Origin of the sequence: Pseudomonas sp. XK-1, assembly GCF_038069885.1 — a bacterium.
GTDB lineage: Bacteria > Pseudomonadota > Gammaproteobacteria > Pseudomonadales > Pseudomonadaceae > Aquipseudomonas.
The window spans coordinates 454,977-512,647 of sequence record NZ_JBBPES010000002.1 but is presented as its reverse complement, the minus strand read 5'-3'; the positions used below and the strand labels follow the sequence as shown (position 1 = coordinate 512,647).

Sequence of the window (57,671 nt, the reverse complement as noted above, 5' to 3'; positions counted from 1 at the left end):
CATAGCGCTTCCTCCATGGGGCTGTCTGTCCACCATACGCCGCCTGGCCGTTGCTGTTAACGCAAGGTGGCCGCGGCGGCCTTGCCTGCGACGGCGGCGAGTCCGCATCATGGCGGCAATTCAGTTTGACGGAGGTGGTTATGGGCATCAGATCGTGCCTTGCAGGTCTTGCACCGTTGCTGTTCAGCCTGGGGGCCGTTGCTGCCGAGCAGGCACAGCTGGTCGAGTCGATCAACCTGTACCGCAGCGAGGTACAGCGCTGTGGCGAGCAGGCCTCCGCCGAGTTGCCGCCGCTGACGGCCGATCCGCGTCTGGTGCAGCCGGTCGGTCGTTCGGGGGATTTGCAGCAGGCGATGAGCGCGGCGGGCTATCCGATGGTCAATGTGCAGGCCATCAGCCTGTCCGGCCCGCGCGATGCCGCGGCGGCGATGAAGGTGCTGCGCGAGAGCTTCTGCCAGGTGCTGCTGGACCCGCAGTTTGTCGATATCGGGGTCAATCAGCAGGACCGCGAGTGGCGCATCCTGCTGGCCAGGCCGCTGCTGACGGCGCGCCTGGGCGACTGGCAGGTGGAAGGGCAGAAGCTGCTCGCACAACTCAACGCCGCGCGTGGCACGCCGCGTCAATGCGGTAACCAGTCATTTGCCGCCGCCGCACCGCTGCTGTGGAATGCCACGCTGGGCAGCACAGCCGAGGCCCACAGCCGGGCCATGGCCAACGGCAACTTCTTCGATCATCAGGACCCTGACGGCCGTACTCCCGGCGACCGCGCGGAACTGGCTGGCTACAGCGGCCAACGGGTTGGCGAAAACATCGCCGCCGGGCTTGATACGGCAACGAGGGTGATCGACGGCTGGCTGGCCAGCCCCGGCCACTGCGCCAACCTGATGAACCCGCAATTCAGCGAACTGGGCGCGGCCTACGCGACCGACCCCAAGAGCGATGCGGGGATCTACTGGACGGCGTTGTTTGGTGCGCCGTAAGCAGGCTGCCGCCTAGGCCTGTCTTGTAGGAGCGGTCTTTGTGTGACCCATTAGGCGAGACAGTCCGATTACCGTTTGGGTGGGGAGCTCCGTGCGGTTGATGCTCCCGCTCTGCGCTGCTCACCGCCACAACTAAAGTGTGCTTAACCCAGCACCAGCGCCAGATGCCGCTCATAGCGCGCGATATCGGCCTCGATGGCGGGGCGTTTCATCACGTCGACGCAGAGGAAGGTCGGCAGGGCGCTCATGCCGAGGAACTGGTTGGCCTTGTGGAAGGGCAGGTAGACGGCGTCCACACCCTGGCCTTCGAAGAAGTCAGTCGGGTCGTCGAAGGCTTGCTGCGGCGCGTTCCAGGTCAGTGACAGCATGTACTGCTTGCCCTGGATTAGGCCGCCGCTGCCGTACTTCTGCGAGGCGTCCGAGCGGGTGCGGCCGTCGCTGGCGTAGAGGCTGCCGTGGCCTTCGGTAAATACCTCGTCGATGTACTTCTTCACCGTCCAGGGCGCGCCCATCCACCAGCCGGGCATCTGATAGATGATCACATCGGCCCAGAGGAATTTTGCCACCTCTTCGGCGACGTCGTAGCCGCTGTCGATATGAGTGTGCTTGAGGTCGAAGCCGGCGCGGTCGAGGAAGGCCAGTGCGGTGTCGTGCAGGGTGGTGTTGTAACGGCCGTCGGAGTGGGCGAACTGTTTACCGCCGTTGAGCAGCAGGATCTTCTTCATGGCATGTGCCTCGGTAAATTGATGGCGGCATGCTAGGGCGCGTGAGCGGCGGGAAACAGCCGCTTACGGGCAAATCATATGTGACTAAAAGGCATGAATGGGCTGGCTTTGGCTGTTGTAGGGTAAATAAACCCACACTGCCAGGAGCCCAGAATGGCCGATCAATACGGATTTATCCTGCATGCCCACACTCGTCCGGAAAAGGCCGCCGAGTTCGAGGCGTTGTTCCGCGCCTATGTCGAGCCCAGCCGCGCCGAGGCGGGCTGCATCACCTACCACATGCTGCGCGATAGACACGACCCGACGCTGTTTATCTTCTATGAGGTCTGGCAGACGAAAGAGCATTTGGCGACTCACAGCGCCTTGCCGCATATGCGCCAGTTTCATAAGCAGCGCATGGACTACCTGCGCCGTGATTTCGAGATCCGCGAGATCGAGATGCTTAGCCCGGCGAGCTGACGCCTCGCGTATGTATGGTTATTGCCGCATGTGACTGTGTCTATGTCACCGCGGTTGTCGGGACCAGAATGGCCGGACGCTATCGCGCAGGGTCCGCCATGCATATCGCCATACTTACCTTCGACGGCTTCAACGAGCTCGATTCGCTGATTGCCCTGGGCGCCCCCCCGCGCCTACAGGTACGTACAAGCCGAAAGACGCAATTGCCTCCAGTTTGCTACGCGACAGCGCGACGTCTGGATGACGGGGCATCTCCTACTTCCCCGGCTTCTCGACAACGATATAGCGCTTGCCGCCACTGCGTTTGGCCACGTACATGGCTTCATCCGCGTGGCGAACCAGATGCAGGTCGCTCTGGCCGTGCTCAGGGTAGACCGCGATACCCAGGCTGGGTGCGCTCATCAGGGCGTTGCCTTCCAGAAGGTAGGGAGCGCTCAGGGCGATGAGGATTTTCTCGGCCACCAGGATGGCGTCTTCCTGCCTGCTGATGTTGTCCAGCAGCACGGCGAATTCGTCACCACCCAGGCGGCTGACCGTATCGGAATCGCGTACGCACTGCCTGAGGCGGTGAGCGACTTCCTGCAGCAGGTGATCGCCCGTGGTGTGGCCGAAGGTGTCGTTGATGTGCTTGAAGTTATCCATGTCGAGATACAGCACCGCCAGCCGCAATGAATCGCGCTGCGCCCGTTGCAGCGAACCGCGCAAGCGATCCAGAAACAGCGCACGGTTGGGCAGTTCGGTCAGCTGGTCGTACTGTGCAAGAAATTCCAGGCGCGACTGCGTGTGTTTGCGTGCTATTGCAGCGGCCACCTGGTTCGCCACAAATTGCAGCAGCTCCTTGTCCTGTTCGGTGTAACGCGCGGCCCCGCAAGAGCTGCGCAGCACCAGCGCGCCGATGGTCTCGGTGCCCGATATCAGCGGCACACCCAGCCAGCCCAGGGCCGGCTGGCCGGCCAGCGTGTCGCTCTTTGCCATCAGTTGTTCGGCCGTTTCGGGGGGCAGCAACAGGGTTTCACCGGAGCGAATGATCGCGGCACTGAAGTCGTCCGAACTCAGCGGCTGGGGCGAGGGCGGCGCAGCAGACTGATCGGGGTAGTAGGGAAAGCTGAGCTGCTCATTCGCGGCGTCGTACAGCGCCACAAAAAAACCTTCGGCGGGCAGCAACTGGCCGATCACCTCGTGCACTCGCCTGTAGAGCGTCTGCAGCTCCTCGGCTGAGTGGGCCACTTCCGATATGGCATACAGGGCTGCCTGCATCGCCTCGGCTCGCTTGCGCTCGGTAATGTCCCGCGCCACGCCAACCCGCACCTGCTCGACCTCCAGCCATTGGGCAGACCACATGATATGAATGACATGACCGTTTTTATGAATGTAACGGTTCTCATGATCCTGGGAGGGTTGGCCCAGATTAATGCGCTCTACGATTGCCCGGCTGGCGGCGCGGTCGTCGGCGTGCATCAATTCAAAGGCGGTGCGGCCAATCATTTCCTCGGGCCGATAACCGAAGACGCGCTCGCTGGCTGCGCTTACCGATAGAAAGCGCCCCTCTTTATCCACTACGCAGACAACGTCCAGTAGCAGATCCAGGAGCTTGTCGTGAGGTAGGTGGGTTTTTGACGTCATGGCAACCAATATACGGCTATGCCGTCTGGCTTCGCTAGCACGATGATTCTCCCTGGCAGTGCCCTGTAACCCAATGTTTCTTTAGCCTGAGGCGATAGTGCCGCGTGGTGTCAGAGCCAGGTCAAACCTATGCTGATGATGACTCCGGTAATTACCAGCAGCATCAGGCAGTAGCCCATGATGTCTTTTGCCTTCAGCCCGGCAATCGCCAGTACGGGCAACGCCCAGAAGGGTTGCAGCAGGTTGGTCCAGGCATCACCCCAGGCCACGGCCATCGCCACACGGGGAATGCTTGCCCCCAGTTCCTGAGCCGCGGGCAACATGACGGGTGCCTGAACAGCCCATTGCCCGCCGCCGGAGGGCACGAAGATATTCACCAGGCCGGCGCTGATAAAACTCCAGAACGGCAAGCTTTCGGCCGTAGCAATGGAGACAAAGCCAGCAGAAATACTGGCGGCCAGCCCCGAAGCGGTCATCACACCCATGATCCCGGCATAAAACGGAAACTGGATAACGATGCCGGCGCTGCCTTTAACTGCCTCGTTCAGGCTGTCCAATAATCGGCGTGGGGTCTGGTGCAAAATGATCGCCAGAAACAGGAACATAAAGTTCACGATGTTCAGGTTCAGCCCGCCGTCGTTGAGAAAGTACTGAAAGATAAAGGCAAGGCCACCGGCACCCACAAGCCAGGCCAGAATCCGGCTATTTTCCAGATGCTCCGCCGGGCGGGTGATAGTGATCTGGGTGTCGGGCAGATCATCCAGTACCTTCGGGTCTACATAGACACTGTCCTCTGCGCTGGGCAGCATCAGGCGATTGACTGTCGGCACCACAATAAACAGCGCGAGTACGATGGCCAGGTTAAAGAACGCGAAAATCGTTTCGCCCGTGCCAATGATCCCAATCACGCTTTGGCTGAAATGCCCCTCGGTGGCAATGACGAGCGGAATTGACCCGGCCAGGCCACCGTGCCAGACGATAAAACCCGAGTATGCGCTGGCAATCAGCAGCGGATAGTGCACGCGGATCTGGCGCGCCAGGGCTTTGGCAAACAACGCCCCAACCACCAGGCCAAAGCCCCAGTTAATCCAGCTGGCGATCAACGCCACAAAGGTGACCAGAACAATCGCCTGCCCCGGTGTTTTCGCGAGGGACGCGAGGCGGTTGAGGATGTCCCGAACCAGTGGGGTGCTGGCCAGCATAAAACCGGTCACCAGCACGAGCAGCATCTGCATCGAGAAGCTCAACAGGTTCCAGAATCCCTCTCCCCACATATTGATCACCGCCATCGGGCCATGGCCTTCAACAATAATCGCGGCAGCAAAGGCCACCAGAGTGAGTATCAGCACGAATATAAAAGGATCCGGCAGGTATCGCTCTACCAGCTTCACTAGGGGTTTGGCTGCACGGTCAAGCATGTTGAATGCCTCCATTATTTTAAAATTGTCATTGGAGTTTTCCGGATGTCTCCTCTCGGAGTAATGCCACTCGAGGCTGAGCCCGATGTATTACCAGACCCCGGATAGTGCATAACTGCTGCAAAATTATTTGCTGCAGTAATACGTGGCAAGAATGCTTCAACGCGCAGGTGTGACACTGCGGCGACGGATCTCCATATCGGTGTAAATATCCACAGGACCAGCGAATGAGTACTCGTATCGAATTGACGATCAACCCAGGCGAGGATGCGCGCGCAGCTATCCTTCGGCCTTTGCGGGCTTATAACGTTGCTCAGGCGGGTGATTCCAAACCAGAAGCCATCGCGCTGCTCGTGCGTGATGAGCATAGCAACGAAATTATTGGCGGCCTGTATGGCGAGATTTTTTATCGTTGGCTATTTATCGAGTTGCTGGCCATACCTGAGCAGGCAAGGGGACAAGGCACGGGGTCACGCCTGATGGCCATGGCCGAAGAGGTTGCGCGTGAGAAAGGCTGTGTCGGGATCTGGCTTGATACCTTTGATTTCCAGGCCCCCGGGTTTTACCAACGGCATGGCTTCACTGAATTCGGTCACCTCGAAGATTTCCCTCCAGAGCATCAGCGCCTGTTTTTCCAGAAACGCCTGACCTAAGCCATTGGCCACAGCAGCGGCAGCACATGCTCGCGAAGCAGCGGTGCCAGTGCCTCCGGCAGTGCGTCGCCGGGGGCGAGCCAGCGCAGTTCTTCCAGCTCGGCGGCGGCGCTGACGCTGTGGGGCAGGTGGGCCTGGAAGACGCTGGCGTCGATCCAGGTGTCGGCCTCATTGGCGGCAGCGGCGCGGAACTGGCCGAGTGGTTGTAGCGCGGCGGCTGGCAGGCTGAGGTTGAGTTCTTCCTGCAGTTCGCGGGTCAGGGCGGTGATGGCGTTTTCACCGGGCTCGGCTTTGCCGCCGGGCAGCATAAAGGCCTGGGTGTTGCGTTTGCGCACCAGCAGCAGGCGGCCGGCGTCGTCAATCAGGCAGGCGGCGGAAATGGTCAGCGTGGTCATGGCTTTTTCGCTTGGGTTGATGTGGCTCTGTGTGCAGTGCTGCATTTGATTCGCTGATTACTGGCTTGCTCTATCCCATTTATCACGGCGGCGAGGGCAAGCAGCAATCGCCGAGGCTCGGCCGACTGTCGCTAAAGCCCAGCGGTGGCACGACGAACACCCCGTGGCAGGGTGCCTGCACAAAAGCGCTATTGGTTTGCCTCAAGATTGCTTAATCGTTTCCAGGTTCTGCGTGAACGGCCCGGCCTCACGGGATAAGTCGAACCTATTGCGTCACGGCGGACTCAGAGGTTAATGCGCCCAACGCAGGAGAGGTAGATGAATTTCGCCGACCGTATTCTGACAACCCTGCAGGCCGAGTTTTCCGATCTCGGCCAGGTGGAGGACCTGACCCGCGCCACCCTGCGCCTTGTCCTGGCCATAGTGCTGGGCGGCTTGCTGGGCTATGAGCGTGAGGTAAAGGGCAAGGCCGCGGGGGTGCGTACGCATATGCTGGTGTGCCTGGGGGCCAGTGTCTTCGTCATGTTGCTGGAGATCGAAGGCGCGGATCACGATGCCATGAGCCGGGTCATTCAGGGCGTCGTCGCCGGTATCGGCTTTCTCTGCGCCGGCACCATCCTCAAGGGCGAGCACATTGCCGATGTGCAGGGCCTGACCACCGCCGCCGGCTTATGGGCCACTGCGGCCGTAGGCGTGGCCGTGGGGCTGGGCCATGAAGCGACCGCGGTGCTCGGCACCCTGATGGCGCTGCTGATCCTGCATGTCGTGCCGCTGTTTCTGGACCCCAAGCCCAACGGCAAGGAGGGCAAGCCGGAATAGGCTGCCCCCACTCAACTGACAGCCGCAGCCGCCTAGCAGGCCGTTGAAAAAAACGTAGGCGAGGCAGGCAAGACAAGGCAAAAACGGCCGAGGAAGCGGAGTTTACTGGCTGTAAATGAGCATTCCGAGGCCGTTTTTAACGCAGTATTGCCAACGCAGGTAGTTTTTCAACGGCCTGCTAAGGCTGCGTCCGCTCATAGGCACCAAGGTCGCACACCGCGACGCCATCGCCAGTGCCGTCGAGGGGGCGTGGCTGGCGGCGCTGGTCGTGGCCGCTGCAGGAGCCGAGTCCGGCATCCAGGGCCATGCTGCCGGGGCGCAAGGCCAGGGTCTGGGTCAGGCCGCCGTTGTCCGCCAGTGGTTCGAGCAAGTGACTGAACACCCGCTCGGCGGTTTCGTGGCGGTCCGCCGTGCAGGTACTGGTTGGCGAACTGGTCAGCAAACCGACCGCGCGATAGCTTGAGACGGGCCCGTAGGTGATGCAGTCGGCGGCCTGATCGCTCTCATACGGGTCGTAGTTGCCGACCATCAGACTGTTGCGGATCAACACCTCGCCTCGGTTCACCAGGGCCGGGCCACTGGAGGCGGCGATGCTGACGTTGATCAGCGTGGCGCTCGGTACCGCCTCGCTGGGGGATTCCACATAGCCGTTGTAGAGGGTGCTCCAGTTATTGCTCAGGGTGCTGTTGCTCAGTTTCAGCAGCCCCGTCCCGGTATTGAAGATGGCCCCGCCGCCGCCCATTTCCGCGTGCTGATTGACGGTGAACAGGCTGCGCGCGATATCGGCCGTGCCCAGGTTGTAGAGTGCGCCGCCATGCCCGCGGTCGGCCTGGTCATCGACGCTGTTACGGTCGAAGTGGCTGTCGCGCACCAGCAGCACGCCGGTATTGAAGATGGCCCCGCCACGGCCGAAGTTGTTGCCGTAATACAGCCCCATCGCCTTGCTGCGCTGGAACGTCGAGGCATAAATCTGCGCGTTGCCGTAGTTGGCCAGAGCCCCGCCCTGGCCCCAGTCGAATGCTTCGGCAAGCGGTGCTGGGCTGGCTATCGAGTGCGGGGTGCTGACCTGGTTGTTGAGCAGCCGCACCTGGCGCAACAGCAGCTCGGCATGATTTTCCAGCGCGCCGCCGTTGCGTGCCGAGCGGCCGTTTTCCAGGCTCAGGCGCAGCAATGACAGGCGCGCGCCGGGGCGCACCTCGAACAGGCGGCTCTCGATCTGGCTGATAATCCGCGTCTGCTCCTCGCCGCTGCCCTGAATGGTCAGCTCGCCCAGCACATCGAAGTCACCATCGAGATTGTCGTCCTCATCGCCAGCGAAGCCGTTGGCATCCGGCAGGCTTGGCTGGCTGAGCACATAGTCGCCGGGTGCCAGGCGGATATGCTGCGCGCCGCCGGCCTGGTTGGCCGCCGTTATCGCATCGCGCAGGGAGCAATGGGCATCGCAGATGCCGTCGTATTCATCGGCGCTGAGGGTGACCTGCAACGGCTCGCCGGCGAACGCGCCGCTAGTCGTCAGCAGGCCGCACAGCAGCGTTATCCGGCCGTTGAGGGCAAGTGTCATGGTGAGTCCTTGTAAGTGACAAACAACGGGCTTGGGTACTTGTGCGGCTCGCTAGCGGCGGCAAAGCGCGGGGCACCTTTGCTCAAGGAGGTGGCGGCTATGTAAGCCGCCTCAGGTGTGGAGTCCGCGGCGGTGTGGGGAGTTCAGTCATCCGGCAGAATTGCGGACGGAAGGAAGCAAAGGGCGGAGCAGGGTGGATGTTCACCTCATGGAAAATTACTCAGCCATGCTGGGGTTACCTCAATGCACGATAAGCCGCTCGCGCACCAGAGCCTGCGCCTGCTGGGTCATCTGGTCGAGTAGGCGATCGCGCTGTTTCTTCGCATCGCTCATGGCCCGTTTGCCGTGCTGTTTTACCAGGTAGGCATGGATCTGCCGGACTTCCTTGGACTCGAAGATCGGTGCCAGGTCTTGCACGGCCAGCATGCCGTCCGCGCTATGGTCCTGGGTGCTCATCAGCACCTGCGGGCCCAGCGCCCTCAGCACCTTAAAGCCCATGGCCTCGAAGGTCGCGACCTTGCTCGCCACGCAGGCCAGCTCGGCGTGCGGGCGGCGGCTGATCATCTGTTGCAGCATGGCGCGGGCAATGCCGTGGCGACGCTGGCTGGCCTGCACCGCCATATACGCCAGGGTACAGGCCGCGGGATCGTCCTTGACCGGCAGGTAAAGGGCGAAGCCCAGCACCTGCGAAGGGTCCTGATCATCCAGGGCCAGGATCACCCGCGCGCGGGTCTCCAGGGCACTGTCCATGGCCTGCAGGTACAGGTGCACCTCGTAGCCGATCACGTACTGGTACAGCTGGTAGAGCGGATTGCTGGGCGTCAGCGACACCGGGCTGATGTCGCTGAAGTAGTCCACCACCATCTGCAGGACCTGGCTTTTCAGCGCCTCCGGTGGTGGGGTGTCCAGGTGAACTAGGGTGAACATCGGTAATCTGGCTCCGTGGCGGCCGCATTGGCGAGGCAGCTTTGGCGGCATTGTAACGCCCGTCTGCTCGACGCGTGCCCACAGGCTTCGTGGCACCGCTTGGCCGGCGGCACCGGTGTGCCCCGTGCGGGGCAGCTTCTTGGCCGACGCCCCACCGAACGGGGCAGGGGCTTCTATACTGGTGCGGTACACGCGGGTCTTCTGCGCAAGGCAGGGGGCGTGCTTTCAAGGCTGTGGCCGGGAGGCTGAGGTGGACAAGCAGCAACAGGCAGGCGCGGGCCTTTCTCGGCGTCATTTTCTTTATGGTGGTTTCATTCTCGGCGGCGGCCTGCTGGCCGGCCCGGTGCTGGCGGGGCAGGGCTGCCGAACGAGCGTCGGCGACATTCTCGGTCCCTACTACCGCTTCGGTGCGCCCTTTCTGAGCAAACTGGCGGGGCCGGATGAGCCGGGCGAGCGCCTGGTGGTGAGCGGCAGCGTGTTCAGCGCCGACTGTCGCACGCCCATCCCCAATGCCCTGGTCGAGGTCTGGCAGGCCAACGGCGCGGGCCTGTACGACACCCAGACCCCCGGCAACTTTACCGACAAGGGCAACTTCCACCTGCGCGGCATGCTCTACACCGACGCCCAGGGGCGTTACCGCATCGAGACGGTCATGCCCGGGCGCTACCCGGTGCCGCCTAACCTGCCGGGGCTTGAGCAGTACGCCGGGATTACCCGGCCGGCGCATATCCACTTCCGGGTGATGGAGTCGCTGCACGTGCCGGTGACCCTGCAGCTGTATTTCGAAGGCGACCCCTACATCGCCAAGGACCCCTGGGCCAGCGCGCACCCGGACAACGTCATCGCCCTGGAAGCGGATGGCGAGGGGCGGCGCGGTGCCTTCGATATCGTCCTGGGCCGAGGGTCTAGCTAGAGACGCTGAGCGATAGCGGGCGGTGCGGGCAATCTGTGGGGTCGGGCGCTACCCCGTGGCCAGCCAAGCCGTGAAAAACCGGGGCACTCGCTGCATCCATGCTTCCCGTGTCCGGGTTGGGCTATGATGCGCGCCCTCCAGCGCTCCGGTTAACCCCGCAGGTCATCATGCCCGGCAATGCCCTCTACACCGACCTGTCCGGTTATTACGACCTGATGTGCGCCGATATCGACTATCAGGCGCAAAGCCACTGCATCCACCGGTTGCAGCAGCTGTTCGGCAACGCCGGCATCCGCCACCTCGATCTGGCCTGTGGCACCGGGCCCCATGTGCGCCATTTCATCGATGCCGGCTATACCAGCAGCGGCCTGGATATCAACCAGCCCATGCTGGACAAGGCCGCCATGCGCTGCCCGCAGGCGCACTTCTCCGTGCAGGACATGTGCAGCTTCACGGTGCATGAGCCGCAGGACCTGATCACCTGCTTTCTCTATTCCATCCACTACAGCGGCGCAATCGAGCGGCTGCAAGCCTGCATCGCCAGCGTGCATGCGGCACTCGATGCCAATGGCCTGTTCTGCTTTAACGTGGTCGACAAGGGCAAAATCGACAACCGCCTGTTTGCATCCCATACCGCCACGCATGCCGAAAGCCTGTTCACCTTCAGCTCCGGCTGGCACTACAGCGGCGAGGGCGAGCAGCAATCGCTGAAACTCAGTATCGAAAAGACGACCGCCGCTGAAACCCAGCTATGGCACGACGAACATCCCATGGTTGCCGTGGGCTTTGTTGAGCTACAGGCGCTGTTGCAGCCGTACTTTGACGTGCATGTGCTTGAGCATGATTACCAGAAGATCCTCCCCTGGGATGGCGCTTCCGGGAATGCGCTGTTTGCCTGCGTAAAGATCTAGCGGGTTGATCAACAGCGCGGGGGCCGCTCGTGTTGACCCTGCGATGCGCATACCCAGGCTGCCCTGCTGGTTGTGGGAGGGGCCGCGCCGCGCAGGTCGCGCCGGTGGACCGTGGCGATATCCATGCGGAGGCTAAGGCCACATGTCAGGTTGGCGGTTTGACGCCGCTGATGCACTTGAGGGGTTTCCGGGGCTATGACTGCGCTGCGCTTTGCCCTTGCGGCGAAACCAGTAGAAGCGGGCAGCGGAGAAAAATATGCCCCGGTGACGCCCGCTAAGTGTGCTAGCGCACAGACGCCCACTCGCCGCGAACAGACAGTGGAGTGTCGTCCTCTGTGGAATCGGGCAAAACGCCAGAGCATTCCATAAGGCGTCGCATTGGAGTCAATCTTATGAGTATTCCCAAACTGCTGTATACCGGCATCCTGCTCTCCACCCTGGGGCTGAGCGGCTGCTCGAATATGTCCCATCAGGACAAGACAACCGCTGGCGGCGCAGTAATCGGCGGTGCCGCCGGTCACCTGTTATGCGGCGGCGTGCTGTGCACTGGCGTCGGTGCCGCCGTGGGCGGGGTGATTGGTCACGAAGTTGGCAAGGACGACAAGAAAAACTAATAGGCCGAGCCGCGTGAGGACTGCGAAGCTTTCCGGGTGAATTCGTCGCCTGTTTTTGTTCTTGGTTGCGATTTACCCGTTGCGCTCTGCCTTTCGTAGCGCTTGTGGCCATCAAGGTGGACAGACTTCGCATTGTCCACCCTTGCCGCCGCCCTGGCGCAGGCGTTTGGTTTCAGGCCGGTTCTGCGTTCGGTTTACCTGCAGCGCCCGCTGCAGCTTCACCACCAGGACATCGACCTGGCTCAGGGCCTGAGCCACCGACTCGGTCAGCAGCTCACCGCCCACTTCCTGGCCCTCGATGGCAATCTGGTGCACCCGGCTAATGCCGATAAAGCCGAGGGCGTGATCAGGCTTGGCTCCAGATGGTTTATCTCTTACACAACGATTCCGCTTGGCCTCCTGATGGGGCCTTTGGCGTCGTCTGCGAGATTGTTGACGCAAACCAGCGCTGCGTAGGATGGGTTGAGCAGCGCGATACCCATGCGGTCGATTACAGGCTTGATGAGTATCGCAGCGCTCCACCTACGCGGCCCGCCCCATCCTATGAATGTCCGCAACCCCTGTAGGAGCGGGCTTGCCCGCGATGCTTCTGCCGTTGCTCTGCCTTCCACAAATCAGCCAAACAACGCGGTCCCCGAATCCCGTCAGGAGGCTGAAACGCAGCGAAGCGGAGTAACAGCCGAAGGGCGAGCGTGGCGAGTAAAGAGAAAGTAACTCGCCGTAAGGGCGAAACCCGTAATAGTGGTTAACGGAAATCGTGCCCCCGATTGTTTTTCGGCGCGTGGGGACAGTCAAATCGCGCACGCGAAAAAAAGCCGGCTGATTGGCCGGCTTTCTTTCTGGCAGCAGTTCCGATGTAGTCATGCGGGGTTCTCGATCAGACAGTCGGAGCTACCTTAGGCAACGCGGTTTTCGATCAGGCGGTCAGAACCACCTTCGGCAACGCGGTTTTCGATCAGACGGTCAGAGCCACCTTCGGCAACGCGGTTTTCGATCAGACGGTCAGAACCACCTTCGGCGACGCGGTTTTCGATCAGACGGTCAGAGCCACCTTCGGCGACGCGGTTTTCGATCAGGCGGTCAGAACCACCTTCGGCAACGCGGTTTTCGATCAGGCGGTCAGAGCCACCTTCGGCGACGCGATTCTCGATCAGGCGGTCAGAGCCACCTTCGGCAACGCGATTCTCGATCAGGCGGTCAGAACCACCTTCGGCAACGCGGTTTTCGATCAGTCGGTCAGAACCACCTTCGGCGACGCGGTTGTCGATCAGGCGGTCAGAACCACCTTCGGCGACGCGGTTTTGGATCAGGCGGTCAGAACCACCTTCGGCAACGCGGTTTTCGATCAGACGGTCAGAACCACCTTCGGCGACGCGGCTTTCGATCAGACGGTCAGAGCCACCCTCGGCGACGCGGTTTTCGATCAGGCGGTCAGAGCCACCTTCAGCGACCACTGGTTGAGCAGAGGAAGCAGCAAAAACGTTGGCTGCCAGTACAGAGAAAGCAAAGCTGAGGATGAGTTGGCGTTTCATGATGGTGTGCTCCGGGGTGTTATTGGTTGATGGAGCAGATGGTACGCCCGAGGTTTTTTAAGAGAACTTCATTGAGCTGATGGTAAACATCGATGCCGATAATGGTTTATCTCGGGCGTCTAGCGTCGGCGTGATAGTCCAGCCTCGCCAACGGCCGCCGGCACGCAGCTTTGTGATGGGTATCGCTGCGCTCAACCTACGCGGCCCGCCCCATCCTACGAATCTGCCGCAATCCTGTAGGAGCGGCCTTGGCCGCGATGCTTTTGCTTTTCGCTCTGGCTTCCACAAATCCCTCAAACAACGCGGTCCCCGAATCCCGTCAGGAGGCCGAAACGCAGCGAAGCGGAGTAACAGCCGCAGGCTGGCCCGAAGGGCGAGCGCAGCGAGTAGTGGAGGTGCTGTGGAGAGGGGCGTTTGGCATGGATGCCAAACGAGGAACTATGGGTGGGGCCGCCTAGGCCAGGGATGGCCCTTCGTGACGACCCTCGGAACAGCACCGGAGCGAGGAAACGCAGCGAAGCGGAGTAACAGCCGAAGGCTGGCCCGAAGGGCGAGCGTAGCGAGTAAAGAGAAAGTAACTCGCCGTAAAGCCGAAACCAGTAGAAGAGGGCGACGTAGAAAATAAATCTGTCCCCTTTTTGTTAGTCCCCTTTTTGTTACCCTTTTTGTTAATTAATCTATGTGTGAAATTAACTCGCTCATCCAAGTGAGGTTTTTAGGGTTGTTGTTGATTCGACAGTATTCATCACAAATTATTGACTTCATTTCTGTTGTAAAGAGGTAGTCTTTGAAATCGTCAAGTAACTCGTAGCTTTCTTTGTTCTTTTTGTTAAGGAAGGATAGTTTTCTGCTTATGTCTGGATGAGTCTTTTTTGTATTCTGGTCGTAGTGCTCTAGGAAATGTTTCAGCTTGGCGTCATTGTCGCTGATGTTGTTCAAGGCTTGCCATAGTATTTCTGCGTCTATAACATCTTCTATTACGGTATTTACGCCATTTGGATTGGCCACAGAAATCAAGCTGGAGTTGTCTGTATCTCGGTCAAGGCTCAGTCTGAAAAATAAGAGTTTTTTCTTGGTGTGGCTTGTGCTGTAGTCTTTTATTGTCATCACTGATTTTTCGTCGGTGTCGACAAGGCAGATTATTTTACCGTTTATATTCGAGTTTTCTTTGTCGTCAGAGAATGGGACTTTTAGGAATTCGTAAAGTTTTTTTACGTTTCCGGACCCGTTAAAAGGTAATATTATTATCTTGTCGTTTGATTTTTTTATGTGTGACTGAATATATTTGGCGTCTTCGGTTCCTTCGCATATTATCCATGTATAGTCTGTTTTCTTTAGAAGTGACAGCATGGAGCTCATTAAATCAAAATAACTTTTCATTTCAATTGAGTCAGGGAAAGATCTACGCTGATCGTAGAGGTTGCTCAAGGGGAATACTTTGTGCTCAGGTGCTTTGTTTGGGGTGTCTTCAATGAAGCTCAGTAGGCCTTTTGTTGGCTTTAAAAGTAAGCCGTACCAGTGCGTGGTTATGAGTAGTTGTCTTTTAAAGTCTGTAGATATTCTTATTAGTCGTGTAAATTGTTCGAAGCAATTTGCCGGTTCAAGAGAGTTTTCAGGTTCGTCGATGGCTAGAATGACATTTTTGTTTTTTTTGTTTTCTGTAGAAAGAAGGGTGGTTGCTACGTCAATTAAAGCTAGGCGCTGCTGGCCAGAGCTGAGGCTTTTAATATGTTTCCCATCTTTGGTTAATGGGCGAATGTGGAAGAATTCTTTAAATATGGTCTCTATTATGTCGTTGGACTTTATCGTTTTTTTGTAAGTGCCTCTTGCTAGAAACTCATAGCCATCTCGTAATTTTGAATTTATCCCTTGTATGTATGTGTCTAGTTCTGTGTTGATAATGTCTAAGAGGCTTTTGTATTTTGTTTCTTCGTTAAATAGATAGTCTTTTTTGTCAAGTAAAACCCTGATTTCATCTATTACGCTCTTGTCCATCAGGCTCTGCATCTCTTTTGCCTGTAGGTTTAGTATGTCACTTACTTTGTTTTCGACTGGGATATAGACGTAGCTATAGAGGTCTACTATTTCTTTGAATAAGTCATTTACGAACTGTTTTGATGTTCCGTGTCTTCTTGTTTGATCGAGAATTATTTTGTGGAATGTAGTAGTGAGTAGTATGTTCCCTTCATAGTCTTTTCCAATCGCAATAAGGTAGTGGCTTTCCCTTGTTTGTGTTTTTGCTAATTTCTCACGAAAGTTTAGGAATTTGTTGGTGTAATCATTGTTTCCGGATTTTGAGAAGTCAAAGTTCCAGTAGCATTCTGATAGGGCTTCGATCTTTGCGTTGTTGGGTAATTGCTGTTTTGGTATCAAGAAAACAGGGCAAATACTTGTTCTGTCTTTCTTTTTTCCGGCCGTTGTTTCCCACTCTTTAGGGCTTATTCCATTCATTAGACAGTTTAGGCTTTCGAGGACTGCTGATTTCCCAACTCCATTCGGTCCTATGAATACGTTTAGTTTGTTTTCGGGGTCTTCGATAAAAGGAATAAAATTTATATTGCTATAGCTTTTATAGTTTTGGAGGAAAAGTCCCGCAAGCATTTTCATATCCTAAAGTAAAAGCCCCGCACTAGGCGGGGCTTTCTAAACGATTCCCCAACATCCATGGCAGGTGTAGGGTCAATCTACGCTGATATCAGCTAGCCATCAATCCCAGCTCAACGCCCCACCAGTCTGATACTCAATAACCCGCGTCTCGAAGAAGTTCTTCTCCTTCTTCAGGTCCATGATTTCGCTCATCCATGGGAAGGGGTTGGAGGTACCTGGGTACTCTTCCTTCAAGCCAATCTGAGTCAGGCGACGGTTGGCGATAAATTTGAGGTAGTCCTCCATCATCGCCGCGTTCATACCCAGTACGCCGCGGGGCATGGTGTCGCGGGCGTATTCGATTTCCAGCTGGGTGCCTTCCAGGATCATCTGGGTTGCTTCGTCCTTCATCGCGGCGTCCCACAGGTGCGGGTTTTCGATCTTGATCTGGTTGATCACGTCGATGCCGAAGTTCAGGTGCATGGATTCGTCGCGCAGGATGTACTGGAACTGCTCGGCGACGCCGGTCATCTTGTTGCGGCGGCCCATGGAGAGGATCTGGGTGAAGCCGCAATAGAAGAAGATGCCTTCCAGTACGCAGTAGTAGGCGATCAGGTTGCGCAGCAGTTCTTTGTCGGTCTCGACGGTGCCGGTGGTGAAGGTCGGGTCGGAGATCGAGCGGGTGTATTTGAGGCCCCAGGCGGCTTTCTTCGCGACCGATGGAATCTCGTGGTACATGTTGAAGATCGCGCCTTCATCCATGCCCAGCGATTCGATGCAGTACTGGTAGGCGTGGGTGTGGATCGCTTCTTCGAAGGCCTGGCGCAGGATGTACTGGCGGCACTCGGGGTTGGTGATCAGGCGGTAGACGGCCAGCACCAGGTTGTTGGCGACCAGGCTGTCGGCGGTGGAGAAGAAGCCGAGGTTGCGCATGACGATGCGGCGCTCGTCGTCGGTCAGACCGTCGGTGCCTTTCCACAACGCGATGTCCGCGTTCATGTTCACTTCCTGGGGCATCCAGTGGTTGGCGCAACCATCCAGATACTTCTGCCAGGCCCAGTCGTACTTGAAGGGTACGAGCTGGTTGAGGTCGGCGCGGCAGTTGATCATGCGCTTTTCGTCGACCGCGACGCGGGCGGAGGCACCTTCCAGCTCGGCCAGGCCTTCGGCGATGTCGAGTTGGTCCAGTGCGGCCTTGGCTCGGGCCACGGCGGCGCTGTCATCGGCGGCGATGGCGCGGGCTTCGACCGCGGCGGCACCGCCGACCTGGTCGAGCTTGTCGATGTTCATGTCCGCGACTTGGGCGGTGGTGTTGCTGGCAACGACTGCGTCTGCGCCGTCTTCCTTATCGAATTCATCCCAGCTCAGCATGGCTTGGCTCCTGCTTGCGGGCCGGTGAAATGACCGGCCTGTATGGATATACAGTTACTTCTAATTATGTTCCGTTGCGTACAGCGCGCAAGGGCAAAACGGGTACCGCTGGTCGGGGGTGGCTCTAGTGACTGGCCGTTGCCCCGAAGCCCACGCCGGGTAGGGCGGGGGTTGGTAATTAGTGGGGGAGGGCGGTGTTGCTTAGCCCTTCTCCCGGTACAGCTGTGTTGCTTGTGCTCTTGCTCGACATTCGAGCGTGAAGCTGAGCGAGTAGTCGCAAGGCACCTGCTGGAGTGGAGCCCCTGAGCGTACGCATGTACGTGATGGGGGCCGCTCCGGCAGGTAACGCCGCGAATGCCGCTCAGATCCGCGCGTTGCCGAACACCTTACTGGCAGGCTTCGCAGTCTGGTTCATCGATGGCACAGGCCTTTGGTACTGGAGCCGGGCCTGCGCTCATTTCCACTTCCGGGGCCTTGGCCGGTGCTGCGCTGAGGCCATCGTTGCCACCGCTGGACACGGCATTCAGCTTGCCGGTGTTGATGGTGGACTTCTCGGTGCTGGTCGCGGCCAGGGCACGGAGGTAGTAGGTGGTTTTCAGGCCACGGTACCAGGCCATGCGGTAGGTCACGTCGAGCTTCTTGCCGCTGGCACCTGCGATGTAGAGGTTCAGCGACTGCGCCTGGTCGATCCACTTCTGGCGACGGCTGGCGGCATCGACGATCCACTTGGTGTCGACTTCGAACGCGGTGGCGTAGAGGTCTTTCAGCTCTTGCGGGATGCGCTCGATCTGCTGCACCGAACCGTCGTAGTACTTGAGGTCGTTGATCATGACCGAGTCCCACAGACCGCGGGCCTTGAGGTCACGCACCAGGTAGGGGTTGATCACGGTGAATTCGCCCGAGAGGTTCGATTTCACATAGAGGTTCTGGTAGGTCGGTTCGATCGACTGCGATACGCCGGTGATGTTGGCGATGGTGGCGGTCGGTGCGATGGCCATGATGTTGGAGTTACGGATGCCTTTCTGCACACGGGCACGAACCGGGGCCCAGTCCAGGGACTCGGTGAGGTCGACGTCGATGTACTTCTGGCCGCGCTGCTCGATCAGGATCTGCTGCGAGTCGAGTGGCAGGATGCCCTTGCTCCACAGCGAACCCTGGAAGGTCTCGTAGCTGCCGCGCTCGTCGGCCAGGTCACAGGAGGCCTGGATGGCGTAGTAGCTGACCGCTTCCATCGACTTGTCGGCGAATTCCACTGCGGCATCGGAGCCGTAGGGGATGTGCTGCAGGTACAGCGCGTCCTGGAAGCCCATGATGCCGAGGCCGACCGGGCGGTGCTTGAAGTTGGAGTTCTTCGCTTGCGGCACCGAGTAGTAGTTGATGTCGATAACGTTATCGAGCATGCGCACGGCGACCTTGATGGTCTTCTGCAGCTTGGCGGTGTCCAGCTTGCCGTCGACGATGTGGTTCGGCAGGTTGACGGAACCCAGGTTGCACACGGCGATTTCGTCGGCGTTGGTGTTCAGGGTGATCTCGGTGCACAGGTTCGAGCTGTGGACCACGCCCACGTGCTGCTGCGGGCTGCGCAGGTTGCATGGGTCCTTGAAGGTCAGCCATGGGTGGCCGGTTTCGAACAGCATGCTGAGCATCTTGCGCCACAGGTCTTTGGCCTGAATGGTCTTGAACAGCTTGATCTTGCCGCCGTACTGGGTCAGGGCTTCGTAGTACTCGTAGCGCTCTTCGAAGGCCTTGCCGGTGAGGTCGTGCAGGTCCGGCACTTCGGACGGGCTGAACAGGGTCCACTGGCCGTCGTCGAACACGCGCTTCATGAACAGGTCGGGAATCCAGTTCGCGGTGTTCATGTCGTGGGTGCGGCGACGGTCGTCACCGGTGTTCTTGCGCAGCTCGATGAACTCTTCGATGTCCATGTGCCAGGTTTCCAGGTAGGCGCAGACCGCGCCCTTGCGCTTGCCGCCCTGGTTGACTGCTACCGCGGTGTCGTTGACCACTTTGAGGAAGGGCACAACGCCCTGGCTCTTGCCGTTGGTGCCTTTGATGTAAGCGCCCAGAGCACGTACCGGGGTCCAGTCGTTGCCCAGACCGCCAGCAAACTTGGACAGCATGGCGTTGTCGTGGATGGCGTTGTAGATGCCCGACAGGTCATCCGGCACGGTGGTCAGGTAGCAGCTGGACAGCTGCGGACGCAGGGTGCCGGCGTTGAACAGGGTCGGCGTCGAGGCCATGTAGTCGAAGGACGACAACAGGTTGTAGAACTCGATGGCGCGCTCTTCACGCTGCTTCTCTTCGATGGCCAGGCCCATGGCCACGCGCATAAAGAAGATCTGCGGCAGTTCGAAGCGGGTGCCGTCCTTGTGGATGAAGTAGCGGTCGTAGAGGGTCTGCAGGCCCAGGTAGGTGAACTGCTGATCGCGCTCGTGGTTGATCGCCTGGCCGAGTTTTTCCAGGTCGAAGGTGGCCAGCACCGGGTTCAGCAGTTCGAACTCGATACCCTTGGCGATATAGGCCGGCAGGGCCTTGGCGTACAGCTCGCTCATCTCGTGGTGAGTGGCGCTGGTGGCGACACCGAGGAAGCCCAGGCCTTCGGCGCGGATGTTGTCCATCAGCAGGCGCGCGGTGACGTAGCTGTAGTTCGGCTCACGCTCAACCAGGGTACGGGCGGTCATCACCAGGGCGGTGCTGACGTCGCTCTGCGCTACGCCGTCGTAGAGGTTCTTCAGGGTTTCTTTCTGGATCAGCGCGCCATCGACTTCCGCCAGGCCTTCGCAGGCTTCGGTGACGATGGTGTTGAGGCGGCCCATGTCCAGCGGCGCAACGGTGCCGTCGAGGTGGGTGACGCGAATGCTCGGGTGCGGCTGGGCGATGTCGCTGGTGGCACCGCGCTTGCGCTCCTGGCTGCGCGACTCACGGTAGATCACGTAGTCACGGGCGACTTTCTGCTCGCCGGAACGCATCAGGGCCAGTTCGACCTGGTCCTGGATTTCTTCGATATGGATGGTGCCGCCGGAGGGCATGCGGCGCTTGAAGGTGGCGGTGACCTGCTCGGTCAGGCGCTCGACGGTTTCATGGATACGCGACGAGGCGGCAGCGGTGCCGCCCTCTACAGCGAGAAAGGCCTTGGTGATGGCAACGGTGATCTTGTCGTCGGTGTACGGCACCACGGTGCCGTTACGCTTGATCACACGCAGCTGGCCCGGCGCGGTGGCGCTCAGGCTCTGGTTGTCATCGGCGGCCTGCGGCGCCTGGGCCTGCGGGTTCTCGCGGGAGGTGTCGGTATGCATGAAAATCTCCATGTTCTGTATTTGTTAGTTGGACGCTTTACTGTCGATCACTGCGACGAACTGTCGTTCATTCCATTTCAACAACGCCATGCGCACAGCCAGGGGCCGGGCGTACAGGGACTTGCAAACTGGGCAGGGAAGGGACGACTAAAACGCCTTCCTGGCTAAAAAGACACTTGCTGGGGCGTTTTACCGCCCTGGCTACTACATCTAGTGGTGCCCTCGCATCGGCGGGGGCTCCGGAATCCATATTCGGGCGCGTCTGGCGCGACCCTTGAGCCTGTCTGCCGGGGTAGGGCAGGCGAGCTGTAGCAACGGTTTTAAACCACCGGCGAAGGACTGGGATCAGGCCGTTTGCGTGTCATTCTTCTTGTGTCCGGTGGCCAGGCTAAACCCAACATGTGGTGGGTGTTGCGCGATGGGGATACAAGATAATGCGCTATCTGGGGTATTGCAAGGCGAGCGAACAAGAACAACCTGTGGATAAGTTGTGGGTGAATTGTGGGTGAAAGACGCGCTTTCCTGCGCAGCCCCCGTCACTGCTGGGGTGCGCCGTTCGTCGCCGTTGGCGGGGCCTGTCGGGGTTTTTTACAGAAGTGTTACGCGGTGCTGCTTGATACTACATCTAGTGTTTTTCGTTGAAGTATGGCATGCGCTATGCAGTGCCCCGCGCGTTGATACAATGCCCACCGTTTCCGCGCTATCTGGGAGTTCGTTGTGGAGCAGCAGTCGTGGCACATTCTTATTGTCGAAGACGACCAGCGCCTGGCCGAGTTGACCCGTGAATACCTGCAGAGCAATGGCCTCAACGTGTCCATCGAGATGGACGGCGCGCTGGCCGCCGCGCGGATTCTGCAGGAGCAGCCGGATCTGGTGATTCTCGATCTGATGCTGCCGGGCGAAGACGGCCTGTCGATCTGCCGCAAGGTGCGTGGCCAGTACGAGGGGCCGATCCTGATGCTGACCGCGCGCACCGATGACATGGACCAGGTGCTGGGCCTGGAGATGGGCGCGGATGATTACGTGTGCAAGCCGGTGCGCCCACGGGTGTTGCTGGCGCGTATCCGCGCGCTGTTGCGCCGCCGCGAAGGCAGCGAGGTGGCGGCAGTGGCCGAGCGTAGGCGGCTGCAGTTCGGCCCGCTGGTGATCGACAGCGCCATGCGCGAGGCCTGGCTGGGTGAGCAGGCCATCGAACTGACCAGCGCCGAATTCGACCTGCTCTGGCTGCTGACCGCCAACGCCGGGCGCATCCTCTCCCGCGAGGAAATCTTCAACGCCCTGCGCGGCATCGAGTACGACGGCCAGGACCGCTCCATCGACGTGCGCATCTCGCGCATCCGCCCGAAGATCGGCGATGACCCCATGCATCCACGGCTGATCAAGACTGTGCGCAGCAAAGGCTATCTGTTTGTCGCCGAAGCGGCTGAAGCGCTGCTATGACTTCGCGGCCATGAACTCGATCTTCCTGCGCATCTACGGCGGCATGCTCGCCGTGCTGGTGCTGGTGGCGCTGCTCGGTGTCGGCGCACTGCAGCTGCTCAACGAGGTGCGCGCCGATCAATACCGCGAGCGCCTGGCCCAGGGCACCTTCCGCCTGATGGCAGACAACCTCGCGCCCATGGTGGATGTCGAGCGGCGGCGGGCGGTGGCGGTGTGGGGGCGGCTGCTTGGCATCCCCTTGCAGATTCAGGCCGTGGCCGAGGTGACGCTCGATGGCGGGGCGCGCAACCGCCTCAAGCGTGGCCAGGTTGTGGTGCAGCAGACTGGCCCCCATGCCGCCAGGGTTTACAGCCTGCTGGACGACAAGCAGGGGCTGCTGCTGACCGGTGAAGTGCAGCAGGTCAGTGAACAGCTGGCGCGGGCCACGGCGTTTCTGCTGATCGACGAGCTGGTGCGCTACCCCTGGGACGAGCAGCCACGGCGGCTGGCCGAACTGAAGCAGGCCAAGCAGTTTGGCTTCGACCTGCGCCTGGTGCGCCTCGATCAGGCCGACCTCGACCCCGACCAGCGCCGCCGGGTGGACGAGGGCGATACGGTGATGGCCCTGGGCCGCGGCGGCGACAGCATCCATGTGTTCTCCGGCATCGTCGATACCGACTGGGTGCTGGAAATCGGCCCGCTGTACCAGATGAATCCCTATCCGCCGCAGCTGCTGGTGCTGATCGGGGCCCTGGGCCTGAGCCTGATCGGGCTGATGGTCTACCTGCTGGTGCGGCCCCTGGAACAGCGTTTGAGCGGCCTTGAAGGAGCCGCCACGCGGATCGCCAGCGGCCGCCTGGATGCCCGCGTGCCGACCCGCGGCACGGATTCGGTGGGGCGTCTGGCGGCGGCCTTCAACGCCATGGCCGAGCACCTGCAGCGCTCCCTGAGCATCCAGCGCGAGATGGTTCGCGCCGTGTCCCACGAGCTGCGCACCCCAGTGGCGCGCCTGCGCTTCGGCCTGGAGATGATCGGCGATGCCGAGAATGAAACGGCGCGGCGCAAATATATGGACGGCATGGACAGCGATATCCAGGACCTCGACAAGCTGGTCGACGAGATGCTGACCTACGCACGCCTGGAGCAGGGCGCGCCGGCGCTGAACTTCCAGCAGGTCGACCTGGGCAAGCTGATCGACCAGGTGATCGACGAACTGGCCCCGCTGCGCCCCGGCGTACGGGTCGAGCGCGGCCCTTCACGCGATGCCCCGGATGGCAGCGGAGCCTGCGTCGAGGCCGAGCTGCGCTACCTGCACCGCGCCCTGCAGAACCTGGTGAGCAACGCCATGCGCCATGCCGAGACGCGGGTGCGGGTCAGTTATCAGGTCGGCCAGCAGCGCTGCCGCCTGGATATCGAGGACGACGGCCCCGGGGTGCCGGAAGATGCCTGGGAACATATCTTTACCCCCTTCCTGCGCCTGGACGACAGCCGCACCCGCGCCTCCGGCGGCCATGGCCTGGGCCTGTCGATCGTGCGGCGAATCATCTACTGGCACGCCGGCCGCGCGCAGATCAGCCGCAGCGCCAGCCTCGGCGGTGCCTGCTTCACCCTGATCTGGCCGCGCAAGCAGGAATAGACTGCGGCGCTGCGACCATCACTATCGCGGGCAAGCCCGCTCCTACGCGGTTCGGTGTTGTACCTGTAGGAGCGGCGGGGGTGCCTAGCCTTGTCCGCGAATCTTTTGTGGCCGGCGCGCAATTCGTCCTATGTAAGTAAGACCGCGCAAGCCCGCGTGCGCAGCGGCGTACCGACCATCGCTATCGCGGGCAAGCCCGCTCCTACCCGGCTTGGCGCAGTACCTGTAGGAGTGGCGGGGGCACCTAGCCCATGCCCGCGAAGCTTTTGCGGCCGAGCGCGCAATTCGTCTAACCCGCCCTGCGCAACCCCGGCCCCTCAACTACAAGCGGAAAATGGCGGGTTCCCCGCCGATCAAATGATGGGATGGCCAATAACCCTGAGATTCAAGGGTTGTATTGATAATTATTATCATTAAGATATGCGTCTGATGTGAGCCAAGGAGGCTAGCAATGGGCGCTTTCTGTTTCTGCTCCGCGACTTCGCCGGCCGCTGCCACGGGCTTGCCCGGTGCCTCGCGAGCGACCCTGCAGGTCGAGCTGGAGCAGCTCTACAACCGCCATCGTGGCGCACTCACCGACTTTGCCCAGGGCATGCTCGGTTGCCGTGCCCGCGCCGAAGACGTGGTCCAGGATGCCTTCCTCAAGCTCTGGGAGGATGGCGACCCGCGGGCCATCCGCGACGCCCTGAAATACCTGTTCCGTGTGGTGCGCAACCTGGCCATCGACCGCCTGCGCCGGCTCGGCCTGGAGGGGCGCTACCAGGTGGATGAGGAGCGGCTGCCGGATGTGCCGGCCGCCACCCCGTCGCCGGAGCGGGTGGTGCTCGGCGAGCTGCACTGGCAGCACCTGCAGCATGCCCTGGCCGAACTGCCGGTGCGCACCCGTACCGCCTTCACCATGAGCCAGGTGGAGGGCTACAGCCAGCGCGAGGTGGCCAGCCACCTGCGCGCCTCGCCGACCCTGGTGCATTTAATGGTGCGCGACGCCGTCTACCACTGCCGTGTGCGCCTGGGCGACGCGGCGGCATGACCCTTTTCTTCCGCTCAGTCGGGCCGCGGCCCGCCGAGGATATCGACCGATGAAGCTGTTGCGTTTGCTGTTCCGGGAAAACCGTCTGCCGCTGCTCGGGGTGTTGCTGCTGAGCCTGTGCAGCGCGCTGTTGAGCGTCGGGGTGATCGCCTTCGTCAACCTGCGCCTGATCGCCGGCGGCGAGGCCATGGGCGGCGCGCTCTTGCAGTTCGCCGGTCTGCTGATTCTGCTGCTGGCCTGCGCCTCGGCGGCGCAGATGGCGCTGCACACCCTGGGCCATCGCTTCGTCTATCGGCTGCGCCGCAACCTGGTCAAGCGGGTGCTGGACACCGATATCGAGCGCCTGGAGCAGATCGGCGGGGCGCGCATTCTCGCCAGCCTGTCGAGCGATATCCGCAATATCACCATCGCCTTCGTCTACCTGCCCGAGCTGGTCTACGGGCTGATCCTCAGCCTGGCCGCCTTCGCCTACCTGGCCTGGCTGTCGCCCTCGCTATTCGGCGTCACCCTGGCCTGGCTGGGCTTTACCCTGAGCGTCGGCTGGCTGTTCGTCGGCCGGGTCAACCACCATATCCGCCTGCTGCGCGAGGCCGAGGATCGCCTCTATCAGGACTACCAGGCGGTGATCGACGGGCGCAAGGAGCTGGCGCTGAACCGCGACCGCGCGCGCCTGCTGTTCAGCGAAGAGTTCGACAGCAACGCGCGCAGCTACCGCGACAACGTCACCCGCGCCGACATCTTCAACGGCCTGGCCGGCAACTGGGCCAATTGCATGGTGCTGGGCACCATCGGCCTGGTGTTCTTCTGCGCCAATGGCCTGGGCTGGGCGGCCGCGCCGGTGGCGGCGACCTTCGCCCTGACCGTGCTGTTTCTGCGCGCACCGATGGTCGCCAGCGTGGCGGCGATCCCCAGCCTGCTGGCCGCACGGGTGGCGCTGGGCAAGCTGGAGGCGCTGGAGCTGGCCGAGCAGCGCGAGGGCTTCGACTATGTCGAGCAGCCGGCCGACTGGCAGGCGCTGCACCTCGATGGCGTCAGCTATCGCTACCCTGGCGAGGGCGAGGCGGGCGAACTCGGCTTCGATGTCGGCCCCATCGACCTGACCCTAAAACGCGGCGAGCTGGTGTTTCTGGTGGGCGGCAACGGCAGCGGCAAGTCGACCCTGGCGCGCCTGCTCACCGGCCTGCATCGCCCCGACTCCGGTGCCATTCGCCTGGACGGCCGCGCCCTGAATGAGGACGAATGGCCGGCCTATCGGCAGTTGTTCGCCAGCGTATTCACCGATTTCCATCTGTTCGCGCGGCTGCTCGGCCCGGCGGGCAGCGAAGTCGGCGATGGCCTGGTCAAGGGCTGGCTCGAACGTCTGCATATGGCGCACAAGGCGCGCCTCGGAGCGGGGCGCTTGCTCGATACGCGCTTCTCCCAGGGCCAGCGCAAGCGCCTGGCGCTGCTGCTGGCGATGCTGGAAGGGCGCGACATCCTGGTGCTCGATGAATGGGCGGCGGATCAGGACCCGCTGTTCCGCCGGCTGTTCTACCGCGAACTGCTGCCGCAACTGAAGGCCGCCGGCAAGACGGTGCTGGCGATCACCCACGACGACCACTATTTCGACCAGGCCGACCGCCTGCTGAAGATGGATGGCGGTCAGTTGTTCGAGCTGACCGGCGAGCAGCGCCAGCGCGCCAGTGCCGACGCCCTGCATGAAATCGGCGGGCCGGCGCGGCGCGTGGAGGTGCCGGGCATCTCGTAGGGTGCGCTGCGCGCACCAATACCGCTGCCTGGTGCGCACGGCGCACCCTGCTTCATTTTGTTGGGCTGCGTGCCTCGGCGTCACCATGCCGTGGCGATGAGCAGAAACGCCGTTGGAGCGTGCCTCGGCACGTGCAAAATTCGCGTGTAAATCAAAATTATTCGCAAATGATTTCGTCTGTATCCATATCGCCGGCACAGCCCGGCTCGCACCGAGGACCCGCCATGAGCTTCGACAGCCCCGAGACCCGCTTTCTGGTCGTGATCAACGCCGAGCAGCAATACGCCATCTGGCCGGACTACAAGCCGCTGCCCGCCGGCTGGCAGGAGGTCGGCGTGCACGGCGACCGGCAGACCTGCCTGGCGCATATCGCCGAGGTCTGGACGGATATGCGCCCGCTGAGTCTGCGCCAGGCGACGCCGGCCTGAGGCCGCGGTTCGGCCTGTCCCTGCGCGGATTGCCGAGCCTTCTTTCCGCCTGCGCGCCGAACTGCTCAACCCGATCGAATTTCCGCCTGGCATCTGTTGTGTGCCAAGGCCGCTTACGCGCACCCAGGGTGCCTAGAGGTGTTGTCCATGACCGCCGATTGCCTTTCTCAGCCGCTCACCGACCTGGCCTGGGTGCCGTTGTCCTCGGCGCAGCAGCGCCTGTGGTTCTTCAGTCGCCTGGAATCCGCCAGCAGCGCCTACAACCTGGGTGGCGTGCTGTGGCTCGAGGGTGCGCTGGATCTCGCCGCCCTGCGTTACGGCCTGGATCAGCTGCTGGCCCGACATGCCGCGCTGCGTCTGGTGTTCGCCGAGCAGGATGGCGTGGCTCGTCAGGCGGTGCTGCCGGTGTGCCCGATGCCGCTGGAGCGGGTCGATCTCGGCGAACTGGCCCCGGCGCTGCGCCAGGCTGCGGTCGAAGAGCAGGGGCGAGCCTTCGTCGAGCGGCATTTTGACCTCGGCCACGGGCCGCAGATCCGCGCTGCGCTCTATCGCCTGGAGGACGAGCGTCATGGGTTGGTGCTGAGCATGCACCACATCGTCTCCGACGCCTGGTCGGTGCGGGTGCTGTGCGAGGACCTGGCCGAGTTCTACCGGGCCCACCAGCAGCGCCGCGCGCCCACGCTGAGAGCCCTGCCTCTGCAGTACTGCGACTACGCCGAGGGGCAACACCAGTGGCTGGCCAGCGGTGAAGGCCGGCAGCAACTGGATTACTGGTGCGCGCAGCTGGGTGAGGAACAGCCGGCCCTGCTGCTGCCCGCCGACTTTACCCGCCCGGCCCAGGCCGACCGCCGCGCCGCCTATCGCCAGCTGCAGCTGCAGCCGCAGCTGGTTGGGCGTCTGCGCGGCCTGGCCAAAGCCTGCGGTGCGACCCTGTTCAGCGTGCTGCTGGCAGCCCTGCAGCTGCAGCTGGCGCGGCTGTCGGGCCAGCGCGAAGTGCGCATCGGCGTGCCAGTGGCGGGCCGCGCCCGTGGTCATGAGCGTCTCGTCGGCTTCTTCGTCAACACCCTGGTGCTGGCCGGGCAACCCTCGCCGGGGCTGAGCGTGCGCGACTGGGTCGGCCGCACGCGGCAATGCCTGCGCCAGGGCCTGAATCACCAGCAGATGCCGTTCGAACAGCTGGTGGAAGCGCTGGCACCGGCGCGCAGCCTGGGGCAGCAGCCGTTGTTTCAGGTGGCGTTCAACTACCGCCGACAGATCCCGCTGCTGGCCAACGGGTTGCCGGGCATCGAGGCGCGCCTGGAAGAGTTTCCCGCCAGCCGTATTCCGTTCGACCTGGCTCTGGATGCGCAGCAAGGCGAAGGCGAGCAGGTGCAGATCAACTTCGCCTACGCCGCCGACCTGTTCGATGCAGCCAGCATCGAGCGGCTGATCACCGGCTATACCCAGCTGCTCGGCGAGTTCGTCGCCCAGCCCGATAGCCGCCTGGCGCAGTTGCGTTTGCACAGCGAGGCCGAACAGCAACGCCTGGCCCTGTGGAACCAATGCAAGCAAGCCCATGATCCATCGCGCCTGCTGCCCGAACTGATCGCCGAACAGGCGCGTCTGCGCCCCCATGCCATCGCCCTGGTGCATGGCAGCGAGCGCCTGAGTTATGCCGAACTGGAGGCCCAGGCTAACCGCCTGGCCCATCTGCTGATCGAGCGCGGCGTCGGCCCGGAAGCGCGGGTTGGCTTGTCGCTGGAGCGCGGCAATTCGATGATCGTCGGTCTGCTGGCCATTCTTAAAGCGGGCGGTGCCTTTGTGCCGCTGGACCCCGGTTATCCGCGCGAACGCCTGGCCTTTATGGTCGAGGACTCGGGCTTGCAATGGCTGATTACCAGCGGCGATCTGGCGGGCCGGCTACCGGAAGTGGACACCCTGTGCCTGGATCGGCTCGACCTGTCTGCCTACAGCAGCGAAGTGCCTAAGGTCGCGCTGCATCCGCTAAATCTCGCCTATCTGATCTACACCTCCGGCTCCACCGGCCAGCCCAAGGGCGTGGCGGTCAATCACGCCGGCCTCAGCATGCACGTGCAGTGCATCGGCCAGCGCTACGGCATGACGCCCGAGGATGTGGAGCTGCATTTCGCCTCGATCAGCTTCGACGGCGCGGTGGAGCGCTGGACGGTGCCGCTGGCCTTCGGCAGCCGCCTGGTGATCCGCGATCAGCAACTCTGGAGCGCCGAGCAGACCTGTCAGGTGCTGCAGGACGAAGGGGTGACTATCGCCATCTTCCCGCCCAGCTATGCGGTGCAGCTGCTGGACTGGGTCGAGTCGCAGTCACTTAGTCTTAATGTTCGTTCCTGGACCCTGGGCGGCGAAGCCTTTACCCGCGAAACCTACGAGCGCATGCAGCGGGTGCTGAAGCCCACTCGCATCGTCAACGGCTACGGCCCCACCGAAACCGTGGTCACGCCGCTGATCTGGGAAGCCTTCGCTGGCGATGAGCTGCAAGCGGCCTACGCCCCCATCGGCACCCCGGTCGGCCCGCGCACATGCTACGTGCTGGATAGCGAACTCAATCTGCTGCCCATCGGCGTGGCCGGCGAGCTGTATATCGGTGGTGAAGTGGGTCTGGCCCGCGGTTATCACCAGCGCCCGGACCTGACTGCCGAACGCTTTCTGCCCGATCCCTTTGGCGAACCGGGTGAGCGCATGTACCGCACCGGCGATCTGGTGCGCTGGCGCGAGGACGGCGCTTTGGATTACCTCGGTCGGGTCGACCATCAGGTCAAGATTCGCGGCTTCCGTATCGAGCTGGGCGAGATCGAAAGTCAGCTGTTGGCCCTGCCGCAGATCGCCGAAGCGGCGGTGGTGGCCCGCGATACGCCGAGCGGCAAGCAGCTGGTCGGCTATCTGGTTGGCCGCGGCGAGCTGAACCTGAACGAAATCAAACAACGGCTGGCGGCGCAGCTGCCGGACTATATGCTGCCGGCGCAGCTTATTCAGCTCGACAGCCTGCCGCTGACTCCGGCGCGCAAGCTGGACCGCGCCGCACTGCCGGAACCGCAGTGGCAGGGCGCGGATTATCAGGCAGCGCAAACTGACAACGAACAAATCCTCGCCGCGATCTGGCAGCAGGTACTGGGTGTCGAGCGGGTAGGGCGCACGGATCACTTCTTCGAACTGGGCGGAGACTCCATCGTGGCGCTGCAGGTGGTCAGCCGCGCACGTCAGCAGGGCCTGGGCCTGACGCCCAAGGATGTATTCCAGCAGCAGACCCTGGCCGAGCTGGCCGCGGTGGCCCGCGAGGTGGACGCGCCGCGCGCCGAGCAAACGCCTGTCAGCGGCCCCGCGCCCTTGCTGCCGATCCAGGCACGCTTGCTCGAGCGCGAAGGCCTGGCCGCCTGCAACCAGTACCTGCTGTTCGAGCTGGGCGAGCCCTTCGATCCCGCATTGCTGGAGCAGGCGTTGCAGGCGCTGGTGCGGCATCACGATGCCTTGCGTCTGCGCTACTCGCGCTCTGATAACGGCTGGCAGCAATGGCATGCCACGCCGGCCGAGGCCAATGCGCAACTGCTGTTGCAGGAGTACCAGGCTCGCGACACCGCTGATGCGGAGGCGCGTTGCCGCGCGGCTCAGACCAGCCTCGATCTGCACCAGGGCCCGCTGCTGCGTGCACTCTATCTGCGCCAGGCCGGTCAGCTTGATCGCCTGTTGTTGACTATCCATCACCTGGCCGTGGACGGCGTGTCCTGGCGCGTGCTGCTGGAGGACCTGCCGCGCGCCTATGCACAGTTGCAGGCCGGTCAGGCGGTGCAGCTGGCGGAGAAAACCACTGCCTTCAAGGCCTGGGGCGAGCGCTTGCAGGCTTTCGGCGAGAGCGACGTGGTGCAGGCCCAGCGCGGGTTCTGGCTGGCCCAGGAGCAGGCGGTTTTCCCTTTGCCGACGATGACCGCCGCCCCGGGCCGCGAAGATCAGCGCCAACGCCTGAGCCTCAGGCTGGCGGCCGAGCCGACCCGCGAGCTGTTGCAGGGGGCGCAGCAGGCCTATCGCCTGCGCGCCGACGAGGTGCTGCTGGCCGCCCTGGCGCGGGTGCTCTGCGCCTGGAGCGAACAGCCGGCACTCAGCCTGCACCTGGAAAGCCATGGCCGCGGGCCGCTGTTCGAGGATATCGACCTGAGTCGCACGGTCGGCTGGTTTACCAGCCTCTATCCGCTGAGTCTGCGGCCTGCCGCCGATCTGCCGGGCAGCCTCAAGGCGATCAAGGAACAGTTGCGCGCGGTGGCTGATGGCGGCCTGGCCTATGGTCTGCTGCAACAGCGGGGCGTGTTGGCCGGGCTGACGCCGCAACTGCTGTTCAACTACCTCGGGCAGTTCGAAGGAACCGGCGCTGGCGCGTTGCAGGTGCTCGATGCCGGCCTCTGGCGCGAGGCCGATGCGCCCCTGGATGCGCCCCTGGTGATCAATGCCGAGCAGCGCGACGGCGGCCTGCAGCTTTATCTGGATTTCTGCCCCGGGCACTGGCCGCGCGCCACCCTCGAAGGCCTGTTGCAGCGACTGGAAGCCGAGCTGCAGACGATTCGCGCCCATTGCCTGAGCGCGCCGCGCTGCCTGACGCCCAGCGATGTCGCCCTGGCCGGCCTCGATCAAACCGCTCTCGACGCCTTGCCCGGGATCGAGGATATCTACCCGCTGTCGGCCCTGCAGCAGGGCCTGCTGTTCCACAGCCAGCTGGGTGAGTCCGCCAGCAGCTACGTTAATCAGCTGGTATTGCCGCTCAGCGGCCTGGCCCCCGAGCGTCTGCGCCAGGCCTGGCAGCAGGTGCTGCAACGCCACGCCATGCTGCGCGCACGCATCATTCCGGGCGAGCCGCCGCTGCAGGCGGTGCAGACCCAGGTCGCCTTGCCCTGGCAGCAGCTCGACTGGCGTGAGCCGAACGCACTCGCCGCAGGTGAGTTCCAGACGCGCCTCGACGCCCTGTGCCTGGCCGAGCGCCAGCGCGGTTTCGAGTTGACCGAGGCCCCGCTGCTGCGCCTGCTGCTGGTGCAGCGCGACGAGCAGCAGTTTGTGCTGGTCTGGACGTTGCACCATCTGCTGCTCGACGGCTGGAGCACCGGCTTACTGCTCGGCGAGGTGCTGGCGCTCTACCACGGCGACAGCCTGGCCGCGCCGCGTGGCCAGTTCCGCGCGCATATCGCCTGGCTGGCGCAGCAGGACGGGGCGGCCAGCGAAGCCTTCTGGCGGCCGCAGTTGCAGCGCCTCGACGCGCCGACCCGGGTCGCCGGCAGCCTGCCCTGTCGCAGCCCCGGCAGCGGCCATGTGCGTCATCCCCTGGCGCTCAGCAGTGAGCTGCAGCAGAGCCTGCGCAGCTTCGCCCAGCGTCAGGGCCTGACCCTCAACAGCCTGATCCAGGGGGCCTGGGCGCTGCTGCTCAGTCGCCTGACCGGCAAGCGCGCGCTGTGCTTCGGCACGACGGTGGCGGGGCGGCCGGCGGATCTGCCGGGTGCCGAGCAGATCGTCGGCCTGTTTATCAACACCCTGCCGGTGGTGGTCGAGCTGCCGCCGGAGCAGGCGGTCGGTGCCTGGCTGGCAGCCTTGCAGCAACACAACCTGGCCCTGCGCGAACACGAGCACACGCCGCTGTACGACCTGCAACGCTGGGCCGAATTCGGCGGCGAGGCGCTGTTCGACAACCTGCTGGTGTTCGAGAACTACCCCCTGGGCGATGCGTTGCGGCAAGCCGAACGCGGCGACCTGCGCCTGGGTACGCCGCACAGTCATGAGTTCACCCATTACCCGCTGGCCCTGGCGGTACTGCCGGGCGATGCGCTGAATCTGCTGCTGGCCTACGACAGCGCGCGTTTTGACGCGGCGGCTATTGCTCGGATCGAGGCATTGCTGCGTCAGGCTCTGGAGCAGTTGCTGGGCGAGGTGTCACGGCCGCTGGCGGCATTGGAGTTGCTGGATAACAGCGAGCAGCAGCGCCTGGCCGCGTGGAACCAGTGCCGACAAGCCCATGATCCATCGCGCCTGCTGCCCGAGCTGATCGCCGAACAGGCGCGTCTGCGCCCCCATGCCATCGCCCTGGTGCATGGCGGCGAACGCCTGAGCTATGCCGAACTGGAAGCCCAGGCCAATCGCCTGGCCCATCTATTGCGCGAGCGCGGCGTCGGCCCGGAAGCGCGGGTTGGCCTGTCGCTGCAGCGCGGCAATTCGATGATCGTCGGCCTGCTGGCCATTCTTAAAGCGGGCGGTGCCTTTGTGCCGCTGGACCCAGGCTACCCGCGCGAACGCCTGGCCTTTATGGTCGAGGACTCGGGCCTGCAATGGCTGATTACCAGCAGCGATCTGGCTGGGCGTTTGCCGGCCGTGGACACGCTTTGCCTGGATCGGCTCGACCTGTCTGTCTACAGCAGCGAAGCGCCTGCTGTCGCGCTGCACCCGCTAAATCTCGCCTATCTGATCTACACCTCCGGCTCCACCGGCCAGCCCAAGGGCGTGGCGGTGAACCATGCCGGCCTAAGCATGCACGTACAAACCATCGGCCAGCGCTACGGTATGACGCCCGAGGATGTGGAGCTGCATTTCGCCTCCATCAGCTTCGACGGCGCGGTGGAGCGCTGGACGGTGCCGCTGGCCTTCGGCAGCCGCCTGGTGATCCGCGATCAGCAGCTGTGGAGCGCCGAACAGACCTGCCAGGTATTGCAGGACGAAGGCGTGACCATCGCCATCTTCCCGCCCAGCTATGCGGTGCAGCTGCTGGACTGGATAGAGTCGCAGTCACTTAGTCTTAATGTTCGTTCCTGGACCCTGGGCGGCGAAGCCTTTACCCGGGAAACCTACGAGCGCATGCAGCGGGTGTTGAAACCCACACGCATCGTCAACGGCTACGGCCCCACCGAAACCGTGGTCACGCCGCTGATCTGGGAAGCCTTTGCCGGCGATGAGCTGCAAGCGGCCTACGCCCCCATCGGCACCCCGGTCGGCCCACGCAAATGCTATGTGCTGGATAGCGAACTCAATCTGTTGCCCATCGGCGTGGCCGGCGAGCTGTATATCGGTGGTGAAGTGGGTCTGGCCCGCGGTTATCACCAGCGCCCGGACCTGACCGCCGAGCGCTTCTTGCCCGATCCCTTTGGCGCGCCGGGCGAGCGTATGTACCGCACCGGCGATCTGGTGCGCTGGCGCGAGGACGGTGCCCTGGATTATCTGGGCCGGGTCGACCATCAGGTAAAGATCCGCGGTTTCCGCATCGAGCTGGGCGAAATTGAAAGTCAGCTGTTGGCCCTGCCGCAGATCGCCGAGGCGGCGGTGGTGGCCCGCGATACGCCGAGCGGCAAGCAGCTGGTCGGCTATCTGGTCGGCCGCGGCGAGCTGGACCTGAACGCAATCAAACAGCAGCTGGCGGTGCAGCTGCCGGACTATATGCTGCCGGCGCAGCTTATTCAGCTCGACAGCCTGCCGCTGACCCCAGCGCGCAAGCTCGACCGCGCCGCCTTGCCGGAGCCGCAGTGGCAGGGCGCGGATTACCAGCCCCCCGCCAACGACAACGAGCGCCTGCTCGCCGCGATCTGGCAGCAGGTGCTGGGGGTGGAGCGGGTCGGGCGCGGCGATCACTTCTTCGAGCTGGGCGGTCATTCGTTGCTGGCCACTCAGGTGGTGTCGCGCCTGCGCGCCGAGCACGGCCTGGCGCTGCCGCTCAAGGCGCTGTTCGACGTGCCGCTGCTGGCCGCCTGCGCCGCCCAGCTCGGCCAGCCAAATCCGCAGCTGCCAAGCATCCGCGCGTTGCCGCGCGGCGCGGATCTGCCGCTGTCCTACGCCCAGCGCCGCTTGTGGTTCCTCAATCGTCTGCAGCCGGACAACACCGCCTACCATATGCCGGCCGGGCTGGCGCTCTACGGTCGCCTGAACCGCGGCGCGCTGCAGGCCAGTTTCGATGCGCTGGTGGCCCGCCACGAAGCGCTGCGCACGCGTTTTGTCGAGGTCCAGGGCGAGGCGTTGCAGCGCATCCTGCCGGCGCACAGCCAGGCCATCGCACTGCACGATCTGCGCGAACTGCCGGCCCACCAGCGGGACGCGGCGGCCAAGGCCATCAGCCAGCAACTGCTGGCTCAGCCCTTCGATCTGGCTCGCGATGCGCTGCTGCGCGTGGCCCTGTTGCGCCTCGGTGACCAGGAACACCGGCTGCTGCTGGTGCAGCACCATATCGTCTCCGATGGCTGGTCGATGCAGCGCTTTATCGCCGAGTTCAGCGCGGCCTACGCGGCCTTCGCCGAAGGCGCGCAGCCGACGTTCGCGCCCCTGCCAGTGCAATACGCTGACTACGCCCATTGGCAACGCCAGTGGCTGGCCAGCGGCGAGCGCGAGCGCCAGTTGGGGTATTGGCGCGAGGCCTTGGGCGAGCACCAGCCGCTGCTCGAACTGCCCACCGATCACCCACGCCCGGCGCGCACTGGGCTGCGCGGCGCGCGTCTGCGCTTCAGCCTGCCAGAAGGTCTGACCCGCCAGCTGCGCGCCCTGGCCCAGCGGGAAAATGCCACGCTGTTTGCCCTGTTGCTGGCGGCCTGGCAAAGCCTGCTGCACCGCTACAGCGGCCAGGACGACATTCGTGTCGGCGTGCCGGTGGCCGGGCGCAGCCTGCTGGAAACCGAGGGCGTGCTCGGCTGCTTCGTCAACACCCTGGTGCTGCGCGGCGCGCCGGCCGGCAACAAGCCGTTCCGCCAGTTGCTCGGCGAATTGCAGCAGGCCAGCCGCGACGCCCTGAGCCATCAGGAGCTGCCGTTTGAGCAACTGGTCGAGGCCCTGCAGCCACAGCGCAGCCTCAGCCATCACCCGCTGTTCCAGGTGGCGTTCAACCATCAGCAGCTCGACTTCAGTGCCCTCGGCAACTGGCCGGGGCTGCGCGTCGAACCGTTCGACCCGGGCGCTGCGGGTGCCCAATTCGACCTGGCCCTGGACACCGAGGAGGGCGTCGACGGCAGCCTCGGCGGCTTTATCAGCTACGCCTGCGAATTGTTCGAATCGCGCAGCATCGCGCGCATGGTGCGGCACTTCCAGCGTCTGCTCGAAGGCCTGTGCGCCGCGCCGGATCAGGCCATCGGCCTGCTGCCGCTGCTGGAGCAGGAAGAAGAGGCGCGCATCGCCGCCTGGAACCACAGCGCGCGCGATTACGGCCCCTTCGTCCCGGTCACCGAGCTGATCAGTCAGCAGGCGGCGCGCACCCCGGACGCCACCGCGCTGATCATGGCCGAGCAGCGCCTGAGCTACGCCGAGCTGGAGGCGCGAATCAACCGCCTGGCCAACCGCCTGCGGCGGCGCGGGGTGGCCAAGGGCAGCCTGGTCGGCATCAGTCTGGAGCGCTCGCTGGAGCTGGTGATCGGCCTGCACGCCATCGTTCGTGCCGGGGCCGCCTATGTGCCGCTGGACCCGGAGTACCCGGTCGAGCGCCTGGCTTATCTGCTGGAGGATGCCGGCGTCGAGCTGCTGCTCAGCCACAGCCTGCTGCTGGCCGAGCTGCCGCTGCCGGCGCAGGTGCGCACCCTGTGCCTGGACCGCGAAGATTGCAGCGACGAATCGGCCCAGGTTCCTGCGCTGAAGCTGCACCCCGACGATCTGGCCTATGTGATCTACACCTCCGGCTCCACCGGCAAACCCAAGGGTGCGGGCAACAGCCACGCGGCCCTGGCCAATCGCCTGTTATGGATGCAGGAGGCCTACCGGCTGGATGGCGGCGATACAGTGCTGCAGAAAACCCCGTTCAGCTTCGACGTTTCGGTGTGGGAGTTCTTCTGGCCGCTGATGAGCGGCGCGCGCCTGGCCGTCGCCGCGCCGGGTGATCACCGCGACCCGCAGCGCCTGCTCGAACTGATCCAGACGCACCGGGTGACCACCCTGCATTTTGTCCCCTCGATGCTGCAGGCCTTTGTCGGCCATCCGCAGATCGAGGCCTGCAGCAGCCTGCGGCAGATCGTCTGCAGCGGCGAGGCGCTGCCGGCCGAGTTGCAGGCGCGGGTGTTCCAGCGCCTGCCGCAGGTTCAGCTGTACAACCTATATGGGCCGACCGAGGCGGCCATCGATGTCAGCCACTGGACCTGCGTCGACGAAGGTCGCCACGCGGTGCCCATCGGCCGGCCCATCGCCAACCTGCGTCTGCATGTACTCGACCCGCAACTGAACCGGGTGCCGCTCGGCGTGCCGGGTGAGCTGTACTTGGCCGGTATCGGCCTGGCCCGCGGTTATCACGGCCGCCCCGAGCTGACCGCCGAACGCTTCGTGCCCGATCCCTTCGGCCCGGCGGGCGCGCGCATGTACCGCAGCGGCGACCTGGTGCGCTGGCGCGAGGACGGTGCCATCGACTACCTGGGGCGCATCGACCATCAGGTGAAGATCCGTGGTTTCCGCGTCGAACTGGGTGAAATCGAGGCGCTGCTGCTGGCCCAACCCGGCGTCGCCGAAGCGGTGGTGGTGGCGCGCGATACCCAGCTCGGCAAGCAGCTGGTGGCCTATCTGGTGGCGGCGGATGCGCAGGTTGGTGTCGACGAAGCCACCTGGCTGGCCGAGCTGAAAGCCGCGCTGAAAACCCAGCTGCCCGAGCATATGGTGCCGGCCGCCCTGGTGCGCCTGGCGCATATGCCGCTGTCGCCCAACGGCAAGCTGGAGCGCCGCGCGCTGCCCGAGCCGCAGTGGCAGGTGCGCGAGTACCGGGCACCGCTCGGCGAGCTGCAAGTAGCTCTGGCGGCGATCTGGCAGACCCTGCTGGAAGTGCCGCGGGTCGGTCTCGACGACAACTTCTTCGAGCTCGGTGGGCACTCGTTGCTGGCCACCCAGGCGGTGGCGCAGATCCGTCAGCAGCTCGGCCTGGAAGTGCCGCTGCGGGCCTTCTTCGAGTTGGACAACCTCGCCGCCCTGGCGGAATCGCTGCAGCAACAGGCCCCGCAAAGCGCCGGGCAGGACGACGCCGCGCTGCGCGAAATGGCCGCACTACTGGATGAATTGGAGTCGCTGTGAGCAATCCCCTGATCGACAAGGCCGCCCTGGCGCGGCGCTTTCTGGCCCTGGGCGCGGCCGAGCAACGGCGCTTTCTCGAGTTGCTGCAGGCCAAGGGCATCCGCTTCGAGCTGCTGCCGCTGGTGCCGGCACCGCGGGGCGAGCGCCTGCCGCTGTCCTTCGCCCAGCAGCGCATGTGGCTGATCGGCCAGCTGGAGCCGGATAGCAGCGCTTATCACATGGTTGGCGCATTCAGCCTGGAGGGCGAGCTGGACCGCGCGGCGCTGGTCGCTGCCCTGGAACTGATCCTGGCGCGGCACGAGGCGCTGCGTACGCGCTTTGTCGAAAGCGACGGCCAGCCCTGGCAGGTTATCGACCCGCCCGGTGCACTGGCGCTGGAGGAGCGCGATCTGCGTGGCGAGCCGCAGCAGCTTGAGGTGGTAACCCGCGAGCAGGCCGCGCGCGCCTTCGACCTGGCCCGCGGGCCGCTGCTGCGGGTGCAGTTGCTGCGCCTGGACGACCAGCAATGGCGCTTGCAGGTGGTCACCCACCATATCGTCTCCGATGGCTGGTCGATTGGCGTATTCAGCGCCGAGCTGGCCCAGGCCTATGCGGCGCTGTGCCAGGGCCAGCCGGCGAACCTGGCCGAGCTGCCGGTGCAGTACGCCGATTTCGCCATCTGGCAGCGCGCCTGGCTGGAGGCGGGTGAGGGCGCGCGGCAGTTGCACTACTGGCGCGAGCGCCTGGGCGGTGAACAGCCGGTGCTGGCCTTGCCCTATCGCCAGGCGGCCGGGCAGATGCGTCATGCAGTGCGCCTGGGCCAAGCCTTGCCGGCAGGGCTGTCGGCGCGGCTGCGCGGCCTGGCCCAGAGCGAAGGGGCGACCCTGTTTCAGCTGTTGCTGGCGGCTTTTCAACTCTTATTGGCGCGTTACAGCGGCCAGCGCGATATCCGCGTCGGCGTGCCGGTGGCCAACCGCCAGCGCGGCGAGATCGCGCCGCTGATCGGCTTTTTCGTCAACACCCAGGTGCTGCGCGCCGAACTGAGCCCGCAACAGTCATTTCGCGTCTTGCTCGCTCAGGTGCGCCAGCGCGCCCTGGAAGCCCAGGACCATCAGGATCTGCCATTCGATCAACTGGTCGAGGCCCTGGCCCCCGAACGCAGCCTCGGCCAAACGCCGCTGTTTCAGGTGCTGTTCAACCACCAGCGGCGCGACCTCGGTGCCCTGGCCCGGCTGCCCGGCCTGCGCCTGACGCCCCTGGCCCAGGATCTGCCGCACGCGATCTTCGACCTGGCCCTGGACAGCGAGGAAGACGCCGATGGCGAGCTGCGTCTGGTCTTTACCCATGCCCGCGAACGTCTGGACGCTGCCCTGGTGGCGCGTATGGCCAGCCACTTTATCGGCCTGCTCGAACAGCTATGCCAGACCGCGGATCTGCCCCTGGCGCGCCTGCCGCTGCTCGACGACGAGGACCAGCAACGCCTGACCCTGTGGAACCAGTGCCAGCAAGCCCATAACCCATCGCGCCTGCTGCCCGAACTGATCGCCGAACAGGCGCGTCTGCGCCCCGACGCCATCGCCCTGGTGCATGGCGGCGAACGCCTGAGCTATGCCGAACTGGAAGCCCAGGCCAATCGCCTGGCCCATCTGCTGATCGAGCGCGGCGTCGGCCCGGAAGCGCGGGTCGGCTTGTCGCTGGAACGGGGCAATTCGATGATCGTCGGCCTGTTGGCGATCCTCAAGGCCGGCGGTGCCTTCGTGCCGCTGGACCCCGGTTACCCGCGCGAACGCCTGGCCTTTATGGTCGAGGACTCGGGCTTGCAATGGCTGATTACCAGTAGCGATCTGGCTGGGCGTTTGCCGGCCGTGGACACGCTATGCCTGGATCGGCTCGACCTGTCTGTCTACAGCAGCGAAGCGCCTAAGGTCGCGCTGCATCCGCTAAATCTGGCCTATCTGATCTACACCTCCGGCTCCACCGGCCAGCCCAAGGGCGTGGCGGTCAATCACGCCGGCCTGAGCATGCATGTGCAGTGCATCGGCCAGCGCTACGGCATGACGCCGGACGATGTGGAGCTGCATTTTGCCTCCATCAGCTTCGACGGCGCGGTGGAGCGCTGGACGGTGCCGCTGGCCTTCGGCAGCCGCCTGGTGATCCGCGATCAGCAGCTGTGGAGCACCGAGCAGACCTGCCAGGTGCTGCAGGACGAGGGCGTGACCATCGCCATTTTCCCGCCCAGTTATGCGCTGCAACTGCTGGACTGGGTCGAGTCGCAGTCACTTAGTCTTAATGTTCGTTCCTGGACCCTGGGCGGCGAAGCCTTTACCCGCGAAACCTACGAGCGCATGCAGCGGGTGCTGAAGCCCAAGCGCATCGTCAACGGCTACGGCCCGACCGAAACCGTGGTTACGCCGTTGATCTGGGAAGCCTTTGCCGGCGATGAGCTGCAAGCGGCCTACGCCCCCATCGGCACCCCGGTCGGCCCGCGCACATGCTACGTACTCGACAGCGAACTCAATCTGCTGCCCATCGGCGTGGCCGGCGAGCTGTATATAGGTGGCGAAGTCGGCCTGGCCCGCGGTTATCACCAGCGCCCGGATCTCACCGCCGAGCGCTTTCTGCCCGATCCCTTTGGCGAGCCCGGCGAGCGTATGTACCGCACCGGCGATCTAGTGCGCTGGCGTGAAGACGGCGCTTTGGATTACCTCGGCCGGGTCGATCATCAGGTGAAGATTCGCGGCTTCCGTATTGAGCTGGGCGAGATCGAAAGCCAGCTGCTGGCCCTGCCGCAGATCGCCGAGGCGGCGGTGGTGGCCCGCGATACGCCGAGCGGCAAGCAGCTGGTCGGCTATCTGGTTGGCCGCGGCGAGCTGGACCTGAGCGCGATCAAACAGCAACTGGCCGCCCAACTGCCGGACTATATGCTGCCGGCGCAACTGCTGCAGCTGGACAGCCTGCCGCTGACCCCGGCACGCAAACTGGATCGCGCCGCGCTGCCGGAGCCGCAGTGGCAGAGCGCCGATTACCAGGCACCGACTTGCGACAACGAACGCATCCTCGCCACCATCTGGCAACAGGTGCTGGGTGTCGAGCGGGTCGGGCGCAGCGATCACTTCTTCGAATTGGGCGGCGATTCCATCGTGGCCTTGCAGGTGGTCAGCCGGGCTCGCCAGCAGGGCCTGGCGCTGGCCCCGCGGGATCTGTTCCAGCAACAGACCCTGGCCGAGTTGGCAGCGGTTGCGCGACCTGCGAGCGAGTCGACCCAGGCCCAGGGGCCGGTCAGCGGCGAGTTGCCGCTGACGCCGATTCAGGCGCATTTCTTCGCCCTGAGCCAGGCCGAACCGGCGCACTGGAACCAGTCGCTGTACCTCGAGGTGCAGCGCCCACTCGACCCGGCGCTGCTTGAGCAGACATTGCAGGCGCTGGTGCTGCATCACGACGCCTTGCGCCTGCGCTTCGCCGAGGGCCGCCAGTGGTATGCCGCCCACGATGCCTTGACCACGCCGTTATTGCTCAGCTGTGAGGTTGGCTGCGACGCTGAGGCCGAGATGTTGTGCAACGAAGTGCAGCACAGCCTGAATCTGGCCGACGGCCCACTGCTGCGTGCGCTCTATCTGCGCCAGGCCGGCCAGGCGGATCGGTTGTTGCTGGTGATTCATCACCTGGCCGTGGACGGTGTGTCCTGGCGGGTGCTGCTGGAGGATCTGCCGCGCACTTATCAGCGCCTCGCCGCCGGCCAGCCGCCGGCACTGCCGGCCAAGACCTGCTCCTACAAGGACTGGGCCGAGCATCTGCAGACCTGGGCACGCAGCGAGCAGGCCGCCGCCGAACTGGATGACTGGTGCACGCGGTTGTCCGGCCACGATCAGCCGCTGCCCCAGGATCTGCCAGCGGCCACGGCGACCTTCGGCGAAAAACGCGAAGTGCGCATCGGCCTGGATCGCGCCAGCAGCAAACGTCTGCTGACCCAGGTGCCGAGCGCCCTGGGCGTGCGGATCAACGACCTGTTGCTGAGCGCTCTGACCCGCGCGCTCTGCGCCTGGAGCGGGCAAAGCGCGCTGCGGGTCAATCTGGAAGGGCATGGCCGCGAGCCGCTGGCCGCCGGACTCGACCCGAGCCGCACCCTGGGCTGGTTTACCAGCCTGTACCCGTTGCGCCTGCCCCATGTCGGCGACCTGCGCGAGCAGCTGCACAGCGTGCAGACGCAGTTGCAACAGGTCACCAATGGCGGTGTCGGTTATGGCGCGCTGCGCTGGCTCGGCGAGCCGGCTGCACAAGCCGCGTTGGCCGCCCTGCCGCAGGCGCAGGTGACCTTCAACTACCTCGGCCAATATGCCGGCGGCGAGGCCAACGGCTGGTTCCGTCCGCTGGCGGGCGGCGGTGCGCAACAGGCCGCCGGCAACCCGCTGGGCAGCTTGCTCACGGTCAATGGCCAGGTGTTCGACGGCGAACTCAGCCTGGCCTGGGAATACGCCCCCAGCCAGTTGCACGAAAGCACGGTGCAGGCCCTGGCCGCGGCCTATCGCGCCGAGCTGCTGGCGTTGCTCAATCTGGCCGGGACAACAGCCGGAGCAGGCCCGGTGCCGCTGCTGCAACTGTCGCGACAGACCCCGGCTGCGCTGCCGTTGTTCTGCCCGCATCCGGTGACCGGCCGGGTCACCGGTTACCAGCCGTTGACGGCCAGGCTGGAAGGCCAGCGCGCGGTGTTCGGTTTGCAGTGCCGCAGCTTTGTCGACCCCGAATGGCGCGACGGCAGCCTGGGCGAGATGGTCGACGCCTACCTGGCCGCCTTGCTGCGCCAGCAGCCCGAGGGGCCTTATCACCTGCTGGGCTGGTCCCTGGGTGGCAGCCTGGCGCTGGAACTGGCCGCGCGTCTGGAAGCCCGCGGCCAGACCGTGGCCTTTCTCGGCCTGGTGGATTGCTATGTGCCTGGCACGGAAATTCCCGAGGACGACAGCCGCCATCCCCAGGCCCGCGCGCGCCTCGGCGAGCACCTGCGCTTGCTGGTGCCGGAGCTGTCGGCCGGCGCGCTGGACGATCTGCTCGCGCGGCTCGAAGCGCTGCCCCCGCTGGATTGGCCGCAGGCCTGCAGGCAGTGGTTGCTGGGCCAGGGGCTCGACGCCGTGGCCAGCCAGAGCCTGCAGGAGCTGCTGTTTGCCTGGTCGGTCGAGCAGCAGATGCGCCGCCTCTGCGCTGGCTACCAATTGCCGAGGGTCAAGGTGCGCCCGCATTGCTGGTGGGCGACCCGGCCCGAAGGGCGCGCCGCACTGCTGGGGCAGGGCCTGGAACAGGCCCTCGGCCGCGCCGCCAGCCATAGCCTGATCGACGCCGACCACCTGGGCATCGTGCGCGCGCCAAAGACCCTGGAGCAGGTAAGCCGCTACCTGGCGGCGCTGGGTTGAGGGGCAGGGAAAAATAAATCGACTAATCGCTAAATTTTTTGCGCCGGCATTCGTCTTAGTGGTGGAAGTTCGAGTTAATGAGAATAATTCTGATTAGTATTTTATCTGGGGAGTGTTTGATGCAGCGCTTAGCGAAGTACCGGTTGTCAAAGTGCCCATTCAACAAGGCGCAGCTGCCGCTGGCCATGGGCTATGCCCTGGCATTATTGGCCAGCCCGCTGCAGGCGGCGGATGAGCCCGTCGAACTGGAGAGCATGCGCATCACCGGCGAGCTGGACAGCCCGGTCGGCGAAGACCAGGGCTACGTGGCGAAGAACAGCCGCAGCGCGACCAAGATCAACACCCCGCTCAACGAAACCCCACGCTCGGTTTCGGTGGTCACCCAGGAGCAGATGGACGACCGCAACGTACAGACCGTCAGCGATGCCCTGCGTTATGTGCCGGGCGTTCAGGCGGGCTTCTATGGCGAGGACAACAAGCAGGACTGGTTTATCATTCGCGGCTTCAAGCAGGCCAACAACGGCCTGTTTATGGACGGCTCGCGCATCTACTCCAGCGCCTTCTACAGCTGGCAGATCGACCCCTTTATGCTCGAACGTATCGAGGTGCTCAAGGGCGCGTCCTCGGTGCTCTACGGTCAGACCCCGCCGGGCGGCCTGATCAATCTGCAGAGCAAGCGCCCGAGCGCCGAGCACAAGAATGAAATTGGCGTTCAATACGGCAGCTATGATCGCAAGCAGCTGAGCCTGGATGTGGGCGGCAAACTCGACGAGCAGGGCGATCTGCTGTACCGCGTGGTGGCCCTGAGCCGCGACACCGGCACCCAGGTCGACGACGTGGACGCCGAGCGCCTGCTGCTGGCCCCGTCGCTGACCATGAACTTCGATGCCGACACCTCCCTGACCCTGCTGGCCAGTTTCCAGAAGGACAACTCGGACCCGCAGCTGCAGTTTCTTCCGGCCAGCGGCACCATCGCCTCCAACCCGAACGGCAAGATCGACACCGATACCGCCGTCGGCGACCCCGGTTACGAGAAGTTCAACCGCACCCAGTACACCCTGGGCTATGAATTCAACCATCGACTTAGCGATGCCTGGGATTTCCAGCAGAACCTGCGCTACGGCCATATGGATCTGGAGCTGCGTCAGCTTTACAGCCTCGGCTATGTCAACGACTCCTTCCCCGGCCTCGACCCGAGCCAGAGCCTGATCGCCCGTGGCCTGACTTACCGCGACGGCCAGGCGGACAACGTTTCGGTGGACAACCGCCTGCTCGGCAACTGGATCGGCAATGGCTGGGAGAACAGCCTGCTGCTCGGCGTCGACTACCAGCAGCTGAAGATCGACGACCGCAGCCCGGCCAACGACGCCAGCTTCCCCAGCGTGCCGCTGCTGGATATCTACAACCCCAAGAATTCCGCCACTGTGACCTTGCCCCTCGTCGGCACCATTACCCCGACCTACGGCCAGTCGATCGATCCCGGCGCATTGCAGCGCAAACAGACCCGCGCCGATCAGATCGGCTTCTACTTCCAGGAGCAGCTCAAGCTCGATGACCGTTGGGTTTTCCTGCTGGGTGGGCGCTACGACAAGTCGCGCACCGATTTCGACAATGACAGCACCGGTGTCGGCTTCAATGTCCGCGACGAGGATTTCACCTGGAGCACCGGTGTTGCCTACATCTTCGACAACGGCCTGACGCCCTATGCCAGCTATTCCGAATTCTTCCTGCCGGTTACCGACCTGAATACCAGCACCGGCAAGCCTTTCGAGCCGGAGCAGGGCGAGCAGAAAGAGTTGGGCTTGAAGTATCAGCCTCCAGGGTTCGATGGCTCGTTCAACGTTGCACTGTTCGAGTTGACTCAGGAAAACGTGCGCAAAACCCTGACCGGAGGGATTCAGACCCAGCTGGGTGAAGTGCGCAGCCGCGGCATCGAACTGGAGGCCCAGGCCAACGTCACCGAGAGCCTGAGCCTGGTGGCCAGCTATACCAAGCTCGACCCGGAAACCACCAAAACCACCCGCGCGGCGGAAAAAGGCAAGACCCCGGCCAACGTCGCCGACGAGATGGCGTCGATCTGGGCCCGTTACCGGGTTCGTGGCGGCGTGCTCGATGGCCTGGCCTTCGGCGCAGGGGCTCGGCATACCAGCTCCAGCTACGGGGATAACACGGAAACCCTGGAAGTGCCGTCCTACACCATTCTCGATGGCATGGTCAGTTACGACTGGGACAACTTCCGGGTTCAGCTCAATGCCAACAACCTGACCGACAAGGAATACATCACCGCCTGCGACTACTACTGCTGGTACGGCAATCGTCGCAATCTCATCGCCAGTGCCAGCTATGCCTGGTAAGCCGCCCCGCAGCCTGCCGTTGCCCGATGGGCAGCGGCTGAGCCTCGCCGACGATGGTGATTGCCTGGCCCTGCGCCTGGACGAGCAGCCGCTGCTGCGCGCCCGCCGCCTGCAGCACGGCACAGGGCCGGTGCTGCAACCTGTGGAGCTGTCCCTGCAGGCCCAGGTCGCAGCCCTCGAACTGCTGGCGTACGCCTGCTTCGCAGGCGATGCCGCCTGCCAGACCGTGGCGCTGAGGCTCGACGAAGTCGACCCGGCGCTGCTGGCGCGCGGCTTGTTGGTTAAGGGCGATGCAGAGGGGCTGTGGCTGATCGAGCGCAGCATGTTCTGGCAACTGCCGGGGCGCTTTGTACGCGCCCCGGCCAGCTCCAGTTATCCGCAAAGTCTGGTGATGCACCCAAGCGGGCGGCGTCATCCGCGGCGCGCGCCGAAGCCGGTCGGCGAAGTCTATCGGCGCTTCGATGCCCGCCTCGGTGCATGGATTGCCCTGCGCAGCCTGGATATCGAGGGCGATCTACAGCGCTTCAACCGCTGGCAGAACCACCCGCGGGTGGCGGCCTTCTGGCAGGAAGAAGGTGACCTGGAACAGCACCGCGCTTACCTCGAAAACCTGGCCGTCGATCCGCGGGTGCTGACCCTGGTCGCTGCCTTCGACGAGCAGCCCTTTGCCTATTACGAAGCCTACTGGGCCAAGGAGGACCGCATCGCGCCCTTCTATCCGGCCGAGGATTACGACCGCGGCATCCATATGCTGGTTGGCGAGGATGCCCATCGCGGTCCGCACAAGGTCGCCGCCTGGCTCGCTGCCCTGGTGCACTACCTGTTTCTCGACGAGCCGCGAACTCAGCGCATCGTCTGTGAACCGCGCGCCGACAACGCGCGGATGATCCAGCATTTGCAGGCGCTGGGTTTCGCCAGGCACAAGGAGTTCGACTTTCCGCATAAACGCGCCGCGCTGATGGTGCTGGAGCGGGAGACTTTTTTTGCGCGCTGCCCGCTCTGCTGAGCTGAGGCGTGCGGCAATAACACGAGCCGCGCATAACGCGGCCACTGATGAGGTTAGGCGGGACGCACGGCGTCCCATTACCAGCCACAGACCACAGAATCGGTGCCAGACATGAGTATTGAAACACTGGAATACGACGTAATCGGCCTGGGTTTCGGCCCGGCCAACCTGGCCATTGCCGTAGCCCTGGAAGAGGATCGACGGGGGCGCGAAGGCGGCTTGCGCTGCTGCTTCCTGGAAAAGAAGCCGGCCTTCGAATGGCACGGCGGCATGCTGCTGGAAGACAGTCGCATGCAGATCTCCTTTCTCAAGGACCTGGCAACCCTGCGCAATCCGGCGAGCCGCTTTACCTTTATCAACTACCTGCACCAGAAACGCCGTCTGGAGCCCTTTATCAATATCGGCAGCTTCAACCCCTCGCGCGTCGAGTACAACGACTACCTGGGCTGGGCCGCCGGTCACTTCGCCGAGCGCGTGCATTACGGCGAGGAAGTGATCGCCGTCGAGGCCATCGAGGAGCAGGGCGAAGTGCAGCGCCTGCGGGTGATTTCGCGTTACGCCGACGGCCGCACCCGGGCGCGGGTAACCCGTAACCTGGTGGTCGGCATCGGCGGCCTGCCGTCGATCCCCGAGGCGTTTCGGCCATTGCGCGACGAGCCGCGGGTGCTCCATTCCTCGCAGTATCGCGAGCGCATCGAGGCCCTGGGTGGCGGGGGTGAGCAGCCCCAGCGCCTGGCGGTGATCGGTGCCGGGCAGAGCGCGGCGGAAATCTTCAGCGACCTTACCGGGCGCTTCCCGCAGGCCGAGGTTTCCCTGATCATGCGTAGCCAGGCCCTGCGCCCGGCGGACGACAGCCCCTTCGTCAACGAGATTTTCGACCCCTCGTACACCGACCTGATCTACCAGCAACCCCATGCCGTGCGCCAGGAGCTGATCCGCGCCCACGCCCATACCAACTATTCAGTGGTCAATCTGGACCTGATCGAGCGCATCTACCAGGGCTTGTATCAGCAGTCCATCACCGGGCGCAGAACCCAGCGGCTGCTGGCCAACCGGCAGATCCATGGGGTCGAGGCCGTCGCCGAAGGTATTCGTCTGAGCCTCAGTGATAGCCACAACGGCCACAACGAGGTGCGTGAGTTCGACGGCGTGGTGCTCGCCACCGGTTACCGCCGCGACGGCCACCAGCGCCTGCTTGAAGGCCTCAGCCATTACCTGGCCGCCGGCGAAGTGGAGCGCAGCTACCGTTTGCCGACCCAGGCCGGGTTCCTCCCCAATATCTACCTGCAAGGCTGCTGCGAGGCCAGCCATGGCCTGAGCGATACCCTGTTGTCGGTGCTGTCGGTACGCTCCCAGGAAGTGGTCGACGCGCTGCTGGAGCAGGGCCGCCGACCGCGTACCCCCGCCAGCGCCTGCGCATGACGAGAGACTTAAGTTGATCCCAGCCATTGCTCCGCTGTTTCAGGGCCAGTTCGCCCACTATCGCGACGTGCTGACCCTGCACGACGATCCCCGCCCGGCTTTGCCGGCGCGGGACTTCGTCGAGCCGCAGCGGCTGGAGGAGTGGCTGCTGCGTTTCGGCCCCGAGCACGCCGATGGCGACCGCCGCGCGCTGCTGTCGCTCTGGTCGAAGTACTACTTTCTGCGCCTGATACCGCCGGTGCTGGCGGCGGGGCTGATTCTCAACTGGCGACTGCCGCTGGATTTCGATGGGCTCGAGGTGGTGGTGGGGGCCGATGGCCTGCCCGAGGCCTTCAAGCTACCCGGCGAGGGCGAGCGCTGGAGCAATCCGCCAAACGATGGTTTCGAGCGTTTTTCCGGTCTGCTGGATGACAACCTCGCACCCTTTATCGCCGCCCTTAACCGCTACCGCAAGGTCGCGCCGCGGGTGCTGTGGAGCAACGCCGGCAACTATGTCGAATGGTTTATGAGCACCCTGGGCCGCTTGCCGTTTCCCGCTGCGACCCTGGCCCATGGCCATGCGCTACTGCAAACCCGGCTGCGCCCGGACGGCTCGCGCAACCCGCTGTTCGAGCCGGTGCGCTATATCGAACAGGGCCAAGGCCAGACGCCCTGGCGGCAGCGCCGCACCTGCTGCATCCGCAATCAGCTGGCCATGGCCATGTGCGACAACTGTCCCCACCTCGACTGCCCGCCGGCAGAAGGCGGCGAGCTGGATTGAGCGACGGCGGCTGATAACGCCACAGCCGCTCCGACACAAGGCCTCCACTTCGTAGGGTGCGCCGTGCGCACCGGGGCCAGCGCCAATTTATGGCGCGCACGGCGCACCCCACCGATTGCAGTCTCGTCGTTCGGATAAGCCTTGGCGTAATCCGGGGAGTCCCCCCATTCGGCCTATCAACGCTTACGCAGACACAGCATAAAGTAGGCACCGCCCACCAGCGAGGCGAGCAGGCCGGCGGGGAGCTGGATCGGGAACAGCAGATTGCGTCCCAGCCAGTCGGCCAGCACCATCACCGTCGCCCCAAGCAGCGCCGAGCCCAGCAGTTGCGGCAGGGCGCGGGTCAGACCAAGCAGGCGCGCCAGGTGTGGAGCGAGCAAGCCGATAAAGCTCAGCGGGCCGACGACCAGGGTCGCGCCGGCGGTCAGCAGCGCGGCGAGCAGCAGCAGGTAGAAACGGCTCTTGCCCAGGTGCACGCCCAGGGCCTTGGCGCTGCTGTCGCCCAAGGGCAGCAGCTCCAGCCAGCGTGCGCAGGGCAGGGCCGCCAACAGCAGCAGCGCGGCGCACAGCAGCACGCCGAAGGCCGTCTGTGCGGTGACGAAATAGGTCGAGCCGGACAACCAGCTCAGCAGGTTCTGCCCGCGCGGGTCGCCGCCGGCGAGGATGATCACCTGCAGCGCATCGAAAAACGCGCTGATGGCGATGCCGATCAGCAGCACCCGTTCCGCGGCGAAGCCACTGCGTCGGCTCATGCCCAGCAGCAACAGCAAGGTCAGCAGCGCGCCCAGGCCGCCGAGGGCGAGCTGCGCCGGCAGCCCGGAGTAGGGCAGCAGAAACAGCACGGCGATCAACCCGAGCGCGGCACCGGCGCTGATGCCCAGCACTTCCGGGCTGGCCATGGGGTTGCCGGTCAGGCGCTGGATCAGTGTGCCGGCGATGGCCAGCATCAAGCCGGCCGCCGCGGCAGCCGTCACCCGCGGCAAGCGCCAGTCGAGCAATTGCAGGTCGCTGAGCTGCCATTGCCAGCCTTCGAGCCCCTTGCCGATGGCCAGTGCCAGCAACAGGCTGGCGAGCAGCACAGCGCCCAGCTGCAGCAAGCGCAGCGTCGGGCGCGGGTAACGCAGGGGTGCCGCGGCGCTTTCGCCCTGGGGTTGGCCGCCGCTCAGTTGCAGCCGCGGCAGCAGCCAGAGCAGCAGCGGCGCGCCGAGCAGGGCGGTGGCGGCACCGGTGGGGATCAGCTCGGCCAGGCTGCCGGCCAGGTACTGGATGCTCAGGTCGGTCACGCACAGCAGCAGCGCCCCCAGGGTTGGTGCCCAGATCAGTCGGGCGCGCAGCGTGCGCGCACCGAGCAGTCTCACCAGGGCCGGTGCGGCCAGGCCGATAAAGCCGATCACCCCGACCACGCTGACCACGCAGGCGCTGAGGAATACCGCCAGGGTCAGGCTGGAAAAGCGCAGAAACTGTAGCGGCACGCCGAGGCTTTTCGCGCCATTGTCGTCGAGTTCGAGCAGGCCCAGGGGGCGCAGCAAGGGCAGCAGCAGAAGCAGGCCGAGGCCCAGGCGCGGCAGCAGGAAGTCCACGCCGTTCCAGCTGTTCTGGCTGAGTGAGCCCGAACCCCAGATAAATACCGCGTTCATGTCCTGCTGCTGGATCAGCATCAGGCTGGTGTTCAGTGCGCTCAGGTATAGGCTGACCACCAGGCCGGCGAGGATCAGGGTCAAGGGTGCCAGACCGCGCTTCCAGGCCAGGCTGAACACCAGCAGCGCCGCGGCTCCGCCACCGGCCATGGCCACCCACTCACGGCCGATCAGCAGCAGGCCGGGGGCCCACAGGGTGGCGACCACCAGGGCCAGTTGTGCGCCGCTGGCCACGCCCAGGGTGGTGGGCGAGGCCAGAGGGTTGCGCAGCACCTGCTGCATCACCGTACCGGCCAGGGCCAGGGTCGCGCCACACAATGCGGCCATGCACAGGCGCGGCAACCAGCTGTAATGCACCACCAATTGGCGGATATCGCCTTCGTCTGGCTGCCAGAGTGCCTGTAGCCAGGGGGTGCCGGGCAGGCGCAGGGTCAGGTCGTTGATGACCAGCGCCGCTACGCCGAGCAGGAGCAGGGCGCACAACCAGAAGGGGCTGGCATTGAAGCCCTGGCGTGGGCCGAGCGGCAGGCGGGCCACGGATTCAGTCATGACCATATTCCTCGCTCAGACGTTGTTCGAGCAGGCCGGCGAAGCGTTCGGCGGCCAGCAACCCATTGAAACTCCACACCGGCGGCAGGCCATACACGCGCTGCTCGCGCACCATGGGCAGGCGCTGCCACAGGGCGCTGGCGGCCAGGCCCTGGGCGGTGCCGGGCGGCAGGGGTTCGAGATAGATCAGCGCGGCCTGCGGTTGTTCAGCCAGACGCTCGATCCCCGCCTGGGTAAAGCCCCAGTAGTTGGTCGGACCCTGCCAGGCGTTGCGCAGGCCGACGCGATCCAGCACGCCCTGGTACAGGCTCTGTTTGCCGAACAGGCGCACATGCCGGGCGTCGAGAAAGGTGGCGATATAGAAAGCGGGCAACGGGTACAGGCTCAGGCGCTGGCGTACCTGCAGCAGCCTGGCGTCGATCCGCTCGATCAGCGCTTCGCCTTCGGCCTTGCGCTCAAGCAGGGCGGCCAGCTCGCGGGTGACCTGTTGCGCGCCGACATAGCCTTCCGCTTCGCGGGTATAGATGGCCAGGGACTGTACCGGGGCGATGCGTTCGAGCTGCGCGCGGCTGGCCGCGAACTGCGGCGTGATCAGGATCAGGTCGGGCTTGAGCTGGCTGAGCAATTCCAGATTGGGCTCGATTCGCAGGCCGAGGTCGACGACATCCTCCGGCAACGCGGGCGTGCCGACCCAGCGTCGATAGCCTTCGGTCTGCGCCACGGCGATGGGGGTGACGCCCAGGCCCAGCAGGGTTTCGGCGATGCCCCAGTCGATCACCGCGATGCGTTGCGGCGGCGCAGCCTGGGCAACGCAGCCGATCAGCAGCAGGCAGAGCGCAAGCCAGGCGCGCATCAGTTCACCACGGCGATGGGTTGGCCGGCATGCTGCAGCACATTCATGGGGATGCCGTAGATGGCTTCCAGGGTGCTGTCGGTCATCAGTTCCTGCGGCGTGCCCTGGGTCAGCAGGCGGCCGCTGTGCAGGGCGATCAGGCGGTCGCAATAACGGCTGGCCATATTGATGTCGTGCAGCACCACCACCACGCCCAGATCCAGGCGCTGACTGAGATCGCGCACCAGGGCCAGGACTTCCACCTGGTGGGCGATATCGAGGGCCGAGGTCGGTTCGTCGAGCAGCAGGTAGCGGCTGTCCTGGGCCAGCAGCATGGCCAGCCAGACGCGCTGCCGTTCGCCGCCGGACAGGCTGTCGACCAGGCGCTCGGCGAAGCGCTCGGTATCGGTCAGGCTCAGGGCCTGAGCCACTTTTTCATGATCCTTTTGGCTGAAGCGGCCGAGCAGACCGTGCCAGGGGTAACGACCGAAACCCACCAGCTCGCGCACCGTCAGGCTGGAAGCCGCCGGCAACTGCTGCGGCAGGTAGGCCACTTCCCGGGCAAAGGCGCGTTCCTGCCAGTCGGCGAGGGTTTTGCCGTCCAGGCTCAGGCTGCCATGGCTCGGTGCCTGCTGGCGGGCCAGCAGTTTCAGCAGGGTGGATTTGCCGGAACCGTTATGCCCGATCAGGCCAACCATCTGCCCGTGGGCGATGCTCAGGCTGAGCGGGTGCAACAGGGTTCGATCGGACAAGCTGAAGCTGACGCTTTGCAGGTCGAACATACAAGGCTCCAAAAACGCTCCTGCGGCGGCGGGCAGGAAAGCGCGAACCTTAATTCATAATGCTAATGCTTATCAATTGTTATGCTGTGCGAGCTGAAGGGCGGCTGCATACAGTTCCCTAGCCCGGATGCAATCCGGGAGCGATCTTATGGCAGCTACCGCTGCCCGGATTGCATCTGCTCGGCGCAACCGCTCCTATTCGCCGCGCACCTCGATACGCCGGCCACCACTGCGCTCTGCCTTGGGCAGTTCGATACGCAGCACGCCATTGCGGTAGCTGGCCGAGGCTTTGTCGGCCAGCACTGGCACTGTCAGCGGGATGCTGCGGTGGAAGCTGCCGAAGGCGCACTGGCGCACGCGGTACTGGCCGCTGCTGGACTCCTGCTCGGAGTGCTTCTCGCCGCGAACGATCAGCAGGTCGTTGCGTACTTCTATGTCCAAGTTGTGCTTGTCCAGGCCGGGCACTTCCAGGCGCACGACGAACTTGTCGTTGTCCTCGAATACATCGCCTGCCAGCAGCGCCCAGTCCGCCGAGGGGAAGTCGGCGGTTTGCGCGCGCTCTGCCGGCGTCTTGCCCTTGGACGATGGAGTGAAGCGGGTCAGAGTGCCGCTGGTGCGTTCGCGCAGGTGACGCCAGCCCTCGCTGAGCGAGTGCCAGGTTTCTTCCAGGCCTTGTTTCAGTTCACTGAGTTTTTCCATATCGATGACCTCCAGGTTGCGAGCGGCCGCGGCCGGCAAAATAGACGCGGCCGCTCTGGTGGTTCAGACAACCTTGACTTCGATCTTGCGCGGTTGCGCATGGGCGTGTTTGGGAATGCGCAGGTTGAGCACGCCATCGCGCAGCTGCGCGTCGATCCGCTCACTGTCCAGTTCGCTGCTCAGGCTGAAGGCCCGGCGGTAGCGCGACAGACGCACTTCGGCATAGGCCGCCTCCAGTTGCTCCGGGGCATCCTGGACGATCTCGCCCTCGATCAGCAGGGTGTCGTTGTCGATCCGCAGTTCGAGCTTGTCCTTGGGCACGCCGGGCAGATCGGCGATCAGCAGAATGCCATCCCTGTCTTCGAATACATCCACCAGCGGTAGCAGGGTCCGGGTCTCCTCGGGGCGTTCGCTACGGCTGACTGCCTGTTTGTCGTTCATGGCGATTCCTCCTTTGTCTGCAAGGGCTACTGGATGCTGATGCGTTTGGGTTGCGCCGCCTCGTGCCGCGCCACCTTGATATGCAGCACGCCGTTGCGGTAGCTGGCTTCGACCTTGTCCGGATTGGCGTCCTTGGACAGGTTCACGGTGCGCTTGAAATGGCCGGCGAAGCGCTCGTTGGCATAGACCGAGAGGGTGCCGTTGTCGCCCGGTTTGGCGCTCGCGCGTTCACCGCTAATCGACAGCAGGCCCTGGACGAGCTGGATATCCAGCTTTGCCGGATCCAGGCCGGGGGCGAAGGCATAGACCTCGATGCTGGTCGGCGTACTGCCGACATTGATGGCCGGGAAGGCACCGCTGGCCAGGGCACGGATGCTGCCGGGCCGGCCGAGATTGGCGAAGTCGTCCTGCAGCTCGCGCTGCAGCCGTTCGAACTCGGCGAGCAGGCCGCCAGGGATGTTAAGTAGGGACTCGTACATCGCAGACCTCCTGTGGTGAGTTGACCAGAGACGTGTTTGCGGGGTTCGAGGCTGAGGCTTCGCGCCCCGCTGGAAAAAAATATGTTGGCAGCCGGAAGCGGCTTCAAGGGTGGGTTTAGAACGTTGTCGAATAGCTTATGCCTGCAGGAAATAGGGCGCTGCGCGTAGATTCAATATCCATGTGCAAGCCTCAGCGGGCTTGGGAGCGGGCCATGCCCGCGATGCATTTTGTAGGCGCAGCCAATTGCGACCATGGGCCGCTCCCAGGCAGGCCCTGCCGAGCGCATGGCCGCCAGCGCCGCCCCGGATGGCCGCCAGCGCCGCCCCGGATGGCCGTCGGGCTACAGCGGGTGTGGAGGGTGGATGACGCTTTTTTCATCCACCAATGCAGTGGTGGATGGGTGAAGCGTCATCCACCCTGCGAGGCTAGAAGGGTGCGGGGCACTCGAAGCGCATACGCTCGCCGGTCTGCGGATGGCTCAGGCTGAGCATGCTGGCGTGCAGGCACAGGCGCGGATAGGCGGCCAGGGCCTGTTCGTGGGCATACAGACCGTCACCCAGCAGCGGGTGGCCGATGGACAGCATATGCACGCGCAACTGGTGCGAACGGCCGGTGATCGGCGTCAGTTCGATGCGGCAGTAATCACCACAGCGTTCCAGCACCTTCCAGTAGGTCAGGGCGTGTTTGCCCTGCTCATGGTCGACCACATGGCGCGGCTTGGTCGGCGGGTCGTAGCGCAGCGGCAGGTCGATGCTGCCGCTGTCCAGCTCGGGCTGTCCCCAGCACAGCGCGGTGTAGGCCTTCTCGGTTTCGCGGTCGTGGAACTGCCGCGACAGTTCGCGGTGGCTGTCGGCGTCGCGGGCCAGGACGATGATCCCCGAGGTTTCCCAGTCCAGGCGATGGACGATGCGCGCTTCCGGGTAGCCATTTTCCTGCAGGCGGGTCACCAGGCAGTCGCGGTTGTCCTCGGCGCGGCCGGGCACCGAGAGCAGCAGGGTGGGCTTGTTGATCACCAGCAGGGCGGCGTCCTGGTGGAGAATTTCTACTTGGCTTAGCGGCATGGGCTTCTTGGGTGCGCGTCGGTCTGCTGGTGTAGGAACGGGCTTGCCTGCGATGGCTTTGTCGTTGCTGGTTAAAAGCTTCGCGGACAAGGCTAGGTGCCCCCGCCGCTCCTACAGGTTCGGTGCAGGGCTGAAATAAAATGGCGGCCCTTAAGGCCGCCATCTGGTCTGGTTGCGCCTGCAGATACGGATTAACGATCCGGCAGGGTGATGTTGAGTTCCAGGATCGAGCAGCTGCCCTGGTTTTCCAGTGCAACCTGCACTTGATCCGAGTCGATATTCACGTACTTGCGGATCACTTCGACCAGTTCTTGCTGCAGGGCCGGCAGGTAGTCCGGCTGGCTGCGCTGGCCGCGCTCGTGGGCGACGATGATCTGCAGACGCTCTTTCGCGATGGACGCAGTGGTTTCCTTTTTGCGTTCACGAAAGAAGTCGAAAATATTCATTAGCGCGCTCCAAACAGGCGTTGCATGAGTCCTTTCTTCTGCACGTCGAGGAAGCGGTGGGCTACTTCCTTGCCGAGCAGGCGGTCGACTGCGTCACTATAGGCCTGGCCCGCGTCGCTCTGGTCGTCGAGGATGACCGGCACGCCCTGGTTCGAGGCCTTGAGTACGGCTTGCGACTCCGGAATCACGCCGAGCAGGCGGATGGCGAGGATTTCCTCGACGTCTTCCACACCGAGCATTTCACCCTTGGTGACGCGCTCCGGGTTGTAGCGGGTCAGCAGCAGGTGCTCCTTGATCGGCTCTTCGCCTTTCTCGGCGCGGCGCGATTTGCTGGCCAGCAGGCCGAGCATGCGGTCGGAGTCACGTACCGAGGAGACTTCCGGGTTGGTCACGACAATCGCCTCATCGGCGAAGTACATGGCCAGGTGCGCGCCCTTTTCGATACCGGCCGGCGAGTCGCAGACCACGTATTCGAAGGTTTCGCGCAGTTCGTTGATGATTTTCTCGACGCCGTCCTGGGTCAGGGCGTCCTTGTCACGGGTCTGGCTGGCGGCCAGCACGTAGAGGTTTTCCAGGCGCTTGTCCTTGATCAGTGCTTGCGAGAGGGTCGCTTCGCCGTTGACCACGTTGACGAAGTCGTACACCACACGGCGCTCGCAGCCCATGATCAGGTCGAGGTTGCGCAGGCCGACGTCGAAGTCGACGATAACCGTCTTGTGCCCGCGCAGGGCGAGGCCGGTACCGATGGCGGCGCTGGTGGTGGTTTTACCGACGCCACCCTTGCCGGATGTAACTACGAGGATCTTGGCCAAGGTGATTCACCCCAAAATATAGAGAAAACGCAGGTTCCGTGGCCCGTTTCAGGCTTCCGGTTGCCCTGTTTGAAAAGTGGCCGCAGTATCCGTTAAAGGCGGGTGATGTTCAACACGTCACCCGACAGGCTGACATGTACCGCCTCGCCCCACAGGGGGTCGCGGCGCAGGTCTTCGGCGACCTTGTACTGGCCGGCGATGGACAGCAGTTCCGCGCCCATCTGCTGGCAGAAGATGCGTGCCTTGGCGTTGCCCTTGATACCTGCGAGGGCGCGGCCGCGCATGGGCGCGTAAACATGGATGTTGCCATCGGCGAGAAGTTCCGCGCCGGCGCTGACCGGCGCCAGGACGATCAGGTCGCCGCCCTGGGCATATACCTGCTGGCCGCCGCGTACCGGGCTGGTGATGATCTTGCTCGGTCGCACTTCCGGTTCGGCGGGCTTTTCCGGCTTTGCCGGGGCCAGGTCGATGGGCCGTTCGCGGGCACCGGAAGGTGGCAGAACCGGCATGTCCAGTGCTTCGGCGGCCGCAATATCGGCTTCGCGGTTGGCGCGCACTGCCAGGGTGCGCAGGCCATGTTTGCGACATACGGCCATCAGGGCGGCGAGGTCGAGGTTGCCTTCGCCTTCCGGCAGCTTGTCCAGGGCCAGTACCAGCGGGGTGTTGCTGAAAAAGGCCGGGGCCTGGGCGACTTTTTCGCTCAGCTGTTGGTCGAGGCGCTCGAGGTCGTTGTACGCCAGTTCCATCACGGTGATGGCCAGCATGCTGCCCTTGAGTTGGAATACGGGGTCTTGCGCGAGGAGATCGGCTTGGCTCATGGTCTGCCTGATGCGGCCTTATAGCGGCTTTATAAAAGTAGCCCGGACTTATAGCGAGAACGCCGCTCGCTCGCAAGTTGAGGGGGAGGCAAACCGCCGCTCGGGCCAGCGGTCGGCAAACTCCTGATAGAATGCCGCGCTTTGTTGGGGCATTGGACC

General features: G+C 63.7%; 38 protein-coding genes and 3 pseudogenes (1 of these 41 only partly in view). 19 read left to right on the top strand and 22 right to left on the bottom strand.

Features of this window, described 5'->3' with window-relative positions:
• Positions 1-3, bottom strand: partial view of an STAS/SEC14 domain-containing protein gene (locus WMW70_RS07975; RefSeq protein WP_341436969.1) — the start only. 363 nt of this gene lie to the left of the window's left edge; only the first 3 of its 366 coding nucleotides appear in the window; the start codon lies at positions 1-3; its stop codon lies off the left edge, out of view.
• A gap of 137 nt (positions 4-140) precedes the next feature.
• Between WMW70_RS07975 and WMW70_RS07970 the strand changes: the two genes are divergently transcribed.
• The gene (locus WMW70_RS07970; protein WP_341436968.1) at positions 141-980 is read left to right on the top strand and encodes a CAP domain-containing protein; all 840 of its coding nucleotides are present in this window, start codon (positions 141-143) and stop codon (positions 978-980) included.
• Positions 981-1,123: 143 nt separating this feature from the next.
• Here WMW70_RS07970 and WMW70_RS07965 read toward each other — a convergent pair whose 3' ends face one another.
• Positions 1,124-1,705 (bottom strand): NAD(P)H-dependent oxidoreductase, encoded by a 582-nt coding sequence (locus tag WMW70_RS07965; RefSeq protein WP_341436967.1) that lies wholly within the window; start codon positions 1,703-1,705, stop codon positions 1,124-1,126.
• Positions 1,706-1,858: 153 nt separating this feature from the next.
• Here WMW70_RS07965 and WMW70_RS07960 point away from each other — a divergent pair, with 153 nt between their 5' ends.
• Both WMW70_RS07960 and WMW70_RS07955 read left to right on the top strand, forming a co-directional pair.
• Positions 1,859-2,164, top strand: a complete 306-nt coding sequence (locus WMW70_RS07960) for a putative quinol monooxygenase (RefSeq protein ID WP_341436966.1) — start codon at positions 1,859-1,861, stop codon at positions 2,162-2,164.
• Between the two features lie 98 nt (positions 2,165-2,262).
• Positions 2,263-2,343 (top strand): annotated as a pseudogene (locus WMW70_RS07955) (AraC family transcriptional regulator); the annotation flags it as partial.
• Between the two features lie 76 nt (positions 2,344-2,419).
• Here WMW70_RS07955 and WMW70_RS07950 read toward each other — a convergent pair.
• Together WMW70_RS07950 and WMW70_RS07945 are read right to left on the bottom strand one after the other, a co-directional pair.
• A complete protein-coding gene (locus tag WMW70_RS07950) occupies positions 2,420-3,787 on the bottom strand; it encodes a sensor domain-containing protein (protein WP_341436965.1) in 1,368 nt (455 codons plus the stop codon).
• A gap of 110 nt (positions 3,788-3,897) precedes the next feature.
• Positions 3,898-5,205, bottom strand: coding sequence for a short-chain fatty acid transporter (locus WMW70_RS07945; RefSeq protein WP_341436964.1), 1,308 nt, complete (start codon positions 5,203-5,205; stop codon positions 3,898-3,900).
• Between the two features lie 227 nt (positions 5,206-5,432).
• Between WMW70_RS07945 and WMW70_RS07940 the strand changes: the two genes are divergently transcribed.
• On the top strand, positions 5,433-5,858 hold the full coding sequence (locus tag WMW70_RS07940; RefSeq protein ID WP_341436963.1) for a GNAT family N-acetyltransferase: 426 nt from the start codon (positions 5,433-5,435) through the stop codon (positions 5,856-5,858).
• Here the strand turns inward: WMW70_RS07940 and WMW70_RS07935 are convergent.
• Positions 5,855-6,253: an NUDIX hydrolase gene (locus WMW70_RS07935; RefSeq protein ID WP_341436962.1), complete on the bottom strand. Its 399-nt coding sequence runs from the start codon at positions 6,251-6,253 to the stop codon at positions 5,855-5,857. The genes WMW70_RS07940 and WMW70_RS07935 overlap by 4 nt on opposite strands.
• A gap of 318 nt (positions 6,254-6,571) precedes the next feature.
• Between WMW70_RS07935 and WMW70_RS07930 the strand changes: the two genes are divergently transcribed.
• The gene (locus tag WMW70_RS07930; RefSeq protein WP_341436961.1) at positions 6,572-7,072 is read left to right on the top strand and encodes an MgtC/SapB family protein; all 501 of its coding nucleotides are present in this window, start codon (positions 6,572-6,574) and stop codon (positions 7,070-7,072) included.
• Between the two features lie 178 nt (positions 7,073-7,250).
• Here WMW70_RS07930 and WMW70_RS07925 read toward each other — a convergent pair whose 3' ends face one another.
• Together WMW70_RS07925 and WMW70_RS07920 are read right to left on the bottom strand one after the other, a co-directional pair.
• Positions 7,251-8,633, bottom strand: a complete 1,383-nt coding sequence (locus WMW70_RS07925) for a CSLREA domain-containing protein (RefSeq protein WP_341436960.1) — start codon at positions 8,631-8,633, stop codon at positions 7,251-7,253.
• A gap of 240 nt (positions 8,634-8,873) precedes the next feature.
• Positions 8,874-9,560, bottom strand: a complete 687-nt coding sequence (locus WMW70_RS07920) for a GNAT family N-acetyltransferase (RefSeq protein ID WP_341436959.1) — start codon at positions 9,558-9,560, stop codon at positions 8,874-8,876.
• Between the two features lie 250 nt (positions 9,561-9,810).
• Between WMW70_RS07920 and WMW70_RS07915 the strand changes: the two genes are divergently transcribed.
• The 3 genes from WMW70_RS07915 to WMW70_RS07905 all read left to right on the top strand — a co-directional run bounded on the left by WMW70_RS07915 (position 9,811) and on the right by WMW70_RS07905 (position 11,998).
• Positions 9,811-10,473: a dioxygenase family protein gene (locus WMW70_RS07915; RefSeq protein ID WP_341436958.1), complete on the top strand. Its 663-nt coding sequence runs from the start codon at positions 9,811-9,813 to the stop codon at positions 10,471-10,473.
• A gap of 167 nt (positions 10,474-10,640) precedes the next feature.
• A complete protein-coding gene (locus tag WMW70_RS07910; RefSeq protein WP_341436957.1) occupies positions 10,641-11,384 on the top strand; it encodes a class I SAM-dependent DNA methyltransferase in 744 nt (247 codons plus the stop codon).
• A gap of 392 nt (positions 11,385-11,776) precedes the next feature.
• Positions 11,777-11,998, top strand: a complete 222-nt coding sequence (locus WMW70_RS07905) for an osmotically-inducible lipoprotein B (protein WP_341436956.1) — start codon at positions 11,777-11,779, stop codon at positions 11,996-11,998.
• A 111-nt stretch (positions 11,999-12,109) separates the two neighbouring features.
• Here the strand turns inward: WMW70_RS07905 and WMW70_RS07900 are convergent.
• The 5 genes and pseudogenes from WMW70_RS07900 to WMW70_RS07880 all read right to left on the bottom strand — a co-directional run.
• A pseudogene (locus WMW70_RS07900) lies at positions 12,110-12,369 on the bottom strand (hypothetical protein); the annotation flags it as partial.
• 723 nt (positions 12,370-13,092) lie between these two features.
• Positions 13,093-13,530: pseudogene (locus tag WMW70_RS07895) on the bottom strand (phage infection protein); the annotation flags it as partial.
• 672 nt (positions 13,531-14,202) lie between these two features.
• Positions 14,203-16,131 (bottom strand): AAA family ATPase, encoded by a 1,929-nt coding sequence (locus tag WMW70_RS07890; RefSeq protein WP_341436955.1) that lies wholly within the window; start codon positions 16,129-16,131, stop codon positions 14,203-14,205.
• 105 nt (positions 16,132-16,236) lie between these two features.
• Positions 16,237-17,487 carry a ribonucleotide-diphosphate reductase subunit beta gene (locus WMW70_RS07885; protein ID WP_341436953.1) on the bottom strand — a complete coding sequence of 417 codons (1,251 nt, stop codon included), beginning with the start codon at positions 17,485-17,487 and terminating at the stop codon, positions 16,237-16,239.
• A gap of 386 nt (positions 17,488-17,873) precedes the next feature.
• Positions 17,874-20,783 (bottom strand): ribonucleoside-diphosphate reductase subunit alpha, encoded by a 2,910-nt coding sequence (locus tag WMW70_RS07880; RefSeq protein ID WP_341436952.1) that lies wholly within the window; start codon positions 20,781-20,783, stop codon positions 17,874-17,876.
• Between the two features lie 717 nt (positions 20,784-21,500).
• Between WMW70_RS07880 and WMW70_RS07875 the strand changes: the two genes are divergently transcribed.
• The 11 genes from WMW70_RS07875 to fhuF all read left to right on the top strand — a co-directional run bounded on the left by WMW70_RS07875 (position 21,501) and on the right by fhuF (position 48,955).
• The gene (locus WMW70_RS07875; RefSeq protein WP_341436951.1) at positions 21,501-22,223 is read left to right on the top strand and encodes a response regulator; all 723 of its coding nucleotides are present in this window, start codon (positions 21,501-21,503) and stop codon (positions 22,221-22,223) included.
• 10 nt (positions 22,224-22,233) lie between these two features.
• On the top strand, positions 22,234-23,838 hold the full coding sequence (locus WMW70_RS07870; RefSeq protein ID WP_341436950.1) for an ATP-binding protein: 1,605 nt from the start codon (positions 22,234-22,236) through the stop codon (positions 23,836-23,838).
• Between the two features lie 451 nt (positions 23,839-24,289).
• Positions 24,290-24,868 (top strand): sigma-70 family RNA polymerase sigma factor, encoded by a 579-nt coding sequence (locus WMW70_RS07865; RefSeq protein WP_341436949.1) that lies wholly within the window; start codon positions 24,290-24,292, stop codon positions 24,866-24,868.
• A 49-nt stretch (positions 24,869-24,917) separates the two neighbouring features.
• Positions 24,918-26,615, top strand: a complete 1,698-nt coding sequence (locus WMW70_RS07860; RefSeq protein WP_341436948.1) for a multidrug ABC transporter permease/ATP-binding protein — start codon at positions 24,918-24,920, stop codon at positions 26,613-26,615.
• 224 nt (positions 26,616-26,839) lie between these two features.
• Entirely contained in the window at positions 26,840-27,043 is a 204-nt protein-coding gene (locus tag WMW70_RS07855) for an MbtH family protein (protein ID WP_341436947.1), read from the top strand.
• 147 nt (positions 27,044-27,190) lie between these two features.
• The gene (locus WMW70_RS07850) at positions 27,191-38,032 is read left to right on the top strand and encodes an amino acid adenylation domain-containing protein (RefSeq protein ID WP_341436946.1); all 10,842 of its coding nucleotides are present in this window, start codon (positions 27,191-27,193) and stop codon (positions 38,030-38,032) included.
• Positions 38,029-43,413 carry an amino acid adenylation domain-containing protein gene (locus tag WMW70_RS07845; protein ID WP_341436945.1) on the top strand — a complete coding sequence of 1,795 codons (5,385 nt, stop codon included), beginning with the start codon at positions 38,029-38,031 and terminating at the stop codon, positions 43,411-43,413. The genes WMW70_RS07850 and WMW70_RS07845 overlap by 4 nt, the downstream gene beginning before the upstream one ends.
• A gap of 119 nt (positions 43,414-43,532) precedes the next feature.
• Positions 43,533-45,767: a TonB-dependent siderophore receptor gene (locus tag WMW70_RS07840; protein ID WP_341436944.1), complete on the top strand. Its 2,235-nt coding sequence runs from the start codon at positions 43,533-43,535 to the stop codon at positions 45,765-45,767.
• Positions 45,757-46,773 carry a GNAT family N-acetyltransferase gene (locus WMW70_RS07835; RefSeq protein WP_341436943.1) on the top strand — a complete coding sequence of 339 codons (1,017 nt, stop codon included), beginning with the start codon at positions 45,757-45,759 and terminating at the stop codon, positions 46,771-46,773. The genes WMW70_RS07840 and WMW70_RS07835 overlap by 11 nt, the downstream gene beginning before the upstream one ends.
• Before the next feature lie 111 nt (positions 46,774-46,884).
• The gene (locus tag WMW70_RS07830) at positions 46,885-48,195 is read left to right on the top strand and encodes a lysine N(6)-hydroxylase/L-ornithine N(5)-oxygenase family protein (RefSeq protein ID WP_341436942.1); all 1,311 of its coding nucleotides are present in this window, start codon (positions 46,885-46,887) and stop codon (positions 48,193-48,195) included.
• Positions 48,196-48,208: 13 nt separating this feature from the next.
• Positions 48,209-48,955, top strand: coding sequence for a siderophore-iron reductase FhuF (gene fhuF / locus WMW70_RS07825; RefSeq protein WP_341436941.1), 747 nt, complete (start codon positions 48,209-48,211; stop codon positions 48,953-48,955).
• 176 nt (positions 48,956-49,131) lie between these two features.
• Here the strand turns inward: fhuF and fhuB are convergent, their stop codons facing one another.
• The 10 genes from fhuB to minC all read right to left on the bottom strand — a co-directional run bounded on the left by fhuB (position 49,132) and on the right by minC (position 57,512).
• A complete protein-coding gene (fhuB, locus tag WMW70_RS07820; RefSeq protein WP_341436940.1) occupies positions 49,132-51,141 on the bottom strand; it encodes a Fe(3+)-hydroxamate ABC transporter permease FhuB in 2,010 nt (669 codons plus the stop codon).
• Positions 51,134-51,994 (bottom strand): ABC transporter substrate-binding protein, encoded by an 861-nt coding sequence (locus WMW70_RS07815; RefSeq protein WP_341436939.1) that lies wholly within the window; start codon positions 51,992-51,994, stop codon positions 51,134-51,136. The genes fhuB and WMW70_RS07815 overlap by 8 nt, the downstream gene beginning before the upstream one ends.
• The gene (locus WMW70_RS07810; protein WP_341436938.1) at positions 51,994-52,755 is read right to left on the bottom strand and encodes an ATP-binding cassette domain-containing protein; all 762 of its coding nucleotides are present in this window, start codon (positions 52,753-52,755) and stop codon (positions 51,994-51,996) included. The genes WMW70_RS07815 and WMW70_RS07810 overlap by 1 nt, the downstream gene beginning before the upstream one ends.
• Positions 52,756-52,950: 195 nt before the next feature.
• Positions 52,951-53,454, bottom strand: a complete 504-nt coding sequence (locus WMW70_RS07805; RefSeq protein ID WP_341436937.1) for an Hsp20/alpha crystallin family protein — start codon at positions 53,452-53,454, stop codon at positions 52,951-52,953.
• Positions 53,455-53,517: 63 nt separating this feature from the next.
• A complete protein-coding gene (locus WMW70_RS07800) occupies positions 53,518-53,895 on the bottom strand; it encodes an Hsp20/alpha crystallin family protein (RefSeq protein ID WP_341436936.1) in 378 nt (125 codons plus the stop codon).
• Positions 53,896-53,921: 26 nt separating this feature from the next.
• Positions 53,922-54,374, bottom strand: coding sequence for an Hsp20/alpha crystallin family protein (locus WMW70_RS07795; RefSeq protein WP_341436935.1), 453 nt, complete (start codon positions 54,372-54,374; stop codon positions 53,922-53,924).
• Between the two features lie 426 nt (positions 54,375-54,800).
• Entirely contained in the window at positions 54,801-55,490 is a 690-nt protein-coding gene (locus tag WMW70_RS07790; protein WP_341437050.1) for an RluA family pseudouridine synthase, read from the bottom strand.
• A 137-nt stretch (positions 55,491-55,627) separates the two neighbouring features.
• A complete protein-coding gene (minE, locus tag WMW70_RS07785) occupies positions 55,628-55,882 on the bottom strand; it encodes a cell division topological specificity factor MinE (RefSeq protein WP_025165363.1) in 255 nt (84 codons plus the stop codon).
• Positions 55,882-56,694, bottom strand: coding sequence for a septum site-determining protein MinD (minD, locus tag WMW70_RS07780; protein WP_341436934.1), 813 nt, complete (start codon positions 56,692-56,694; stop codon positions 55,882-55,884). The genes minE and minD overlap by 1 nt, the downstream gene beginning before the upstream one ends.
• Before the next feature lie 92 nt (positions 56,695-56,786).
• The gene (minC, locus tag WMW70_RS07775) at positions 56,787-57,512 is read right to left on the bottom strand and encodes a septum site-determining protein MinC (protein WP_341436933.1); all 726 of its coding nucleotides are present in this window, start codon (positions 57,510-57,512) and stop codon (positions 56,787-56,789) included.
• Positions 57,513-57,671 lie beyond the last annotated feature (159 nt).

Bases quoted from the DNA above. Each gene is read 5' to 3' on its own strand.
- WMW70_RS07970 (WP_341436968.1), top strand. From the start codon at position 141: ATGGGCATCAGATCGTGCCTTGCAGGTCTTGCACCGTTGCTGTTCAGC.
- WMW70_RS07965 (WP_341436967.1), bottom strand. From the start codon at position 1,705: ATGAAGAAGATCCTGCTGCTCAACGGCGGTAAACAGTTCGCCCACTCC.
- WMW70_RS07960 (WP_341436966.1), top strand. From the start codon at position 1,859: ATGGCCGATCAATACGGATTTATCCTGCATGCCCACACTCGTCCGGAA.
- WMW70_RS07950 (WP_341436965.1), bottom strand. From the start codon at position 3,787: ATGACGTCAAAAACCCACCTACCTCACGACAAGCTCCTGGATCTGCTA.
- WMW70_RS07945 (WP_341436964.1), bottom strand. From the start codon at position 5,205: ATGCTTGACCGTGCAGCCAAACCCCTAGTGAAGCTGGTAGAGCGATAC.
- WMW70_RS07940 (WP_341436963.1), top strand. From the start codon at position 5,433: ATGAGTACTCGTATCGAATTGACGATCAACCCAGGCGAGGATGCGCGC.
- WMW70_RS07935 (WP_341436962.1), bottom strand. From the start codon at position 6,253: ATGACCACGCTGACCATTTCCGCCGCCTGCCTGATTGACGACGCCGGC.
- WMW70_RS07930 (WP_341436961.1), top strand. From the start codon at position 6,572: ATGAATTTCGCCGACCGTATTCTGACAACCCTGCAGGCCGAGTTTTCC.
- WMW70_RS07925 (WP_341436960.1), bottom strand. From the start codon at position 8,633: ATGACACTTGCCCTCAACGGCCGGATAACGCTGCTGTGCGGCCTGCTG.
- WMW70_RS07920 (WP_341436959.1), bottom strand. From the start codon at position 9,560: ATGTTCACCCTAGTTCACCTGGACACCCCACCACCGGAGGCGCTGAAA.
- WMW70_RS07910 (WP_341436957.1), top strand. From the start codon at position 10,641: ATGCCCGGCAATGCCCTCTACACCGACCTGTCCGGTTATTACGACCTG.
- WMW70_RS07905 (WP_341436956.1), top strand. From the start codon at position 11,777: ATGAGTATTCCCAAACTGCTGTATACCGGCATCCTGCTCTCCACCCTG.
- WMW70_RS07890 (WP_341436955.1), bottom strand. From the start codon at position 16,131: ATGCTTGCGGGACTTTTCCTCCAAAACTATAAAAGCTATAGCAATATA.
- WMW70_RS07885 (WP_341436953.1), bottom strand. From the start codon at position 17,487: ATGCTGAGCTGGGATGAATTCGATAAGGAAGACGGCGCAGACGCAGTC.
- WMW70_RS07880 (WP_341436952.1), bottom strand. From the start codon at position 20,783: ATGCATACCGACACCTCCCGCGAGAACCCGCAGGCCCAGGCGCCGCAG.
- WMW70_RS07870 (WP_341436950.1), top strand. From the start codon at position 22,234: ATGAACTCGATCTTCCTGCGCATCTACGGCGGCATGCTCGCCGTGCTG.
- WMW70_RS07865 (WP_341436949.1), top strand. From the start codon at position 24,290: ATGGGCGCTTTCTGTTTCTGCTCCGCGACTTCGCCGGCCGCTGCCACG.
- WMW70_RS07860 (WP_341436948.1), top strand. From the start codon at position 24,918: ATGAAGCTGTTGCGTTTGCTGTTCCGGGAAAACCGTCTGCCGCTGCTC.
- WMW70_RS07855 (WP_341436947.1), top strand. From the start codon at position 26,840: ATGAGCTTCGACAGCCCCGAGACCCGCTTTCTGGTCGTGATCAACGCC.
- WMW70_RS07850 (WP_341436946.1), top strand. From the start codon at position 27,191: ATGACCGCCGATTGCCTTTCTCAGCCGCTCACCGACCTGGCCTGGGTG.
- WMW70_RS07840 (WP_341436944.1), top strand. From the start codon at position 43,533: ATGCAGCGCTTAGCGAAGTACCGGTTGTCAAAGTGCCCATTCAACAAG.
- WMW70_RS07835 (WP_341436943.1), top strand. From the start codon at position 45,757: ATGCCTGGTAAGCCGCCCCGCAGCCTGCCGTTGCCCGATGGGCAGCGG.
- WMW70_RS07830 (WP_341436942.1), top strand. From the start codon at position 46,885: ATGAGTATTGAAACACTGGAATACGACGTAATCGGCCTGGGTTTCGGC.
- fhuB (WP_341436940.1), bottom strand. From the start codon at position 51,141: ATGACTGAATCCGTGGCCCGCCTGCCGCTCGGCCCACGCCAGGGCTTC.
- WMW70_RS07815 (WP_341436939.1), bottom strand. From the start codon at position 51,994: ATGCGCGCCTGGCTTGCGCTCTGCCTGCTGCTGATCGGCTGCGTTGCC.
- WMW70_RS07810 (WP_341436938.1), bottom strand. From the start codon at position 52,755: ATGTTCGACCTGCAAAGCGTCAGCTTCAGCTTGTCCGATCGAACCCTG.
- WMW70_RS07805 (WP_341436937.1), bottom strand. From the start codon at position 53,454: ATGGAAAAACTCAGTGAACTGAAACAAGGCCTGGAAGAAACCTGGCAC.
- WMW70_RS07800 (WP_341436936.1), bottom strand. From the start codon at position 53,895: ATGAACGACAAACAGGCAGTCAGCCGTAGCGAACGCCCCGAGGAGACC.
- WMW70_RS07795 (WP_341436935.1), bottom strand. From the start codon at position 54,374: ATGTACGAGTCCCTACTTAACATCCCTGGCGGCCTGCTCGCCGAGTTC.
- minE (WP_025165363.1), bottom strand. From the start codon at position 55,882: ATGAATATTTTCGACTTCTTTCGTGAACGCAAAAAGGAAACCACTGCG.
- minC (WP_341436933.1), bottom strand. From the start codon at position 57,512: ATGAGCCAAGCCGATCTCCTCGCGCAAGACCCCGTATTCCAACTCAAG.